General features: G+C 38.9%; 35 protein-coding genes (1 of these 35 only partly in view). 24 read left to right on the forward strand and 11 right to left on the reverse strand.

The window, feature by feature from the left end; all coding sequences use genetic code 11:
• From G466_RS0107800 to argH, 15 genes are all read left to right on the forward strand, one after another.
• Positions 1-50 carry the end of an NAD(P)/FAD-dependent oxidoreductase gene (locus G466_RS0107800; RefSeq protein WP_026813164.1) on the forward strand. Its footprint begins 1,297 nt before the window's first position, so 50 of the gene's 1,347 nt are visible here — the last part of the coding sequence; its start codon lies beyond the left edge, outside the window; it ends in the stop codon at positions 48-50.
• A gap of 9 nt (positions 51-59) precedes the next feature.
• Positions 60-1,643, forward strand: coding sequence for a 4Fe-4S binding protein (locus G466_RS0107805; protein ID WP_026813165.1), 1,584 nt, complete (start codon positions 60-62; stop codon positions 1,641-1,643).
• Positions 1,644-1,777: 134 nt separating this feature from the next.
• Entirely contained in the window at positions 1,778-2,467 is a 690-nt protein-coding gene (locus G466_RS0107810) for a glycosyltransferase family 2 protein (protein WP_026813166.1), read from the forward strand.
• 3 nt (positions 2,468-2,470) lie between these two features.
• Positions 2,471-3,955, forward strand: a complete 1,485-nt coding sequence (locus tag G466_RS0107815; RefSeq protein WP_026813167.1) for a cellulose synthase family protein — start codon at positions 2,471-2,473, stop codon at positions 3,953-3,955.
• Positions 3,956-4,199: 244 nt separating this feature from the next.
• Entirely contained in the window at positions 4,200-5,567 is a 1,368-nt protein-coding gene (locus tag G466_RS0107820) for a glycosyltransferase 87 family protein (protein WP_026813168.1), read from the forward strand.
• A gap of 213 nt (positions 5,568-5,780) precedes the next feature.
• A complete protein-coding gene (locus G466_RS0107825; protein ID WP_026813169.1) occupies positions 5,781-6,401 on the forward strand; it encodes a GNAT family N-acetyltransferase in 621 nt (206 codons plus the stop codon).
• Positions 6,402-6,446: 45 nt separating this feature from the next.
• On the forward strand, positions 6,447-7,637 hold the full coding sequence (gene argG, locus G466_RS0107830; RefSeq protein WP_026813170.1) for an argininosuccinate synthase: 1,191 nt from the start codon (positions 6,447-6,449) through the stop codon (positions 7,635-7,637).
• The gene (argC, locus tag G466_RS0107835) at positions 7,630-8,604 is read left to right on the forward strand and encodes an N-acetyl-gamma-glutamyl-phosphate reductase (RefSeq protein ID WP_026813171.1); all 975 of its coding nucleotides are present in this window, start codon (positions 7,630-7,632) and stop codon (positions 8,602-8,604) included. Before argG ends, argC begins: the two co-directional genes overlap by 8 nt.
• Positions 8,605-8,728: 124 nt before the next feature.
• Positions 8,729-9,523 (forward strand): pyrroline-5-carboxylate reductase, encoded by a 795-nt coding sequence (proC, locus tag G466_RS0107840; RefSeq protein ID WP_026813172.1) that lies wholly within the window; start codon positions 8,729-8,731, stop codon positions 9,521-9,523.
• Positions 9,524-9,582: 59 nt separating this feature from the next.
• A complete protein-coding gene (locus G466_RS0107845) occupies positions 9,583-10,710 on the forward strand; it encodes an aspartate aminotransferase family protein (RefSeq protein ID WP_026813173.1) in 1,128 nt (375 codons plus the stop codon).
• 78 nt (positions 10,711-10,788) lie between these two features.
• Positions 10,789-11,550 carry a glutamate 5-kinase gene (gene proB / locus G466_RS0107850; RefSeq protein WP_026813174.1) on the forward strand — a complete coding sequence of 254 codons (762 nt, stop codon included), beginning with the start codon at positions 10,789-10,791 and terminating at the stop codon, positions 11,548-11,550.
• A gap of 4 nt (positions 11,551-11,554) precedes the next feature.
• Positions 11,555-12,499, forward strand: a complete 945-nt coding sequence (locus tag G466_RS0107855; RefSeq protein ID WP_026813175.1) for a Rossmann-fold NAD(P)-binding domain-containing protein — start codon at positions 11,555-11,557, stop codon at positions 12,497-12,499.
• An 85-nt stretch (positions 12,500-12,584) separates the two neighbouring features.
• The gene (gene argB, locus G466_RS0107860) at positions 12,585-13,364 is read left to right on the forward strand and encodes an acetylglutamate kinase (RefSeq protein ID WP_026813176.1); all 780 of its coding nucleotides are present in this window, start codon (positions 12,585-12,587) and stop codon (positions 13,362-13,364) included.
• 5 nt (positions 13,365-13,369) lie between these two features.
• Positions 13,370-14,443: a M20 family metallo-hydrolase gene (locus G466_RS0107865; protein ID WP_034234983.1), complete on the forward strand. Its 1,074-nt coding sequence runs from the start codon at positions 13,370-13,372 to the stop codon at positions 14,441-14,443.
• A 74-nt stretch (positions 14,444-14,517) separates the two neighbouring features.
• Positions 14,518-15,798: an argininosuccinate lyase gene (argH, locus tag G466_RS0107870; protein WP_026813178.1), complete on the forward strand. Its 1,281-nt coding sequence runs from the start codon at positions 14,518-14,520 to the stop codon at positions 15,796-15,798.
• A gap of 131 nt (positions 15,799-15,929) precedes the next feature.
• On the opposite strand, the gene G466_RS0107875 is transcribed toward argH, so the two are convergent.
• The 6 genes from G466_RS0107875 to G466_RS0107900 all read right to left on the reverse strand — a co-directional run bounded on the left by G466_RS0107875 (position 15,930) and on the right by G466_RS0107900 (position 21,444).
• Positions 15,930-16,616, reverse strand: a complete 687-nt coding sequence (locus tag G466_RS0107875; protein WP_026813179.1) for a uracil-DNA glycosylase family protein — start codon at positions 16,614-16,616, stop codon at positions 15,930-15,932.
• A gap of 153 nt (positions 16,617-16,769) precedes the next feature.
• Complete coding sequence (locus tag G466_RS0107880; protein ID WP_026813180.1) at positions 16,770-17,336, reverse strand: hypothetical protein; 567 nt, start codon at positions 17,334-17,336, stop codon at positions 16,770-16,772.
• 126 nt (positions 17,337-17,462) lie between these two features.
• Positions 17,463-18,305, reverse strand: coding sequence for a pseudouridine synthase (locus G466_RS0107885; protein WP_026813181.1), 843 nt, complete (start codon positions 18,303-18,305; stop codon positions 17,463-17,465).
• Positions 18,306-18,375: 70 nt separating this feature from the next.
• Positions 18,376-19,284 carry a geranylgeranylglycerol-phosphate geranylgeranyltransferase gene (locus G466_RS0107890; protein ID WP_026813182.1) on the reverse strand — a complete coding sequence of 303 codons (909 nt, stop codon included), beginning with the start codon at positions 19,282-19,284 and terminating at the stop codon, positions 18,376-18,378.
• An 11-nt stretch (positions 19,285-19,295) separates the two neighbouring features.
• Complete coding sequence (locus G466_RS0107895; protein WP_026813183.1) at positions 19,296-20,234, reverse strand: mevalonate kinase family protein; 939 nt, start codon at positions 20,232-20,234, stop codon at positions 19,296-19,298.
• Positions 20,235-20,361: 127 nt separating this feature from the next.
• Complete coding sequence (locus G466_RS0107900; protein WP_026813184.1) at positions 20,362-21,444, reverse strand: diphosphomevalonate/mevalonate 3,5-bisphosphate decarboxylase family protein; 1,083 nt, start codon at positions 21,442-21,444, stop codon at positions 20,362-20,364.
• Between the two features lie 95 nt (positions 21,445-21,539).
• On the opposite strand from G466_RS0107900, the gene G466_RS0107905 reads away from it, so the two are divergent.
• The 3 genes from G466_RS0107905 to G466_RS0107915 all read left to right on the forward strand — a co-directional run bounded on the left by G466_RS0107905 (position 21,540) and on the right by G466_RS0107915 (position 24,493).
• Positions 21,540-22,013, forward strand: coding sequence for a TspO/MBR family protein (locus G466_RS0107905; RefSeq protein ID WP_026813185.1), 474 nt, complete (start codon positions 21,540-21,542; stop codon positions 22,011-22,013).
• Positions 22,014-22,246: 233 nt separating this feature from the next.
• Complete coding sequence (gene glpK, locus G466_RS0107910) at positions 22,247-23,746, forward strand: glycerol kinase GlpK (RefSeq protein ID WP_026813186.1); 1,500 nt, start codon at positions 22,247-22,249, stop codon at positions 23,744-23,746.
• 18 nt (positions 23,747-23,764) lie between these two features.
• Positions 23,765-24,493, forward strand: a complete 729-nt coding sequence (locus G466_RS0107915; protein WP_026813187.1) for an MIP/aquaporin family protein — start codon at positions 23,765-23,767, stop codon at positions 24,491-24,493.
• On the opposite strand, the gene G466_RS0107920 is transcribed toward G466_RS0107915, so the two are convergent.
• From G466_RS0107920 to G466_RS0107945, 5 genes are all read right to left on the reverse strand, one after another.
• Complete coding sequence (locus tag G466_RS0107920; RefSeq protein ID WP_034234988.1) at positions 24,490-25,785, reverse strand: BaiN/RdsA family NAD(P)/FAD-dependent oxidoreductase; 1,296 nt, start codon at positions 25,783-25,785, stop codon at positions 24,490-24,492. The genes G466_RS0107915 and G466_RS0107920 overlap by 4 nt on opposite strands.
• The gene (locus tag G466_RS0107925) at positions 25,785-26,537 is read right to left on the reverse strand and encodes a glycerophosphodiester phosphodiesterase (protein WP_026813189.1); all 753 of its coding nucleotides are present in this window, start codon (positions 26,535-26,537) and stop codon (positions 25,785-25,787) included. The genes G466_RS0107920 and G466_RS0107925 overlap by 1 nt, the downstream gene beginning before the upstream one ends.
• A gap of 13 nt (positions 26,538-26,550) precedes the next feature.
• Entirely contained in the window at positions 26,551-28,374 is a 1,824-nt protein-coding gene (locus G466_RS21625) for an alpha-amylase family protein (protein ID WP_051315565.1), read from the reverse strand.
• Between the two features lie 117 nt (positions 28,375-28,491).
• Positions 28,492-29,154 carry a beta-phosphoglucomutase gene (pgmB, locus tag G466_RS0107940; protein ID WP_026813190.1) on the reverse strand — a complete coding sequence of 221 codons (663 nt, stop codon included), beginning with the start codon at positions 29,152-29,154 and terminating at the stop codon, positions 28,492-28,494.
• A gap of 8 nt (positions 29,155-29,162) precedes the next feature.
• Positions 29,163-30,188, reverse strand: a complete 1,026-nt coding sequence (locus G466_RS0107945; RefSeq protein WP_026813191.1) for a LacI family DNA-binding transcriptional regulator — start codon at positions 30,186-30,188, stop codon at positions 29,163-29,165.
• A gap of 361 nt (positions 30,189-30,549) precedes the next feature.
• Here G466_RS0107945 and G466_RS0107950 point away from each other — a divergent pair, with 361 nt between their 5' ends.
• The 6 genes from G466_RS0107950 to G466_RS0107975 all read left to right on the forward strand — a co-directional run bounded on the left by G466_RS0107950 (position 30,550) and on the right by G466_RS0107975 (position 45,629).
• Positions 30,550-33,513 carry a SusC/RagA family TonB-linked outer membrane protein gene (locus G466_RS0107950; protein WP_026813192.1) on the forward strand — a complete coding sequence of 988 codons (2,964 nt, stop codon included), beginning with the start codon at positions 30,550-30,552 and terminating at the stop codon, positions 33,511-33,513.
• Positions 33,514-33,523: 10 nt separating this feature from the next.
• Entirely contained in the window at positions 33,524-35,122 is a 1,599-nt protein-coding gene (locus tag G466_RS0107955) for a RagB/SusD family nutrient uptake outer membrane protein (RefSeq protein ID WP_026813193.1), read from the forward strand.
• Between the two features lie 67 nt (positions 35,123-35,189).
• Positions 35,190-38,471, forward strand: coding sequence for a VCBS repeat-containing protein (locus G466_RS0107960; RefSeq protein WP_026813194.1), 3,282 nt, complete (start codon positions 35,190-35,192; stop codon positions 38,469-38,471).
• A gap of 70 nt (positions 38,472-38,541) precedes the next feature.
• Positions 38,542-39,051: a hypothetical protein gene (locus G466_RS0107965; protein WP_157373832.1), complete on the forward strand. Its 510-nt coding sequence runs from the start codon at positions 38,542-38,544 to the stop codon at positions 39,049-39,051.
• A gap of 8 nt (positions 39,052-39,059) precedes the next feature.
• Entirely contained in the window at positions 39,060-42,350 is a 3,291-nt protein-coding gene (locus G466_RS0107970) for an FG-GAP-like repeat-containing protein (protein WP_026813196.1), read from the forward strand.
• A gap of 9 nt (positions 42,351-42,359) precedes the next feature.
• Positions 42,360-45,629 (forward strand): VCBS repeat-containing protein, encoded by a 3,270-nt coding sequence (locus tag G466_RS0107975; protein ID WP_026813197.1) that lies wholly within the window; start codon positions 42,360-42,362, stop codon positions 45,627-45,629.
• Positions 45,630-46,037 lie beyond the last annotated feature (408 nt).

Raw genomic sequence — 46,037 nt, forward strand, 5'->3', positions numbered from 1 at the left:
ACCTTGCCCCTAAAAAGAAAAGTTGGAAACGAATTTTTAGCAACGCCTAGCATAAAATAATGAAAGCAATAAAATATATAGGCCTACTCATTTTCCTGATCGGTTTAAGCATCTTCACCTTACTACCATTAACCGGGACATTTACATTGAGTGCGGACAATCTTCAAAAAGTAGTCACAGATCAAAATCTAAAGAGTGAAATTTTTGTCCAAGAATTAGAAAACACTGTGGTAGACAAATCTTTTAACGGGGTAAGCGCACTATCTTCTAAAATTACGACCGCTCTTGAAAATGCGAATGCCCATCATAGAAAAAATAAGGAATACAATAAGGTCATGTACGTTGGTCCTCACGATATGGCTGCTACCTTAGCTAAAGCTTCCGGGGAAGGCTTTTTAGTGAACAATAAAATATTGATGTGGTTCCTCACTTTTGGACTCGGCATCATTGGCGCGTTGCTATTTATTCTGCCCAATGTAGTATTATTGGGTAAAAAGGGAATTAAAAATGACGGCATATATCATGAAAACGCAACGAATAGAGGATGGATCGCCTGGCTGGTATTTATATACTTGGTCTCATTTTATCTGTTACTTTACTTCCGTCCAGAATATGCGGTTAACTGGACCTTTACCCTAGACCCCTTTAGCCAATGGTTAAGTGGAAACCCGGCTGGACATTGGTTTGTTTACGGTTTTATGTATAGCATTGTAATGACAGTAATGGCTGTACGGATGTATATTAAATACCGGCACAACACCTATCAAATGGTCAGGACTACTTCCGTTCTTTTCTTTCAGATTGTTTTTGCCTTTCTGATACCGGAAATAATGGTGCGACTCCAAATGCCCTATTACGATTTCAAGAATATCTTTCCGTTGGATTACGATTTCTTTTTCCAATGGAATCTAAGGTCCTTATTGAATAGTGGAGGGATTGGACTATTTATTTTGGTGTGGGGCATTGCCCTCACCTTGGTTGCAGTTCCGGTATTGGTCTATTTTTTTGGAAAGCGATGGTACTGCTCATGGGTATGTGGATGTGGAGGATTGGCGGAAACTTTGGGCGACCCTTACCGCCAACATTCCAGCAAATCCTTATTTTCATGGAAAGTAGAGCGCTGGCTAATACATGGAGTCCTTGTTTTTGCCGTAGGAATGACCCTGATGACGCTCTACAGCTTTTTTACCGCGTCTAATACTGTAATAGGTATAAAAACGCAGAGCGTGCAGAATGCCTATAGCTTCTTAATCGGTGCTATTTTCGCCGGAGTGATTGGCACAGGTTTTTACCCCATTTTTGGCAATAGGGTATGGTGCCGTTTTGGTTGCCCGCTTGCCGCCTATCTAGGATTCGTTCAACGATTTAAATCGCGCTTTAGAATTACAACTAATGGCGGACAGTGTATTTCTTGCGGAAACTGCTCAACCTACTGCGAACAGGGCATAGATGTTAGGGCCTATGCACAGAAAGGAGAGAACATAGTTAGATCTAGCTGCGTAGGCTGCGGAATATGTTCTGCTGTTTGCCCAAGAGGAGTGTTAAATTTGGAAAATGGACCTTTAGAAGGGAGAATCAACCCTACAGAGGTATTGCTGGGCAACGATGTAGACTTAATGGATTTGGTGAATAAAAAATCCTAAAACTAATGATACCTTTGCACCCGCTATTTAACTATTAATTCGATGTGTTTTTCAATACAGCTGTTAAGATCATTGGCCTCATCGCAAATGGAAAACAAATTGAACAAACATAAAAATTACCCCCTCCATATACAATGACGGATATTAAAGTTATTATCCCCGCTTATAACGAAGCCGATTCTATTGCCAAAGTAATAAAAGATATACCTAAAATAGTATCAGAGGTAATTGTAGTAAACAACAATTCTACGGATGCAACTGCAGAAAATGCAGCGTTAGCTGGAGCTACTGTTCTCACGGAAAACAGAAAAGGATATGGTTACGCTTGCCTTAAAGGAATTAATTACCTCTCCAAACAATCCAAACAGCCTAATATTATCGTATTTATGGATGGAGACTATTCTGACTATCCAGAGGAACTACCCAAAGTGATACAACCTATATTGGAAAATAATGTTGATTTGGTAATTGGCTCTAGGGTAAAGGAATTAAGAGAAGATGGATCTATGACACCACAACAGGTTTTTGGCAATGCCCTTGCTACTACGCTGATGAAGTGGTTTTTTGGAGCCAGATTTACAGACCTTGGTCCGTTCCGAGCAATTAAGTACGAAACACTATTGGCGCTCGAAATGGAGGATAAAACCTATGGCTGGACGGTAGAGATGCAATTAAAAACCATTAAACGACGTTTTACATATGCCGAAGTACCAGTTCGTTACAAAAAAAGAATTGGAGTTTCAAAAGTATCAGGAACGCTAAAAGGTAGTATATTTGCAGGCGCAAAAATCCTAGGTTGGATATTTAAATACAGCATAAAATAAAAAATGGGAATAACAATTACTTACCTTATCATTACCGTTTACAGTGTATCCTTATTATTAATTTTCTTTTATAGTTTGGCCCAATTAAATCTATTGGTCAACTATCTAGGGCAAAAACGAAAAAATAAAGAAGCCCCTAAATACAATTTACTAGATCCAAAAGAGATTCCTTTCGTCACCATACAGTTACCTGTTTACAACGAGGAATATGTGATGGAACGCTTACTGGACAACATTGCTAAAATAGAATACCCCAAAAGCAAGTTAGAGATTCAAGTTTTAGACGATTCTACGGACGAGTCTGTATTGGAGACTGCCAAAAGAATAGAAGCACTACAAGAAACTGGGCTGGATATACAACATATCCGTAGAACCAATAGACAAGGTTTTAAAGCAGGCGCTTTAAAAGAAGGACTTGTTACTGCCAAAGGGGAGTTTATAGCTATTTTTGATGCCGATTTTCTTCCTTCTAGCGATTGGTTAAAGAAAACTGTCATCTACTTTAAAGACGCGGAAATTGGCGTGGTACAAACCCGATGGGGACATATCAACAGAGATTATTCTACCTTAACTAAAATTCAGGCATTCGCCTTGGATGCACATTTTACTTTAGAACAGGTAGGTAGAAATGCTAAAGGCCATTTCATCAACTTTAACGGTACCGCTGGTATTTGGAGAAAAGAATGCATACTGGATGCTGGGAACTGGGAAGGGGATACCCTTACCGAAGATTTGGATCTTAGCTACCGTGCACAATTAAAAAACTGGAAATTTAAATACTTGGAAGATGTAGAAACCCCTGCAGAGCTTCCAGTAGTAATCAGTGCCGCACGTTCCCAACAGTTCCGTTGGAACAAAGGAGGTGCAGAGAACTTTAAAAAAACAGTTTGGAGCGTGGTTAGCGCTAAAAATATTTCTTTTAAGACTAAGTTCCACGGAGTTATGCACTTGTTAAATAGCTCTATGTTCCTTTGTGTCTTTTTGGTTGCACTATTAAGTATCCCTATGATGTACATTAAGAACACCTATGATCATTTGGGATGGATTTTTGAAGCTACCAAGTTCTTTATACTTAGTACCATTATACTATTTGTATGTTACTGGTTTACCTATAAGAGTATACAGGGCAGTAGCCTTGATAGTTTTGTAGACTATATACGGATATTCTTTACCTTTTTCTCCGTTGCCCTCGGATTTTCTTTGCATAATTCTATTGCCGTATTGGAAGGTCATATGGGAAAGAGAAGTGAATTTGTAAGGACTCCAAAATTTAACCTGAATAATATAAAGGACAGCTGGAAGGGCAATAAGTACTTAGCAACCAAATTATCACCCAACATGATTTTAGAAGCATTATTAATGGTCTATTTTCTTTTTGGAATGTATAGTGCTATTCCTTTAAATGACTTTGGGTTGTTCCCATTTCATTTTATGCTTTTCTTAGGTTTTGGATATGTATTCTTTAAATCCCTTTTTGCACGGGCCTAGTTAAGTAAAGAATACTAAGAATATTCTAGAAATTCAAAAACATAAAAATCCGGTTCCTTATCCCCTTTTGGAACCGGATTTTTTTTGTTACTACTCTAGTTCCAGACTACTTTTCCACTCTATTTCCACCAGCTTTCCCACACAAATTGCTTTGCCTTATATGTTCCTATTTAGTTATATTTGATTTAAATTTGAGGATCGGCCATTGTATCATTTTGCCGATACCATTTAGATATGATACCTTATGATAGATAAAGCCATTTCTTATTGGAAACTTCACACCTTTCCAATTTTAATGGTCCTTACCTCCCTTCTATTTTATTCCACCTTTGGCTATCATTTACCACGAACAGATTTTATAAAGCTAATTTCTCTGTATTTCGCGCTGTTCTTTTTATGCTATAAACTGATTCAGTTCGAGAAATGGAACTTTACCTTTCTAATTGTTTCTGGCACCTTATTCAGGATGGTTTTTCTCTTTTCCGAACCCAATCTATCGCAGGATTTCTATAGATTTGTTTGGGATGGACAACTGATTATCAATGGCATTAACCCTTACTTACATTTACCCAAAGATCTAGTACTGGATCTCCACCGAAAATTCCCCAATGCCATGGAGTTATATAATGGAATGGGCGATTTAAGTGCATCCAACTACAGTAATTACCCACCATTAAACCAACTTATTTTTGCATTATCTGCTTTACTAACAGGTAACAGTACCATGGGTAGTATAATTATAATGCGAATTATCATAATTCTTGCAGATTTGGGCATCCTTTATTATGGAAGAAAGTTGCTCAAAAAACTGAATAAGTCATCCCATCTCATATTTTGGTATTTTTTAAATCCGCTGGTCATTTTAGAACTAACAGGCAACCTCCATTTTGAAGGAGTAATGTTATTCTTTTTTATCTGCTCCCTATACTTACTAAATCAAAATAAATGGATTTTAGCTGCAGTGGTTTACGCCTTGTCCATTTCTATAAAACTTGTCCCTCTGATGTTTCTGCCCCTATTTCTGAAATACCTTGGATTAAAAAGAAGTATGATGTTCTACGTGCTAGTAGGCGGAGTTACACTTTTACTAGCACTCCCTTTTTATGCGCCAGAATTTATCTCCAATTACTCTCAGACCATAGGGCTTTGGTTCTCCAATTTCGAGTTTAATGCCAGTATCTATAAAATGGTGAAATATATTGGAGTCCAATGGGATGCCAAACCTTGGGAGCTAATTAAAACATACGGCAAAATCATTCCCATAATTATTATTGCTTGGGTTGGCCTTATTACTTATATACGGAACAACAAAAACGTAAACAGCTTAATAACTTCCATGTTATGGATACTTAGTCTCTATTACTTTTTATCTGCTACCGTTCATCCCTGGTACATTATATTTTTAGTACTACTCGGTCTGTTTTCCAAGTTCAGATTTCCATTATTATGGTCTTTAACTATCTTTTTAAGCTATTTCGCCTATTCCAATGCTGCCTATAAAGAAAGCGGACTAATATTGATTCTTGAGTATATTGTTATTTACGGCTTTATGTTTTATGAAATAAGTAGATTACAAGTTAAAAATCAACTATTTCATAAAAATTCACTCTAGGAAGGACATAAATAAAATTTATTTGTACTTTTGATATCAGCAATGAATAAAACTACACACATATTAAATTATAACGAGGTGTCTAACCTTGCTTATTCATTTACGCCTACACGTCGTCGCCCGTAAGGGTGCCATTCTGTTATGGAAATAGGTGAGTCCATTTCCGCTCTCAAAAAACATCAATTTTTAATTTCTAATTTAAAGCAACATTCAATGAAGATTGTTATTGCTAACGACTCCCATTTTAAATATGCCGAGATCATCTGTGATACTATTGCGGAATCGGCCAAAGTTAGGGGCACAGGGATTGCAAAACGTACTCCCGAATATATTCAAAAAAGACTTCATAACGGAAATGCAGTCATTGCACTGGATGGTGATAAGTTTGCCGGTTTCTGTTATATTGAAGTTTGGGGACATGAGAAATTTGTCGCTAATTCTGGGCTTATCGTTCACCCTGATTATAGAAATCAGGGATTGGCCAAAAGAATAAAAAAAGAAATTTTTAATCTTTCTAGGTCCAAGTTTCCAGATGCAAAAATATTTGGTATCACAACCGGATTGGCCGTAATGAAAATGAATTACGAATTGGGCTATAAACCAGTCACCTTTTCGGAGCTTACCACAGATCCAGAATTTTGGAAAGGTTGCCAAACCTGTAAGAACTTCGATATTCTGACCAGAACGGAGCAGAAAATGTGCCTTTGTACTGGTATGTTATACGACCCTGCCATAAAAACAAAAGCTAGCGGAATGGAAAAAGTAAATTCTAAGGCTTTTAAAAGGCTGAAAAGCATAAAAGAAAGCCTTTTCTTAAGTAAGAAAACTAAATAAGGGATCGCAAACATCGCCTTCCCAATAACTATATAAACGAGTAAGATGAAAAAATTAGTTTTGGCCTATAGTGGAGGATTAGACACCTCTTATTGCGCAAAATATTTATCTAAAGACAAAGGGTTTGAAGTACATGCCGTTAGTGTTAATACGGGAGGATTCCCACAGGAAGAAATAGATCGCATCCACAAAAAAGCATTGGAGCTTGGTGCTACCAGCTATACCTCTATAGACGCAGTACAGACGTTCTATGAGCAGGTAGTTAAGTATTTAATTTACGGAAATGTACTGAAAAATAATACCTACCCACTTTCTGTTAGTGCAGAACGAATTGTGCAGGCCATAGAAATAGTAAATCACGCCAAAAAAATAGGCGCTAAATATATTGCCCACGGTAGCACAGGCGCTGGAAATGACCAAGTGAGGTTTGATATGATATTTCAGATTGTAGCCCCAGAAATAGAAATTATCACCCCTATTAGGGACAATAAACTATCTAGGGAAGTAGAGATAGAATATCTAAAAAGCAATGGTGTGGATTATCCATGGGAAAAGGCCAAATACTCCATTAACAGAGGACTTTGGGGCACTTCCGTTGGTGGAGACGAGACACTCACCTCCCACAAACCGTTACCAGACCATGCTTTCCCAAGTCAATTACAGGAAACTGAGCCCACCCAAATTAAATTAACATTCCACAAAGGAGAACTTATTGCGTTAGATGGCGACAATGACACCCCAGTAAACAATATTGTAAAATTAGAAGCCTTAGCCTCCAAATATGCCATTGGTAGAGATATCCATGTTGGTGATACCATTATTGGTATTAAAGGTAGAGTAGGTTTTGAGGCTCCGGCATCACTAATCATCATAAAGGCGCACCATTTACTGGAAAAACATACCCTTAGCAAATGGCAACAGTTTCAAAAAGAGCAACAAGCAAGTTTTTATGGCATGCTTTTGCACGAAGGAAACTATATGGATGAGGTAATGCGCAACATAGAAGCTTTCCTTACCGATACCCAGAGAAATGTATCAGGCGATGTTTTTGTTACTCTTCACCCATACCGATTTGAATTGGACGGAATATCTTCTCCTCACGACCTGATGAATGCTTCTTTTGGCAGTTATGGGGAAATGAACGAAGATTGGACGGCTGATGACGCCAAAGGTTTTATAAAAATCCTTTCCAATCCTGGGAAAATATACAATCATGTAAATCAACAAGATGACTAAAGTAGGAATCATAGGGGGATCCGGATATACAGGCGGCGAACTTATTCGAATTCTTTTAAACCACCCTAAAGCGAAAATAGACTTTGTCTATAGCACCACTAGGGCAGACAAAAAGATTACGACTGCCCATCCCGACCTGTTGGGGACAACAGATCTAAAATTTACAGGCACCGTAAATCCAAATGTAGATGTAGTATTCTTATGCCTAGGACATGGTAATTCCACTAAGTTCTTAGAGGAAAACCCATTTTCTGAAGCTACCAAGATCATAGATCTAAGCAACGACTTCAGACTGGCGGAAGATGCGCTTTTTAATGGTAAAAACTTTGTATACGGGCTGCCCGAGCTAAAGAAAGAGGAAATTAAATCTGCTAATTATATCGCAAATCCTGGCTGTTTTGCTACTGCAATACAATTGGCTTTACTACCCTTGGCAAAGGCAAAACTATTGAATAGCCCAGTTCATATTAATGCCGTAACCGGCAGTACCGGTGCAGGCGCAAGCCTTTCCCCAACTGCTCACTATAGCTGGAGGAACAATAACGTATCTTGGTATAAACCCTTTACCCATCAGCACCTTGGGGAAATTGAAGAAAGCTTGCATAGCCTTCAGGATGATACCGGGGAATTGTTCTTTCTGCCCAATAGAGGAAACTTCACTAGAGGTATTTTGGCAACTGCTTATACTGAATTTAAAGGAAGTCTAGAAGAGGCCTACGCCTTGTATTCTGATTTTTATAAGGATGCTGTATTTACTCAAGTTACGGAGGAAGACCTCAACCTAAAACAAGTGGTGAATACCAACCAATGTCACATTCATTTGCATAAGCACAATAATACCCTCCTAGTCACCTCCGCAATAGATAACCTCTTAAAAGGAGCATCGGGACAGGCAGTGCAAAACATGAACTTGGCTTTTGGCTTCGAAGAGAATACAGGTTTGCAATTAAAAGCAGGTGTCTTTTAGTCTACCTACCAAGCCATGGAGCTCATTCCTGTCAACAGCAAAAATGAGCTCCACTAATACCCATCAAACTTTTTCGAAATGGGCCTACCGTAAATGTCCAAATCGGTAATTAAATAATTAGGAAATGAAAATAGCCATTATAGGTGCCGGAAATTTAGGAATGTCCATTGCCGAAGGTGTTTTAAGCACTAACGGAGCCACCTCCATGATCCTCACTAAAAGAAATCTGGGCGATCTTAAAGAATTGGAAAAATATGGTATCGTAAGTACCACCTCCGATAATAGAGAGGCAGTAAGTAAATCTGATATATTGATTTTTACTGTGCAACCAGGGCAATTCACAAAAATTTTGAATGAGGTAAAGGACCTTCTCACAGACAAGCATGTGATTATCTCCACCATAACTGGATTTAGTATTGCCAAAATAGAAGAAGTTATTGGGCCCGACAACTATATTATTAGGGCCATGCCCAATACCGCTATTTCAGTAGGAAAATCCATGACCTGTATATGTAGCAATGAAAAGGGTCAAAAACGTATAGAATTAGCTAAAGCTATTTTCAACAGAATGGGTCATACTCTACAAATTCCCGAGCAACAAATGCAGGCCGCTACCGTTATCTGCGCCAGTGGAATCGCTTTTTGGATGCGTATGATACGTGCCACCACTCAAGGTGCCATACAACTTGGTTTCGATGCTAAGGAGGCTCAGGAATTGGCCATGCATACCTGTAATGGGGCCGCAAGCCTATTAATTGAATCGGATAGCCATCCAGAATATGAAATAGATAAGGTTACCACTCCAAGGGGTTGTACCATATCTGGACTTAACGAAATGGAACACCAGGGCCTAAGCTCCTCTCTAATTAGGGGAATTTTAGCGTCATTTGATAAAATAAACGAAATTAAAAAAGAATAGCCTTTTACTAAATTCGCATAGAAACAAGCCTTTTAGAGAGCAAAAACGAATTATAACAGATGAAATTATTTGATGTATATCCGCTTTACGATGTAACCCCCGTTTCGGCAAAGGGAATTGTAGTTACCGATGATAAAGGACAAGATTATTTAGATTTTTATGGAGGTCACGCCGTAATTTCTATAGGGCACTCCCACCCCACCTACGTAAACCGATTAAAAGATCAGTTAGAGAAAATTGGTTTTTATAGCAATGCCATCCAAAACCCTATTCAGGAAGAGCTGGCGAACAAATTGGGTAAACTTTCCAATTGTGAGGACTACAATCTATTCCTTTGTAATTCTGGTGCAGAAGCCAATGAAAATGCTTTAAAACTAGCTTCGTTCCAAAATGGAAAATCACGTGTCATTTCCTTTAAAAATGGATTTCATGGTAGAACCTCCGCAGCGGTGGCGGTTACCGATAATGAAAAGATTAATGCCCCTCTCAACAAACAACAAAAGGTAAGCATCCTCCCCTTTAATGACCTGCAAGGCTTTATCAGCGAGATTAGCAAAGGGGACGTTTGTGCGGTTATCATAGAAACTATACAAGGAGTTGGTGGTTTAGATATGCCCTCACCCGAATTTTATGAGAACATCGCAAAATTGTGTAAGGAGCATGATGTAATCCTTATTGCAGACGAAGTTCAATGTGGTTATGGAAGAAGCGGTAAATTCTTTGCTTTCCAACATTTTAATATTAAACCAGATATTATCACCATAGCTAAGGGTATGGGGAACGGATTTCCCATTGGAGGGGTACTGATCCATGACAGCATAAAAGCTTCTTACGGACTTTTAGGTACCACTTTCGGTGGAAACCATTTAGCCTGCGCTGCAGGACTAGCAGTTTTAGAGGTAATTGAAAAAGAAAATCTCATAGAGAATTCAGCGGAACTTTTTGATTACTTCATGTTAAAAGCAGCTACAATTCCTCAAGTGAAACAGGTAAAAGGAATGGGACTTATGTTGGGGCTAGAATTTGATTTTGAGGTAGGAGAATTGAGAAAAAAACTAATTCATAATCAGCATATGTTTACAGGAGGTGCCAATAATAAACATGTATTGCGAATATTACCAGCACTGAATATATCCAAGGAACATCTAGATCAATTTTTCGAAGCACTAAAAAAAGAGTTAGAATAAGATTGTACAAGGCATCTGGCAGCGAAATGCCCTGTACAACTGAGTAATCATTCGGGGAAATCGGTTAAAGCAAGGAAGATGAAACGAAAAAGAATATTATTAAAAATAGGATCCAATACCCTTACCAAGGAAACCGACCATATATCGCGAGGAAAAATTGAGGATATTGGCCGACAAATCGCTAAATTGAATGACCGATACGAATTTATAATTGTCAGTTCAGGTGCTATTGCAGCAGCTAAGCAATTTGTAAAACTGGAGCACAATGGGGAAGAAATAACGGTTAAACAAGCTCTGGCCTCCATTGGACAACCCCATCTCATGCGTATTTTTCAAGAGAATTTTAGAGAATTAGGACTGTTCACTTCCCAATGTCTATTGTCCTATTCCGATTTTGAAAAAGAAGTCTCCAAAGTAAACATCTGCAATACGATAAACGTATTGGTTGCCAATAATTTTATCCCGATAATAAACGAAAATGATACCGTGGCCACGGACGAGATAAAATTTGGGGACAATGATAAACTTGCCGCCCTTACCGCAGCCCTGATCAAAGCTGATTTATTGATTATCGCCACCAATACCAACGGAATCTACACCAAGGAGTCTATAGATAAAAATGACCCAAAAACAATAACTGAAGTTCAAAGTTTGGCATCTTTGACAAAAGAGATCAGCAACTCCAAATCATCACACGGAACAGGTGGAATGCAGTCCAAAATAGAAGCCGCCACCATTGCACAAAACGCAAATATAGAGACCTGGATAGTAAACGGCCTCCAGGAAAATTTTATCATTAACGCCTTAGAAAATAAAATTGCCTTTACCACTATAAAATAAAAACATGCAACATTACTTATCCTTACAAGACATTGACTCGCTTTCCCAATGGGTAGAAGAAGCAAAATCCTTAAAAGCAGCTCCTTTGCAACATAAATCATTGGGAGCAGGCAAGACCATTTGCCTATTATTTTTCAACAACAGTCTTAGAACCCGTCTTAGCACTCAAAAGGCGGCAATGAACCTTGGAATGGAAGTCATAGTTATGAATTTTGGAAGTGAGGGCTGGGCCTTAGAGTATGGGGATGGTACTATTATGGATCAAGGTACTTCCGAACATATAAAAGAGGCCGCCAAAGTAGTAGCACAATATTGCGATGTAGTAGGTATCAGAGCTTTTGCTTCCCTAACGAATAAAGAGCAAGACGAGGCCGAGGTAGTGCTTAACAATTTTAAAAAATATGCCGGAATCCCTGTAATCAATATGGAAAGTTCCGTTGGCCATCCATTACAGGCCTTAGCAGACGCCATTACCCTTTCGGAAAACAATAGCAAGAAAAAACCCAAGGTAGTACTCTCATGGGCGCCGCACCCCAAAGCGCTACCACATGCCGTAGCAAATTCTTTTGTAGAAATGATGCACTTGCAGGATGCCGATTTTGTAATTACGCATCCTAAGGGATACGATTTAAATCCAGAAATCACCAAGAATACAAAAATTGAATACGACCAAGACAAAGCTTTGGAAGATGCTGATTTTGTCTACGTGAAGAACTGGAGCAATTACCAAGACTACGGGAAGGTACTAAATCAGGATAAAAACTGGACCATGACCGCCAAAAAATTGGGAAAGGCAAAATTTATGCACTGTTTGCCTGTACGACGAAACGTAGTAGTAACCGATGAAGTATTGGACGGCGAACAATCTTTAGTGATAGAGCAGGCAAAAAACAGGACTTATGCCGCACAGATAGTCCTGAAAAAAGTGCTAGCTAGCTTAGAGGATTAAATCCCTAATAGCGGGATCTGCATGTATAGCTAAGAAAGAATAAGAAATAGGAATTCCTCCGTTTTGGAGCAACTAGTAAGGGCTTATGAAAAAAAAATTATCCGTTGTTAAAATTGGAGGCAACGTATTAGAGAACGAAGTGGAACTCCATAAGTTTCTAGATGCCTTTTCAGCAATGGAAGGCCCAAAAATATTGGTCCATGGAGGAGGTAAATTAGCCACTCAAATAGCTCACAGACTAGGGATAGAATCCAAAATGATTGGAGGACGCCGAATTACGGATGCCGAAGGTTTAAAGATAATAACTATGGTATATGGCGGACTAGCCAATAAAAATATAGTAGCCCAATTACAGGCTCGTGGCACCAATGCCATAGGATTAAGCGGTGCCGATGGCAATACTATCAGAGCAGTTAAACGCCCAGTAAAAGACATAGATTACGGATTTGCCGGCGATGTAGAGGAAGTTAACACCCTGGCTATATATCAATTGCTGCAAGCGGAATTCACTCCTGTTTTCTGCGCAATTACCCACAATAAAGAAGGTCAATTATTAAATACCAATGCAGATACCATTGCTTCTGAAGTAGCTATTGGGATGAGTGACGCTTTTGACACTACCCTTTACTATTGCTTTGAAAAAAAGGGTGTATTGTTAGATATAGCAGACGAGGACTCTGTAGTAAAACACTTGGAACCTATAAACTATCAAGAATTATTAGAAAATAAAATTATAGCAGATGGCATGCTTCCCAAATTGGAAAACTGCTTTCATGCCCTTCATAAAAACGTAGGCAAGGTCTGCATTGGGGACATTAGTATGTTAGCTCCGAACGCTACTTTGTTTACCACAATTACCTTATAATTATTATGGACCAGAAAAAACGAACGGAAAAAGCCATTGAATTACTCCATCAATTGATCAGTATTCAGTCTTTTTCTTCCGAAGAAGATAAAACAGCAGATTCCATTGAAAAATGGTTGAGTGATTTCAATATCCCTTTTAAAAGGGAAAAAAATAACGTTTACGCCTTTAACAAACACTATGATACCAATAAGCCTAACCTATTGTTAAATTCGCATCATGATACGGTTAAGCCCAACTCATCATACACCAAAGACCCCTACCTTCCTCATGTGGAGGACGGAAAGCTTTTTGGCCTTGGCAGCAATGATGCAGGGGGCTGCCTAGTATCTCTACTGGCAACTTTTACGCATTTTTATGACAAAAAAAACCTAAACCACAACATCATTATTGTAGCTTCTGCAGAAGAGGAAAGTTCAGGTCCAAACGGACTTAACAGTATGCTGCCCCTTCTACCAAAAATTGATGTAGCTATTGTAGGGGAACCAACATTAATGCAATTGGCCATAGCCGAAAAAGGATTGGTTGTTTTTGACGGGAGAGTTAGTGGTACGCCTTCACATGCAGCACATCCTAATAATGACAATGCAATTTACAATACTATTGAAGTATTACAGTGGTTTAAAAACTATAGTTTCCCTAAAGTTTCTGAAGTATTAGGCGAGGTAAAACTTACGGTCACCCAAATAAAGGCGGGTAACCAACATAATGTGGTTCCTGGCCATGTAGATCTGGTTATTGATGTACGTGTAAACGACTGCTATAGCAATCAGGAAATTGCAGACGTTTTGGCCAAAGAAGCCCCTTGCGAGATGATACCACGCTCCTTACGACTAAATTCATCCTCCATTGCCAAGGAACACCCCTTAGTACAATCTGGTTTAGCCTTGGGAAGGGAAACCTATGGTTCTCCTACCCTATCGGATCAGGCATGCTTATATTGCCAGTCCTTAAAGTTAGGGCCTGGAGACAGTACCCGTTCCCATTCTGCGGACGAATTTATTTATCTTAGCGAAATAGAGGAGGGAGTTGACTTGTATATTAAAATACTTGAAGGCTTTCTATCGAACAAGCAGTAACCCATTGATTTGGGAAAGATTAAATAACATAAATAAAACTCCCATCTTTTACGGGAAGTAAATACATATAGAAAATGAAACTTTGGGACAAAGGCTTTAGCACAGATAAAAAAATAGACCACTTTACGGTAGGGAACGATAGGGAATTAGATCTACTTTTGGCAAAATATGATGTAATTGCCTCTAAGGCACATGCCAAGATGTTAGGTAAAATTGGCTTGATTACTCCCAAGGAAACTCAAGATTTAGTTAGGGAATTAGATAATATCGCAAAAACCATTGAGCAGGGAAAATTTGTTATAGAAGACAGTTTTGAGGATATGCATTCCAAAATTGAATATGTCCTGACCAAAAAATTGGGCGATACGGGTAAAAAAATACACACGGCCAGGTCTAGGAACGATCAAGTTTTGGTTGCTATGCATCTATATCTTAAAAGCGAACTTGCCGAAATTAAAAGTGAGGTAAAAGTACTTTTTGACCTGCTGCTAAACTTGGCAGATAAATATAAATCCGTTCTATTACCTGGTTATACGCACTTACAAATTGCTATGCCCTCTTCTTTTGGACTTTGGTTTTCTGCCTATGCAGAGAGCTTGGTAGACGACCTCTATTTTGTAGATGCCGCCTATAAGGTAGCAGATCAGAATCCGCTGGGAAGTGCAGCAGGATACGGCAGCTCATTTCCTATAGACCGTGCTTTCACCACAGAGGAAATGGGTTTCGAAACTATGAAGTACAATGTAGTGGCCGCCCAAATGGGACGGGGTAAGGTAGAAAAAGCAGCAGCCTTCGGAATGAGTAACATTGCTGCCACTTTATCTAAAATGGCCATGGATATTTGCCTGTACATGAGTCAGAATTTTAATTTCATCTCCTTCCCAGATGAGCTTACTACAGGAAGCAGCATTATGCCTCACAAAAAGAATCCAGATGTTTTTGAACTTGTACGAGGAAAGTGCAACAAACTGCAGGCAGTACCCAATCAATTAATCTTAATAACCAATAACCTTCCCAGCGGCTATCACCGAGACTTACAATTAGTAAAAGAAGTGATTGTACCCGCTATTCAAGATCTTAAAGCTTGTTTGGAAATCCTTACCTTTAGTTTGCGCGAGATAAGGGTAAACGATGCCATTTTAGAAGATCCTAAATACGATTATCTCTTCAGTGTAGATACGTTAAACGAACTAGTATTAAGCGGGATGCCGTTTAGGGATGCCTACAAAAAAATGGGCAAAGAAATTAATGAAGGAACTTTTACTCCTAAAAGAGATATAAAACACACCCACAAGGGGAGTTTAGGGAATTTATGCTTGGCAGAGATCCGAAAAAAAATGGAGCAAATTGCTTAGTATACCTATTAATACATTTTAACTTATCCCCCTCTGTTACAGAGGGGTATAATTGTTCTTAGTATTTAGGTACATACAAGAATAAACAGCATGACATTCCTCCCAATTGTTGAAAACAACCAACAGAAATACTAACTCAATGCCTCTAAGTATTCCGTAACGTATTTATCTTTTTCCTTGGATTTGTACTGCACAATATAACGGGGATGATCCAAGACTGTAATCGAATCAAAAAGCTTTTCCTGCCCATTGATTAACTTCAAATATTTTGCATTTTTCTTACCAAGCACAATGCAATTAGAAGTATCCACTCCCATTGCAATCAGTTTTTTTAAATTCGATATAATAAATGGCCTGGTTTGCTCAAACAACTCAGTATAATCATAGTAATTGCAGTTCACCCAATTCCCTTTAGCGTTTTTTTGAACAAATCCTAGGGGTGACATCGAATTAATGAAGAAGTCCCCGTAAAACCTTTCTACACCTCCATACGCCTCTATAACTTTATACACGAAAACCGAGGAGGGTTCATGACTCACAACGGAGTCTATGGGAATATTACAGATTTCTGTCAGCCGCTTAGTATCCGTAAATGGGATGCCAGTAACCCCAGCACCCAATCTTCCAGGATTTATTCCAATAATTAATTTTCTTTTATTGGAATCGTTATAGAATTTATGGTAGAAGGAATCCATAATATCCAAGATCTCGGCATTCTCCTGAAAAGGGTTCAATACCTGTATCCCTTTGTACAGTTCCTTAGAAAAGTTGAGTTCTTTATTAAACCTAATAATCTTAGTCGCAAATGGTTCCTTCATTCTTCCTAAACTGATTCTTGGTTATCCGTAGAGAACAAACAAGATAGCGAAGTTATTTTGATCTTGGAAAATGCTTTGGTAATATGCAGCACCAGCATGCTCTTAACCAGAGGATTAAATTAGGTCAATAGAGAATCACTACACTACCGTTAATTAGTCCTCACTGCCCCAAGGTGCACCTGGCGCGGCTACTTCTTTGGTAAGATTAAACTTTACCGAAAAGAATCTATCCGATCCCACTCTGCGCAGGTTGTAGGTAAAAGAAGTATCGTCTAAAGTAATCCACCATACATTATTGGAAGCATAGGCAATTAGATCTGAGGTAAACTGGTCTGCTGGGAAAAATTGTATCCCCGCCAATCCAGTGTTCGGGCTTAGACCGCCATACATAGTAACTTCATCATCGGAACCATCTCTTAATCTATGATCGTGTTTTAAGAGGATTAAATTATCGTCCCTCATTGTAAGCACCCAGGTCCTAGATTTGTCCTCACCTACAAAAAATGGAATTCTAATGTCTTTCTCCCCACAGGCACGGACATGCATTACCAATTTTTCGCCTGTAAAGCCATCACCTTCCTTTCCTCCTGCAACAATCTCCCCTTCAAATGCTTTGCCACAATGGGTAGTTAAATTATTCCAAAACTGAACAGATCCAGGCACTTCCTGCGCCAGCATTTGGAGCGGTAGTATCAATAAAATTAAAAGAAGCTTTCTCATGGCGCCAAGATATGTAATTATTTCATTAGTGCAATCCTTAAGTGATGATGTAGAAAGTAAGGTTTATAAAACTAAAGTGCCCTTTAGAAGATTTCTCTAAAGGGCACTTTATAGTGTTGAAATAAATTATTTAATCATTCCCAGATTAATAACCTCCTGTTTGGTAAGGTATCGCCAATGTCCTCGTGGCAAATCCTTTTTAGTAAGTCCGGCATAGACCACTCGGTCCAATTTCACCACCTCATACTCTAATTCTTCAAAAATACGTTGTATTATTTTATTACGGGTACTCCTTAGCTCAATTCCAACTTCCCGCTTAGGGGAATTGTCAATAAAACTTATATCATCTACCCTGACTATTTTCTCATCTACCATTATACCATCCTTGATCTTCTGAAGATCCTCTCCCCTAAGATTTTTATTGAGCTCTACATGGTATATTTTTCTAAGCCCGTTTTTTGGCTTAGTAAGTCGCTTTGTCATTTCCCCATCATTGGTGAATAATAACAAACCAGTAGTAGTTTTATCCATTTTCCCAATTGGAATAAGTTTAGCCTTAGACGCTTGAGTAATTAAAGATGAAACTGCTCTTCTACCATGCTCATCTTTTGAGGTGGTTACAAAATCTTTAGGTTTATTAAGAAGCACATATTCCCTTTTTTCGGGATTTAACAAACGTCCATCAAACTTCACCTCATCGGTAAGTTTTACTTTGTATCCCATTTCCGTGATTGGCTTACCGTTTACCGTTACACTACCGGCTTCTATATAAATGTCTGCATCCCTACGGGAGCACACACCAGAATTAGCTACATACCGATTCAACCTCATTACATTAGAATCGGACGGTGCCTTTGGTTCACTATTTTTCTTTATTGGCGCATTACCTCTGGCGTAACTTTTCTTTCGAAAATCGCCTCCTTGCCTTCCTGATGCCTTCTTATCGCCATTTGAACTTGACCTACTCATACTTAATTTATTTGATGCAAAGATAATAAAAGTTATTGGATGATTGTGTGAATGGATGCGTAATTCGCTATTAGTGAAGAATTCTATTTAAAACAAGATCAATATCGATCAATAAAATGCTGAATACCCCAGTAAGTATGATTAATTTAAGAATGGCATGTAGCCAAACGTAGTGTTTTTTACTATTTGCTTTAATCAATAAGATTAAAAATCCGATCTGAAAAAAAATACAAGCAATAAAATACAGGTACATATAGCCTATATCAAAATATTCAATCAACAAAAGGGACGGCACTAAAGTAAGTACCATAAGGATTGTTATGCAGGCTTTGGAGAAAGTAACCCCGTACAATATAGGAATGGTTTTATAGTTTTGGGCCAGATCCCCTGCAATATTTTCCAGATCTTTAATAAGCTCTCTAGTCAATATCAGTAAAAATAAAAATAGAGCGTGTACAAAAATTACGGTGTCAAAGTTTTTGTAGTAGACAAAAACCGCAAAAAAAGGGGTAATTGCCAAAGTTGCAGATACAACATTTCCTAAAAAAGCCACCTTTTTTAGCTTATGGGAATAAAACCATATACCAAAAATATAAGCAGAGAAAAACAAAACCGCCCTAAAGGAAACATAGCTTGCTAAGAAAACAGAAATAAAATTAAGCACAAAATAGGTGGTTAGCTTGGTACGCTGACTCACCAAACGATCTAACATACTCTTTCTGGGCTTATTGATTAGATCCTTTTCCGCATCGTAGAAATTATTGATAATATATCCGCCTGCTATTACAAGTGAAGAAACAACAACTATAACAAAGAGATTTAAATCTAGAATCACCTCTTTTAAAGGCAAATCGGGCGCAAGAATATAGATAGAGGCTAAGTATTGGGCCAGAACGATCATTAGGATATTATACCCTCGAATAACCGAAAACAAGCTCAAAATCTTTAGAAGCAAGAGCTTATTTTTTCTACTAAACATAGTTTGGAATCTTAGAAGTTATAAACTACTTCTAAATTATAATCTTTTAGTGCCTTTTTGGCTTTATCGATATCCTCTGTGAATCCCAAGATATAACCACCACCTCCAGAACCACAAAGTTTTAAGTAGTAATCATTGCTCTCTATCCCTTGTTTCCAAAGATTGTGGAACTCTACAGGAATCATAGGCTTAAAGTTATCCAAGACTACATTGGACAACTGTTTTAGGTTTCCAAAGAGGCTTTTGATATTACCGGTGATAAAATCCTCTACACAGGCATCTGTATGTTTAATGAACTGATTCTTTAACATGGTTCTAAACCCTTCCTGCTTCATTTGCTCCATAAATAAATGTACCATAGGAGCGGTCTCTCCAATACTGCCACTATCTAACAAGAAGACGGCCCCCTTACCATCAAAATTTTGGGAAGGAATACTGGTAGACTCTATATTGTCTTTAGAATTTATTAGGATAGGAAGACTTAGGTAACTATTTAAAGGGTCTAAACCAGAGGAATTGCCATGGTAAAACGATTCCATTTTACCGAAGATTGCTTTTAATTTCAATAACTTTTCTCGGGTAAGATTTTCTAAGACCGTAATCTTATCTATCCCATACTTATCGTAAATAGCAGCAACCAATGCACCACTACTGCCAACTCCATATCCTTGCGGAATAGAGCTGTCAAAATACATTCCGTTATCAAGATCATCCTTTAAGGTCTCTAAATCAAAAGTCACCAATGAAGTATTCTCCTTCTGCATCTCCTCCAAATAGGTAGCAAAGGCCTTGAGACTGGCATTGGATTTCTTTGCTTGCTCCGTATCCTTATTCGATGATTTTAAAGCACCTTTGAAAAAATTATAGGGTATGGAAAGTCCTTTGGAATCTTTAATGATTCCATACTCACCAAACAGCAGAATTTTAGAGTAAAACAGTGGTCCTTTCATTCTATTAAGTTACTAATAATTTTACAATTAAAAACGAAGAATAAATAACTGATAATTAAGGGTTCTATAGCTTAGGCAGACAGATCACACCTACTTTTAACGTCATTATTTTAATTATATTACTCCTTTAAATTTCAACCGCACCATTCCCAATTTGGTCGCAAAGATACTGCCCGTTTTCGCAATATGCAACCAACTCATCCTTAATAAACTGCAATACCAATTCTTTATCAGACTTTGGATACAACACATGTACGTTAGCACCTGCATCTAAAGTAAAGCAGAGGTGCGATTTACTTTTGGCCCTAAATTCCCATATTTTATTGATAATTTGCAAAGTATTCGGTTTCATCAACATAAAATACGGTAAACTGCTCATCATCATGGCATGTAAGGTCAGCGCTTCACTCTCCACTATCTTAATAAAATTAACTAGATCGCCTTCAATAAATATTTTTCGCAATTTTGATAAATTATCATCCGCTTGCTTAAAACGTTGTTCAGCAAAGGGATGGCCGTGCATTAAATTATGTCCGACCGTACTACTCACCTGCTTCTGCCCCTTATCTACCAAAAGAATGGTATCTTGGAAATCATTAAAAACCTCATGTAGTTTATAGGGATAGGTAATTGCATAAAGATCGGAACTACCCTCCGTATCTTGGTGATGACCCCATTGCATAAGTGGTCCTTTTATACTCCTAGCCGCACTCCCAGAACCTAATCTAGCCAAAAAAGAAGCTTTAGCATTAAAATAGTCAACTTCTATTTCTGGGAATAACTGCTTTTCTATATGCATTAAACACAATGCAAGGGCAGACATACCGCTAGCGGAGGAGGCTATTCCACTACTATGAGGAAAGGAATTGGAAGTCTCTATTACAAAATGATACGACTTTAAAAATGGCAAGTAAGCAGATATTCTAGAAAAAAAAGTTTGGATTTTGGGCTTAAAATCTGGCTTAGGCTTACCCTCAAAGAGCAATTCGAAAGAAAAATCTTTTCCAGGCTCATCCAACTTACTATAGGTAAGACTGGTAGTAGTAGCACAGGAATCCAAGGTAAAACTAACCGACGGATTGGCTGGCACCTGATTCTCTTTTTTCCCCCAATATTTCACCAAGGCAATATTACTGGGTGATTTATAAGTTACCTTTCCATTCATAAGGGGGCCAGAATAGCTCCCCGAAACAAAGTCATTTTCCCTCATTTCACTAAAAATTTGTACAAAGATAGTTTTTAAGGGGTTGTGCCCTAGTTGCTGTTAAAATAAATTCCTACTTTAGGGGGAATAACTGCCAGTTTTTGAAAAAGCAATATACCTATATCGCAATTTCCGTAGCAATTTGCCTTTTGGTCGGATTTCTATCGAGTTTTGCAACGCAAAGTTCGGTAAACGATTGGTATTTACATCTCAATAAACCTTGGTTTAATCCCCCTAGTTGGATTTTCGCGCCAGTTTGGATCTTGCTTTATATTTTAATGGGCATTGCTACTGGCTTGGTATGGGCAAAGGGGATTTATCATATTTGGGTAAAAACCGCGCTCTATCACTTTGGCATCCAACTCTTATTCAATGCATTGTGGAGCATCGTTTTTTTTGGATTTCAAAACATCTTTGGAGCACTTCTTATTATCCTTACCCTTATTGTCTTGTTGATTTTTACCATAAAATGGTTTAAAATAGTGAACAAGACTTCCGCCTATCTCATGATTCCCTATCTGCTTTGGGTTTGTTATGCTGCTATTCTCAACTACAAAATTTGGGAGTTAAACTAAGCCTAATTAACCGCAGCAAATTGTTGGATGCGCTTTAATTTTAATAATTACGCCTATCCTACTACTGAATTTTACAGGAAAATTCAGATTAAGTAGTTGGTAATTGTGGGGAGACGACATCATAAACCCGACTATTTTGTCACCTAACGAATCTTATTAGGAAAGTGGATTTTTTTAAGATAGGTGTACTTATTTTATTATCTTAATCCCTTTATAAAAAAGAAAACTCCAATATGGCAAATTATATTTTGGCTTTAGACCAAGGCACTACTAGTTCCCGAGCAGTAGTTTTTAACAAAAAGGGCGATATTGTTTCGGTGGCACAAAAGGAATTCACCCAATATTTTCCAAAACCCGGATGGGTAGAGCACGATCCCTTAGAAATATGGTCGTCTCAAGCAGGAATGGCCGCCGAAGCAACTTCCAAAAAAGGCATCTACGGTTCCGATATCGCTGCAATAGGCATCACCAACCAACGTGAGACGGTTGTAGTGTGGGACAAAAATAATGGCCAACCGGTATACAATGCTATTGTATGGCAGGATAAGCGGACCTCCAATTATTGTGATCAGTTAAAAAAGTTAGGGAAATCCCAAATGATTCGTGAAAAAACAGGATTAGTGATAGACTCCTATTTTTCCGGCACAAAGGTCAAATGGATATTGGATAATGTAGAAGGCGCTAGAAAAAAAGCTGAGGCTGGTGATTTACTTTTAGGAACCATAGATTCATGGTTAATCTGGAATATGACGAAGGGTGCACTACATATCACTGATGTCACTAATGCTTCTAGAACCTTATTATTCAACATTAACACATTAGAATGGGACCAAGAGCTACTGGATTTATTCACCATTCCAAAATCCATGCTTCCTCAGGTAAAACAGTCCAGTGAAGTATATGGCCATACCAACCCCAATTTTTTCGCTTCCAAAATTCCAATTGCAGGAATAGCTGGGGATCAACAGGCAGCCTTATTTGGACAAATGTGCACCAAACCAGGAATGGTAAAAAACACCTATGGTACGGGTTGCTTTATGCTGATGAACATTGGAGACAAACCCATTATTTCCGAAAATAATCTTCTGACCACTATTGCTTGGAAAATTAACGGAAAGACGCAATACGCTCTAGAAGGGAGTATTTTTATAGCCGGTGCCGTAGTACAATGGCTTAGGGATGGCTTAAAGATTATAAAAAAATCATCAGACGTAGAAGCCTTGGCAAATTCAGTGAAAAGCACCGAAGGTGTTTATTTTGTTCCTGCATTTGCAGGATTGGGTGCTCCTCACTGGGACCAACACGCTCAGGGCACTATTTTTGGCCTAACCCGTGGCAGTACTGATGCGCATATTGCGAGAGCTGCGATAGAATCTATCGCTTTTCAGACCATGGACGTGTTAAAAGCGATGGAAGCCGATTCCAATATCCAAATAAAAGAATTACGTGTAGATGGCGGTGCTACAGTAAACAATATGCTGATGCAGTTTCAGTCCGATGTATTAAATACAGCTACCGTACGCCCCAAAGTAATAGAGACTACTGTGATGGGAGCCGCTTACCTTGCAGGACTAGCGGTAGGTTTTTGGGATAGTTTGGAAGAAATTCAGGAAATATGGCAGACGGATGCCAATTTTGAGCCCAATACAGAGCGAGAAGAAATAGATGAAAACATTAAAGGCTGGTATAGGGCCGTAAAGGCGTTGCAGTATTGGTCCGATCAGAATTCTTAAATAAAAATACAACTTAGTATGACTCCATTTATTGCCGAAGTTATTGGCACATTTTTTCTTATTTTGCTCGGTGGCGGCGTGGTTGCCAATGTTGTCCTTGAAAAGACAAAATCCAACGACCATGGGTGGATGGTAATTACCACTGCATGGGGACTTGCTGTATTTGTAGGTGTTGTAGTTGCTGCTCCCTATAGCGGCGCCCATCTAAATCCCGCAGTAAGCATTGGCTTAGCAGTAGCCGGAAAATTTAGCTGGTCCTTAGTTCCCTCCTATACGTTAGCCCAATTTCTAGGAGCCATGTTGGGTGCATTTACAGTATGGTTGGTGTATAAAGATCATTTTGACGCAACGGAGAATAAAGATCTAAAAAGAGCTGTTTTTTGTACAGCTCCTGCCATTAGAAATCCCATATCCAATTTTTTTAGTGAGGTGGTAGGTACATTTGCCCTGGTATTTGTAGTACTCTATTTTACCGATGCCACCATTGTAGAATCGGGGACAGCCATTGGTTTAGGTTCCTTGGGCGCACTGCCCGTTGCGTTTTTGGTGTGGTCTATTGGACTTTCCCTAGGGGGTACCACTGGGTATGCCATAAACCCTGCTAGAGACCTCGGTCCGCGAATTGTTCACGCCCTTATTCCAATGAAAAACAAGGGAGGTAATGACTGGGGTTACTCGTGGATTCCAGTAGCAGGTCCCATATTAGGCGCTGCACTTGCAGGCCTATTAATGCTGGTATTAGCCTAAGACTTAGTATTCTTTACAATTCCTTGGGCTGCTATATAAGCACCAGTCCAGGCATTCTGAAAGTTAAATCCGCCTGTAATGGCATCTACGTTGATGATTTCCCCAGCAAAATAAAGGCTGGGGTTTAGTTTACTTTCATAAGTTTTAAAATTTATTTCCTTAAGGTCAATTCCGCCTGCGGTAACAAATTCCTCTTTAAAAGTACTCTTCCCATCTACTCTAAATTGGCACTCCGTCAACTCCTTGGCCAAATCCTGTAATTGGACTTTGGTAATGTCGGCCCATTTATCGGCCTCCGTAATTCCCGAAGCCTTTACCAAACTACTCCACAACCGTTTGGGAAGGTCAAAACATTTGGTCCGTAGCACCGTTTTCTTGCCTTCTAACTCTTTTATCTGTTGAAGTTTATTAATTATTGACCCTTCATAATAACTTGGAAGCCAATTTACCCGTATGGTAAATTTATAATCTAGCTCATTCAAAAATAAGGCACCCCAAGCAGATAGCCTTAAAATCCCTGGACCGCTCATTCCCCAATGGGTAATTAACAACGGACCTTCTGTTTCCAAATCTGAAAGCTGTAAGCTATATTTTTTAAGTGCAGCATGAAACTTATCCAAATGGCCTTTGCTAGAAACAATATTTATCCTCGCGTAGGTACTTACCCCCGAGATTCCAGAAATTCTATCGTCCTTTATATTAAAAGTAAATAATGAGGGAACGGGCGGAACAATAGTATGTCCCATTTTTTTAAGCATCTCCCATATCTTAGGGTTGCTTCCGGTGCATACCAAAAGATTTTTTGCATTATAAGCACCTCGTATAGTTTCTACGCTCCAAATACTTGAATCTTGATTTTCGTCCTCAAAAACCTTAGCAAAACCCGTCACCGAACTATTCCTAAGAACTTTGACTCCCAATCTATCGATTTCACTTACGAGACAGTCTATAATAGTTTGAGAAGAATTGGTGGTGGGAAACATGCGTCCGTCTGGCTCTATTTTTAAAGCTATACCCCTTTCCTCAAAGAAAGCAACGGTATCACCACTACAATAGGTATGAAAAGGTCCCAATAGCTCTTTTTCCCCACGGGGATAATTCTTAACAAGTTCTCTGGGGTCAAACTCGGCATGGGTAACGTTACAGCGGCCGCCACCAGAAACTTTTACTTTTCCCAAACCTTCCTTACCCCTTTCAATTATGGCTACCTTAAGTTGTGGATCTGCCTCTGCTATATGAATTGCAGCGTAAAATCCGGCTGCTCCCCCTCCTAATATAAGAACGTCGTACATTATTTTATGCGTTCGGGATAATTGGTAATTATACCATCTACTCCCATTTGTTTCATGGATTTTATATCCTTTTTTTCATTTATAGTGTAAGGATATACTTTGAAGCCTGCCTTTTGTATTATATCTACATTCTCCAGGGTTAGGGTTGTGTAATACGGATTAATGGCCAAGGCATCCAATTCCTGGGCAATGGCGATTGCCTGCAAGGGATCTTCATCCGTAAGTATAGCAATGCCAATTTGCGAATTTAATGCTCTCATCCGTTTTAGCTCCTCCCATTTAAAACTGGAAATTAAAAACTTATCAAGTGGCCATCCCTTCTCCTTTACATAATAATTGATTATAAAATTGACCCTATCTGCCGTATTGTTCCCCTTAAGTTCTATATTTAAATGGGCTTGTTTATCCATCAGATTAATGACTTCCTGCAATGTGGGAATCTTATGGTTCCCATCTAGGGTCAACTTCTGAAGCTCATTATAATTATAGTTTTCAATTTTCCCTTCCCCATCAGTAAGTCTTTCCACATTAGCATCATGAAACACCACAATTTCCCCACTTCTAATTTTAAAGACATCAATCTCTATCATGTCTACCCCCAGATCTAGGGCCTTTTGAACAGACGCTAAGGTGTTTTCTGTTTCGTGGCCCATAGCTCCCCTATGCCCTATAACCAATGGTGTATTCATATTCTCACAGCTTAAGATCAATAATGCGACAAAGAAAAATCCGAATGTTTTTAATGACTTCATATATGTTCCAATTCTATTTTTCTAATCTTAAAATAAACGACTCCAAAGGCTGCAGATCTATTCTAACTTCCCCAATGCCATGGTAAACGTTCAACGTTTTTTCTATGGATTCCGACAACTGGTCCCGTAATTGATACGCTCCATCTTGTAATTCCCATTCCTTAATTATTTCTTCGGGGAGTTTTAACTCAAACCCAAAGCCATCATGGGCATCAAAATTAGCGATAATAATTAGTTTTTCATTTTTAGACCAGCGAACGTAGGACAACACACGATAATTATAGTATTCAGTATGGTCACGGTTATAAAAGTGAATATCCCTATATTCCCCCATCAATGCGCTACTATTTATGGTAAAATTGAGCAGACTTTTATAAAATTCCCGAAGGTCACTTTCCTGGGCGGATAATTGTCCGCCATCAAACTTTTTATTGTTTACCCATCGTTGTAAGTGAGGTACTCCCACATAATCGAAAATAGAAGTACGTCCAGGAGATCCAAACCCAGGATTCTCTGCGGCTGGCTCCCCAACTTCCTGCCCAAAATAAATCATTGTTGGCGAGGTTCCAATTGTTGCGGATACTACCATCCCGGGCTTTGCCTTTTCGGCATTACCTAAAAACTCTGGGCTTGGAATCCGCACTTCATCATGGTTCTCCAGAAAATGGAGCATATGGTGTTCAATATCAAGCAGACCTTTTTGTACCACAGGGATATGGTCTGTCCATCCATAGCCCTGCATTATAGGAATCAACCCATCGTAAAACTCCACTTTATCATAGAGATAATCCATTTTTCCCTTAAAAATATAATCTCTATAAAGATGGGGCTGGTAAACCTCGGCCATTAAAAAAGCATCGGGATTTTTCATTTTTATTGTAGAATTTAAAAAGCTCCAAAATTCCACAGGCACCATTTCGGCCATATCATACCTAAATCCGTCAACCCCCAATTCTAACCAATACAGTGCAATATCCCTGAATTTTATCCAAGAATCGGGCACTTCTTTATTTGCCCAGAATGCAAAGTGATCGGAAAAATCCTTTTGATTGAAATCTCCTGGAAGAGAATCAAAATCCTTAGTACCATCGGGGCGGACACCATAATTAATTTTTACGGTCTCATACCAATCATTAAAATCGGGTTGTGATAATCTGGATCCATTACCGGTCCACTTTGCGGGAACTTCCACAAATTTTTCCTCACCCATATCATATTGTTCACCTCCCAAAGGAAGATATCCGCTACGCCATTCCGGAAGTTTAAACACCTCATGGGGATTGTAATAAAAGTTATTGTTCTTATCGTATTCTACTTCTCTATTATCATTGGCACCAAAGTCTACCACACCCTTTGGATTATTTTTCCCTTCGTATTTTCGGGCCACATGATTGGGCACCAAATCTATAATCACCTTTAAACCAGCAGCGTGACTCCTTTTAACCAGGGCTTTGAATTCTGACTCCCTTTTACTAGGGTCTTTCGCTAAGTCCGGATTTACACTGTAATAATCCTTAACCGCATAGGGCGATCCAGCCCTACCCTTAACAATATCTGGATCGTCATTAGAAATGCCATAGGTTGTATAATCACCAATTAAGGCATGATGAGGAATACCCGTATACCAAATATGGGTAACACCTAAATCCTTAATCTCCTGTAATGCTTTTTTTGTGAAATCGGCAAATTTGCCTATGCCATTTTCTTGGATAGTCCCCCACGGCTTATTAGTAGTATTGGTATTCCCAAATAACCTGGTAAAAACTTGGTATACCACTAACTTCCCCCTGTTATTATTTTGGAAATTAGCTACTTCATTATTTTTGGTATTGGTCATATGCTATTTTGTTTGGATAATTGGCTCGGTGGACCCAACCCTCTTTTGGCGCTTTATTGGCAGGAATCTTGGATAAAAATATAGGCATATAAGTCTTTAGGACTAGTAGAAATTACGCTAATCAACCTGATTTATAAGTTTATCTAAAAATGAAGTATCCATCTCTGTGAAATTTTTAAATACATAATCTGCGGAGGTAAGGACTTGGGCATCTCCTATCCCGATGCTGACCATTTTTGCCTTATTTGCTGCTTCTATCCCTGCAATAGCATCTTCAAAAACAACACAGTTTTGGGCTGAAACTCCAATTTGTTTGGCAGCTATCATAAAGACTTCTGGATCTGGTTTGGCCTTGGTCACGTGGTTTCCATCTACTACAACCTCAAAAAAGTCTGTAAGTTTTACCTTCTCCAATATGGGAATTGCATTTTTACTGGCAGACCCCAGAGCTATTGGTATATTTTTAGATCTTAAATAAGACAATACTCTCTCTACGTCTGGTAAGATTTCTGATTGATCCATCTTCTCAATATAGGAAAGGTAATCTTCATTCTTTTCTATCAACCACCGATTAAACTGCTCAGTCGTTGCTGTAACCCCTCCAATATCTAAAAGTATTTCTAGACATCTCCTGCGGCTCACCCCTTTAAACATTTCATTTTGTTCCTTGGTAAATTCGAACCCCAATTCATTGGCCAATTTTCTCCAAGCCAAAAAATGGTATTTAGCGGTATCTACGATTACCCCGTCCAGATCAAAAATAAATCCCACTTCCCTCATCTCAACTTTTATTTATTATTTCTTGTGGATCCACGCTCTACAAAAGTAGGCTCTAACATTCTGGTAACATAAGTTTCTTCCTCCACCTCCAATTCTATTTTTTCTATAAGCATTTGAGCTGCAATTTCACCCATCTTTTCTCCATGCTGAGCTACTGCTGTAAGACCGGGGGTAGCATATTTAGATAGTATTCCGTCCGTAAAACCTATAAATGAAATATCTTCTGGGATTCGAAGACCTTTAGCTTGGACAAAACGCATACTAGCTATGGCAAATATTTCATTTACGCTTAGTACAGCATCTACCTCGGTTTTATTAAAAAAGTCTTCAATGGCATCTTCGTCAATCTCCATGGTAGGAAATTTAAGGATCAATCCCTCATCATACTCTAGATTATGATCTAATAACGCTTGTTTATAGCCTGCAGCACGATCCCTACTTACACTATAATGTTCATCGGTCGTTATTAAGGCGATTTTTTTTCTATCGTCTTTTATAAATTTTGATACCGCTTGGTACGCCCCTTCCCTATCGTTAATGACCACTTTGTCACAGTTAATCTCATCTGCAACCCTATCAAACAGCACCAAGGGTATCCCCTGATCTGTAACTTCCTTTAAGTGATTATAATCGCCCTTCTGTTGCGTACCTGCAGAAAGAGCCATGATAAATCCATCTATACTCCCGTTGGCCAAAAGCTCCATATTGATGACCTCCTTATCAAAAGACTCATCGGACAAACATACAATTACATTGTAGCCTTTAGTATTGGCATAATTCTCAATCCCCCTAAAAACGGTAGTAAAAAAATGGTGAACAATATCCGGGATAATAACCCCAATATTTTTAGTTCTTTTGTTCTTTAAACTAATGGCTATATTATTGGGCTTGTAGTTATGCAATTTGGCATAAGCCTGGATTCTTCCTTTTGTTTCAGCCCCAATTTCCTCACTGTTTTTCAACGCTTTGGATACGGTGGAAATAGAAACTCCTAGTTCCCTTGCAATGTGTTTCAGCGTAATTTTTCTTTTCAAAACCTTAATTTTTCCTTGTTATCGGTAATAAGATTGAAAGATAAGACTAAAAAAGAAAACTAAACCATAAGCGCCCCATTAATACCCTAAGTAGAAAGATTTGCAAGGCAAAAAAAATATAGGTTAATGTAAATACACTACATATCGAGGAATAATTTATATTTGCATATGATAATGTTAAAGTTTCTAATTTTTAACTAATAAATATTAGGATTTCATAGTAAAACTTTAATATATTGATAATTATTAGGCAATTAAAGCTTTTAATTATAAACACGTTTTCGTTAACAAAGTTTGCGCCAAGTTAAAAATATTAACGTATTTTTAATATATTAAATAACTCAACTAATACCAATTATTTATGAAAATCAGATTTCTTAGAAAGAGCTTTTTGCTTTTTGGAGCATTTTTATGTTTCGGAATTGCATTAGCACAAGAGGTATCAGGTACGGTATCTGATGCTACTGGACCCTTACCCGGTGCCAGCGTTGTGGTAAAAGGAACTACAAATGGCGCACAAACGGATTTTGACGGATTGTTCACCCTTAATAATGTAGATAGCGACGCAATCTTACTTATTAGCTACATTGGGTTCCTTCCTGTAGAAGTTTCTATTGATGGAAGATCTACTATTAATGTTGTCCTTACAGAAGATGCCCAAGCCTTGGACGAAGTAGTCGTAACCGGATATGGTTCTCAGAGCAGAAAGGAAATTACATCTGCAGTAACGGTGGTTAAAAGTGAAGATTTTAACCAAGGAACGGTAAATGATGCTTCCCAGTTATTACAGGGAAAGGTAGCTGGTCTAAGCATATATAACAAAGGGGGCAACCCCAACGAAGATGCCGTAATTAGGCTTCGGGGTATTTCTTCTGTAGGAGCCAACTCCTCTCCACTTATTGTTATAGACGGAGTAGTAGGGGCTTCCTTAAATAACGTAGATCCTAATGATATTGAAAGCATCAACGTTTTAAAAGATGGTTCTGCCGCAGCTATCTATGGAACAAGGGGTTCTAGTGGAGTAATCTTGGTGACTACAAAAAGTGGCACGCCTGGCGGAGTCAGTGTAGATTATAGTGGTTCACTTGCCCTATCTACAATTGCAAACCATGTAGATGTAATGACCGCGGATGAGTTTGTAACTTCAGGTGGTGTGGATCTTGGAAGCAGAAATGATTGGTTAGACTTGGTAACTATAGATGGGAGCACTAAGGTCAACAATGTCTCTATTTCTGGAGGGGACGGAAAGACCAACTATAGGTTTTCTGGAAATTTCAGGGATGCGCAAGGTATATTGAGAGAGTCTGGCTTTAAGCAGTTTAACACTAGAGCAAGCGTATCTACCCTCACATTTAATGACAAATTAAAAATTGATTTCAACATATCCTTTACCAATAGGAAAAGTGAATTTAGCTACGAAGAAGCTTTACGTTATGCGTTGTTATACAATCCAACCGCTCCCGTATTTGGCAAGGATTCACCATTTCAATTTGACTCTCCCACCTTTGGCGGATATTTTGAAACATTAGGACTATTCGACAGTTTTAACCCGCTCTCCATTGTAAATCAGAATACCAATACAGGGGATAAAAACGAATTTACGTACAGTGCTAACTTTAACTATGATATTTTGGATAACTGGGAAGTGAATGCCCTTATTTCCCAACAGACCAATAAACTTACCAATCAGGACTATTACAGAACAACATCCCATTTTAGAGGAAACGCTACTAGCCCCAACCGAAAAGGTAGAGCTAGGCTATATACGGAAAACAGGGATTTTAAATTATTTGAACTATATAGTACCTATAATCAAAGTGTTGGGCTTATAGATTTTTCCGTTACAGGAGGATACTCTTGGCAACAGCAGAACCAGTACAATTACTTTTTGGAGATGGGCGATTTTCCCAACAACGATATAGAATACATTAACGCATTGGAATGGTCACAAGATTTAGCCAATGCGGGCTTCATAAACGCCAGCAGCGACGCTTCTCCAGACGATCGTATAATTGCTTTCTTTGGAAGGGTTAGCGCAACTTATGACAATGCTATTTTCTTTAATGCCTCTTTAAGAAGGGAAGGCTCCACTAAATTTGGTGAAAATAATAGATGGGCCAACTTTCCTGCTGTTGGACTAGGTGCCGATCTTAATCACTACTTGGAACTTAACAACGTAGACCTTTTAAAGGTTAGGGTAGGTTACGGGGTAACTGGTGCACTACCAGCCTCCAATGGATTGTCTAGGGCTTTGTACACCCCTGCAGATGGCAAATTAAGCAGTAATCAGAGTACAGACGCCAACCCAGACCTTAAATGGGAGGAGAAAGCTGAAACCAACTTTGGTGTGGAATTTAAAATGGACAGATTATCTACTACCTTGGATATCTATTCTAGGGATGTTAGTGATTTTATTCTTGAAAGAGATGTGGATGTTACTATTTATCCCACAGGTAGACGTGTAGAAAATGCTGGAAAATTGCGCTCAAGCGGATTTGAAATTGCATTAAATTATGACATACTAAGAAATGAGAAGTTTAAATATAATTCTGGTGTCATAGTATCACGAAATAAGACCAAACTTAAAGAATATCTTACTCCACAAGAGATGAGAGGATCTTTAGGTGCTCCTGGTCAAAATGATACCGACATGATCCGTATTAAGGAAGGCGAGGAAATAGGTCAGATCTGGGGTCCTGTATTTAGTGGAGAAGTAGTGGATGGAAGTCAACAATTCGTAGATATTAACAATGACGGCCAATTGCTTACCAACCAAAACAACGCTTTGGATCCAGATGGAGATTTTAAAGTACTAGGGAAAGGTACTCCCGATTTTGAGTTGGGTTGGACGAATCAACTACAATTTGGAAACTGGGATTTAAATGCCTTCTTCAGGGGTGCGTTTGGGCATAGCCTTATAAACACCTACAGAGCATTTTACGAGCCCCGTGTAGGAAGTCAGGGTTCGTATAACTTTGTAAATACTAAATTGGCAAATCCAGAAATCACCAATGCAAAATTCAGTTCCCTATATGTGGAAAAAGCAGATTTCTTTAAACTAGATAACCTTTCCTTAGGCTATACGTTTAATCTTAAGGAAAATAATTATATTAAAGGAATACGTGTAACCGCTAGTGGGCAAAACTTATTTACCATAACCAACTACACCGGTTCCGATCCAGAACCAGCATTGCAAGACGCGGGTACCATTGACAACGGAGGCTTCCCTGGAACAAGTTATGACCCTCTTATTCCCGGTATTGATCGTAGAAACAACTATTTTTCCTCCCGAACCTATACATTGGGACTGAACATAAACTTTTAAAAGACACACAATGAAAAATATCTATAAAGCATTATTCCTATGTGGCGGTCTCCTATTTTGGTCCTGTACGGACTTAGAAGAAGATTTAATCGGAGCAATTGACCGCCCTGTCAGTATAGACGAACCTAGCACTGCTTTTGATGGCGGTGGCAATGGCGGAAATGACGCCCTTAGTGTGGCCTACAGCAAATTAAGGGACGGTAGCGCATCTAGTGGTGGTTATTGGGCGATCCAATCTGTTTCTTCTGATGAAGTGGCCGTAACACAAAAAGGAGGAGATTGGTATGATGGAGGTATCTGGATAGATATGCACCGACATACCTTTGGCCCATCTAACGGACCTATAAATGACACATGGACTTCACAATATGGAGCTATTGCTGCTTGTAACGACCTATTAAAGACGAATTTGGATGCCAATCAGACAGCACAAATAAAAGTTTTAAGAGCCTTCTTCTATTATAGGTTATTGGATACCTATGGTAGAGTTAAATTGGTTACTACTCCAGGACAAGATGCACCACAATCTAGCCGCGCCCAAGTATTTGCCTTTGTAGAAAGTGAATTATTAAGCGCCCTAGGTATTTCAGCGGTAAGTGCTTCTATGGATCTTAGTAACAGTCCGCTCACTACAGATGTAAATCCATATCGGGTTAACCAATATGCCGCATTGGGTATTTTGGCAAAATTATATTTAAATGCTGAAGTATACACCGGAACCCCAAGATATACCCAAGCAGCTGACGCAGCCTCCTATGTCATTGACAACTCTGGATATGTACTTTGTGGTGTTGGCTGTAGCGTTCCCAACCCAGGCAAAAGACCTGCGGTAGATTCGGATCCAGATAATCTAGAAGGTTATGCGGCCGTTTTTGCACCAAACAACCAAAATAACCCAGAAATAATCTGGTCCATTGCTTACGACGGGGTAACTGGCGGGGGAATGAATTTTGCTCATATGACCTTACATTATTCTAGTCAATTTACTTGGAATTTAGTATCACAACCATGGAACGGGTATTCCGCACTAGAAGATTTTTACAATTCCTATGACGACAATGATGCTAGAAAAAAAGCTAACTTTATTGTAGGTCCGCAATTGGATTACAATGGATCGGCAATCTTAGATTATGCCGCCACCGATGGTCAGTTAGAATTGGATTACACTCCAGAAATCAACGAATTAGAACCAAACGCATCACGTAAAGGAGGTGCTAGATTAGGAAAATTCAGTTTTAGACTCTTTGGTAGGGACGACCAAGATAACGACATGCCCATAGTGCGTCTTGGTGAGCTATATTTAATCCGTGCTGAAGGCAGGGCAAGAGCTATGAATAATTGGTCCTTGGCAGAAGCAGATGTTAATACAATTAGAGCTAGAGCAGGACTAGCTCCCCTCACTGGCTTAAATGCAGACAACTTTTTGGATGAACGTGGACGTGAAATGTTTATGGAGGTGACCCGTAGACAGGATTTAATCCGCTTCGGGAAATTTAATGATCCATGGTGGGAAAAAACAAATAGTGATCCTCACAAAAAGCTATTCCCAATCCCACAACCACAGATTGATGCCAGTAACGGAACATTAACCCAGAATCCTGGATATTGATCCTAAGGCTGTTTATATTAAAAAGAGGGCTATCTTCGGATAACCCTCTTTTAATTTTACCACTGTAATGAAATTTTATTTACCAATTCCCCTGTGCTTTATTTTACTTTTTTCTTGTGTCCAGGAAAAAGATGTTAAAGAAGAAATTAAACCCAAATTATTTGAATTACGAACAAATTCTGGCATCAATTTCCAAAACGAACTTACCTATACAGAGGATTTTAACCCATATACCTATCGCAATTTTTACAATGGCGGTGGCGTAGCCATTGGTGATATAAACAACGATGGTCTTCCAGACATCTACTTCACTGGAAATATGGTAGACAACAAACTCTATCTAAATAAGGGCAATTGGGAGTTTGCGGATATTACAGATTTGGCCGGGGTAGCCTGTAAAGACGTATGGTCTACTGGAGCAACCTTTGTAGACATTAATAATGATGGTCTACTAGATCTGTATGTCTGTAAATCAGGAAAGCCTGGGGGAGCCAATAGGCATAATGAACTTTTTATCAATAATGGAGACCTCACCTTTACCGAAATGTCCGCAGAATATGGGCTAGACATAGAAGGGCTTTCCGTACATGCCGCTTTTTTTGATTTTGATAAAGACGGTGATTTAGATTGTTATATTTTAAATAATTCCATAAAATCGGTGGGAGCCTTCGATTTAATCAAAGATCAACGCAATATACCCAGCGCTACTGGAAATAAATTTTTAAGAAACGATAACGGTAAATTTGTAGACATCTCTTCAGAAGCAGGAATATATACAAGTGGTATTGGATTTGGCTTGGGAATTACGCTGAGCGACTTTAACGGGGATTCTTGGCCGGACCTATTTATTTCCAATGATTTTTTTGAACGCGATTATCTTTACCTCAACAACCAAAAAGGAGGATTTGATGAAGTAGCAGAAGAATATATCTCCTCTTTTTCCATGGGATCTATGGGCGCAGATGCTGGCGACCTTAACAATGACCTAATGCCCGATATAATGGTTACAGAAATGCTTCCTTCTACCATAGAAAGACAACGTACCAAAGCTATTTACGATTCTTGGGACAAATACAGCTTAATGGTAAAACAAGGTTATGCTAATCAATTCCCAAGAAATGTACTGCAAAGGAATATGGGTGAAGACGGATTTTATGAGATTGGAAGATACGCTGGGGTATCTGCAACAGATTGGAGTTGGGCTTCCTTAATATTCGATATGGATAATGACGGACTACGCGATATTTTTATTGGCAATGGCATTTACAAGGATTTATTGGACAGAGACTATCTTACCTATATGGCGAATGAGGAGAAGGTAAAGAACATGATGAAGACCGAAGAAGAGGTAATCATGAAGCTGATTGACCTAATGCCGTCACAAGCGGTACCTAATGCGGCATTTATTAACAAGGGCGACTTCCGGTTCATTAATAATGCGGATAGCTTAGGACTAGGGACTCCTAGTTTTAGCAATGGAAGTGCCTACGCAGACTTAGATAACGATGGAGATTTGGACTTAGTTGTCAACAATGTAAATATGCCTGCATTTATCTATGAGAACAAAACGAACACCACTGCCCATAAAAGTGTGTACATCAATTTTAAATCCAACACAAAGAACACCAAGGCCATAGGAGCCAAAGCCATTATATATTACGGTGATGGCAAAAGAGACATGGCAGAGAATTTTCCATCAAGAGGATTTCAGAGTTCCGTAAATCATGGTGTTCATTTTGGAGTGGGATCACACGATATTATAGACAGTCTAAAAATAAGTTGGCCAAATGGAGCTACTTCAAATGAAATTAACCTGGTCTCCAACAAGACCTATACATTTTTGGAACCTGATTCAAATAATCAGGAAATAATGGATTCCAAATTCCAATTCCCTGATTTCTTAAAACCGATATCACCCCTCTTTAATGTTACCCACAAGGAAAATAACTATGTGGATTTTAATAGGGAAAGACTATTACCCCAAATGTTCAATAATGAAGGACCTCCTATGGCCACAGCCGACCTCAATGGTGATGGCATTATAGATGTTTATATCGGAGGCGCTAAGAATCAATCTGGAAGTCTGTTTCTTTCCAATCCTCATTCTTCCGGATTTACAGAAATTAAAGAACCATTTTTGCCCCATAAAAGCTCGGAGGATACTTATGCCGTATTTTTTGATAGTGATAATGATGGCGATCTAGATCTATACGTCAGTAGCGGCGGGAAGGCATTCTCAACCTACGATTGGGCCTTAAACGACCGCTTATATGTAAATGATGGGAATGGTAATTTTACCATCTCACCTACTCCTTTACCCTTTACACTCCCTTTAAGCACCTCTACGGTACAGGCTGTGGACTTTGACAATGATGGCGATTTGGATCTATTTATTGGTGGCAGGTTTGACCCACAAGTCTATGGAAGTCCTATATCTAGTTACATCTTAGAAAACTTGGGACAAAATAAATTCGTTTTGTACAACACGCCTGTATTAGCAAACCTAGGAATGGTTACCGACGCCGCGTGGGTAGATATTGACCAAGACGGCTGGCAAGACCTAATAGTAGTGGGAGAATGGATGCCCATAAAAATCTTTATGAATAAAGCAGGTGAATTCATTGACCAAACTGAGACCTATGGCTTATCCAATTCCACTGGCATGTGGTCTACTTTAAAAATCGCAGATCTTAACGGAGACGGAAAAATGGATCTTTTGGCGGGTAATATTGGCCAAAATTCCTTTTACAAAGCGGGCACCAGATTATATTTAAATGATTTTGATCGTAATGGTTTTGCAGAACAAATCATTTGCCATAAATTAAACGATAACTACTATCCAATAGTAGACCGGGATGAACTTATTGCCCAATTACCGGAATTGAAAAATAAACTGCTCTTCTACAAGGATTATGCTAAAGCTAAAATGACCGATATTTTTGATAAAGAATATTTAGAGGACGCCTACAAGATTGATCTTCAAGTTACGGCTACGAGCTTATTCTTAAACGACGGTGAGCGTTTTATCCAAAAGGAGTTGCCGCCAGAAATACAATACTCCAATGTTTGTGCCATAGCGGTTATGGATATCAATAAAGATGGCGTAATGGATATCCTTTTGGGAGGAAATCAATATTTGGTTAAACCTCAATTTGGCAGGTTGGATGCCTCTAAGGGTTGGGTATTATTTGGCCAAAGTAAGGAAGAAACCGATTTTGGCTTCGGAGAGATTAAACCGCTTGGAATACCAGGACAAATACGAGGATTTCAAATAATCCCATATAAGGAAAAACAACTATTACTGACAGCAATAAACAATAATGACCTACTTTTCCATGAAGTACCCTAGATTAATAATAGTACTAATAATCTCATTATTAACATTAGGTCTTGTTGGATGTGAATCCAAATATTCCCAAATGTTAAACGAGGAGGCAAAAAAGAACATACTGAAGGATAGCCTTATCTTAGGCATGACGTTGGGAGATAATAAGGCCGATTTTTTTAAACGCTGTTGGCAACTTAATCAGGAGGGATTGGTATCTCAAGGCCCAAACAATAAAATGGTAAAGTATCCGCTTCCGATGTCTCCAAAACAAGAATCCACATCTGCCATTACCCTACTTTTTTATGGTACTTTTAATGACCAAAATACCATGACAGGAATGGATCTTACATTTTCTTACGATGCATGGTCCCCATGGAATTCCAACCTAACGGCCCAACAACTATTGCCCATTGTCCAGGATACATTAATAAAATGGTTCCCGGGGAATGATTTTATAGCGGTGAAGTCAGATCAGATAGAAAAATCGGCTTTTGTTAAAATTGATGGCAACCGACAAATAATGACCTACGCCAAAGATGATAAGGACGTTGTAGTAAAAATTGAGGACCTTAGGCTGAAATACCCAGAAAAATATAACTAATGACAAGTATGCGAATGAAGGTCTATATATTCTTATTATTTGTGGGAACTTTTATATTTTCCTGTTCTAGAACAAAAAGCCCCACTACAGATACACCACCCCTCTTTCAATTAATGGATAGCACCCATACGGGAATCAACTTTGAAAATGACCTTAGTTACGACCAAGAGTTCAATGTTTACAGGTACCGTAATTTCTATAACGGAGGCGGCGTGGCCATTGGCGATATAAACAATGACGGATTATTGGACATTTATTTCACTGCCAACCTTACCGGCAACAAACTTTATTTAAATAAGGGTAATTTCCAGTTCGAAGACATTACTGAAACTGCAGGGGTAGCAGGACAAAAAGCATGGTCTACTGGAGTTACCATGGTAGATATTAACGGAGATGGGCATTTGGATATTTATGTATGTAATTCTGGTGATATTGCCGGAGATAATAAGCAAAACGAACTCTTTATAAATAATGGAGACCTCACCTTTACCGAGGCAGCTGAAGAATATGGTTTAGACGACCAAGGATTCTCTACCCACGCCTCTTTTTTTGATTACGATAAGGACGGGGATCTAGATGTGTACCTACTAAACAACTCTTATAGGTCTATAGGCAGTTTTAATCTACAACGGAACGAAAGATATGAACGCGACGTGCTAGGCGGAGATAAACTCCTAAGAAACGATGGAGGTACTTTTGTAGATATTACCGAAGAAGCAGGGATTTACGGAAGTATAATTGGTTTTGGTTTAGGAGTTACCGTTGGGGATGTAAATAAGGATGGTTGGGAAGACATTTTTGTTTCCAACGATTTCTTTGAGCGAGACTATTTATATATCAACCAACAAGACGGTACCTTTAAGGAGGTCCTTACCGAACAGATTAAATCTATTAGTGGCGCCTCCATGGGGGCAGATATGGCGGATATTAACAACGATGGGTTCAACGATATTTTTGTCACCGAAATGCTGCCCTCAGAATACGCAAGGCTAAAGACAGTCACCACCTTTGAGGATTGGAACAAATACCAACTAAATTTAAGGAACGATTATTACCACCAGTTCACCCGCAATATGCTACAGCTGAACAATGGCAATAATACTTTCAGTGAGATTGGAAGATTAAGCGGTGTAGAAGCCTCTGATTGGAGCTGGGGTGCTTTACTATTTGATATGGACAATGATGGTCAGAAAGACCTTTTTATTGCCAACGGCATATACAAAGACCTCACTAACCAAGATTATTTACAGTACGTTTCTAGTGAGGCGGTAATACAATCCATTGTGGCCAACAATAAAGTAGATTACAATAAATTAATAGACATCATTCCTTCCAATATGGTAGAGAATCACGCTTTTAAAAACTTGGGTAATCTTAAATTCACCCGGGAATGGAACTCCGGTCTAAACACTTTAAGTTTTTCTAACGGGGCAGCCTATGGGGATTTAGATAATGACGGGGATTTAGATTTAGTGGTAAACAACGTAAATATGCCCTCTTTTATTTATAGGAACAATGCGGATTCGCAGACGAACCATAATTATTTAAAAGTTATCCTCAAAGGCGAAAATAAAAATACGTACGCCATAGGAGCCCAATTGAAACTCACTTCAAAATCGGGAAATCAATATTTGGAACAACAACCCATACGAGGGTTCCAATCCAGCGTAGATCTAAGACCTAACTTTGGACTAAAAGATAGCCTCCCTGTTGATTTACAGGTTACTTGGCCGTCGGGAAAAGTTACAGATTTAAAGGAAATAGCGGTCAACCAAACTATAACTTTACACGAGAAAGACGGCCTCCCTCCTGTTTTGGAATCTGTTCCAACACCAAGGCCTATATTTGTACCCTCTGATTTAAAAATTGAATACAAACATAAAGAGAACCGATTTGTGGACTTTGATCGGGACCGACTAATACCCCACATGCTAAGCACCCAAGGTCCAAAAATGGCTATTGCCGATGTGAATAACGATGGAGTGGACGATATCTATATTGGCGGATCAAAAGGCAGCCCAGGAAACTTATTGCTTGGGAAGGGTGATAAATTTGTTGCCACAGACGGCGCCGATTTTATAAATGATACCGGATACGAAGATGCTGGAATGCTCTTTTTTGATGCGGACAATGATGGAGACCTAGACCTATATATCTGTAGCGGAGGAGTAGAATTTTCTCAATTTTCCAGTTATTTAAAAGACCGACTCTATATTAACGATGGAAAGGGGAATTTTACGCTCTCGGATCAACATTTACCCACGGCCACAGGAACCCATAGCACCTCCATAGTCATCGCCGCAGATTTAGACATGGATGGAGATCTAGATTTATTTGTAGGAGAAAGGTCTGTACCCGGACAGTACGGCCTGCCTGGGTCAGGTTTTATTTTGAGAAACAATGGCAAAGGAATCTTTGAGGACGTCACCAAAGAAGTTGCTCCTGAACTTATTGATATAGGAATGATTACCGATGCCACATTTGAGGATCTAAACGGAGATGGAAGTCTGGAGCTTATTGTTACCGGAGAGTTTATGGGAATAGAAATCTTCCTCAATAAAAAAGGAAAATTAGTTCGTAAGAAAGACAACCCACTCTCACAATTAAAAGGATGGTGGAATGTAATACATGCCGTAGATTTAGATAATGATGGGGACCTAGACTTGATAGTAGGCAATCACGGACTAAATTCCAGGTTTAGAGCCAGTACAGAAAAACCTATAAATTTATTTGTTCAAGATTTTGACCAAAACGGATTTAGCGACCCCGTTATGACCTTTACCGCCAAAAATGGAAAACATTACCCTTATAACCTGAGGCACAATTTAATTGATCAATTAAAGGACCTTAAAAAGAAATTCCCTAACTACGAATCCTTTAAGGATGCTAGTATTACCGAAATATTCACAGAGGAGGAATTACAAGGCGCCTTAAAGTTAGAGGCCAATACCTTATCCTCCATTGTTTTAATAAATGAAGGCAATTTTAACTTCAAGGCGGTAGAGCTACCCATAGAGGCACAGTTCTCTCCTATCTATGCCATACATGCACACGACTATGACCAAGATGGAGATGTAGATATTGTAATGGGTGGAAATTTATACGGTGTAAAGCCAGAGCTAGGAAGGTACGATGCTTCCTATGGGATATATTTGGAAAATATGGGAGATCACCAATTTAAGTTCCACAGAGATGGTCGCGGCCTCTTCTTAGATGGAGAAATTAGAGATATGGAAGTAATGGGACGACATTTAATCGTGACTAAAAACAACGATTCCATTGATGCGTTTAAATTTTAGGATTAAATCATGAAAAAAAATCTTCTTTCTATATTGGCTTTCACCTTACTTTTCCTTGGTTGTAAAAAAAGTGAGGATTCCATAACTAAAGCACCCATATTTTTTGAGCCAGTTCCTGAGAGTATCAGTGGCTTGGATTTCATCAATCAGTTGAACCTAAAAGACAGCTTAAACATTTTAGAGTACCTCTATTATTACAATGGTGGCGGTGTGGCCATAGGGGATATCAACAACGATGGTTTAGATGATCTATATTTTACTGCCAATCAGGCACCGGATAAACTTTACTTAAACCTCGGTGATCTTAAATTTAAGGACATCACCCAATCTGCAAACATAAAAACGGATTCCACCTGGTCTACTGGAGCTACTATGGCTGATGTAAATAATGATGGCTTCCTAGATATTTATGTATCCAAAGTGGGGAATTATAAAAATCTAAAGGCGCATAATCTACTTTACCTCAACAATGGAGATAATACCTTTACTGAAGTATCTGAAAGTGTTGGACTCAATTTCTCGGGATTCTCTACCCAAGTAGCTTTCTTTGATTACGATAGGGATGGGGATTTGGATATGTATCTTATGAACCACTCCATTCACAGTAACAGAAGCTATGGTAAGGTTAATAAAAGATTGGAAATAGACACCTTGGCAGGAGATCGATTATTTGAAAACAAACTAGAAACAGGAACGCTATCTTTTGAAGATGTAACCGAAAGTGCAGGTATTTATAGTAGCCCTTTGGGGTACGGCCTTGCTCTTATAGCATCTGATATAAACCAAGATGGCTGGATAGATATCTATGTAGGAAACGATTTCCATGAAAATGATTATATCTACCTCAATCAAGGTGACAAGACCTTTAAAGAGGTTGGGGAAGAGTTATTAGATCACACTAGCAGATTTACCATGGGAGTAGATGTGGGGGATATGTACAACAATGGCAGACAGGATATCTTTTCCTTGGACATGATGCCGAACCAACACAATATCTTTTTAAAATCTGGGGGCGAAGATTCGGACAAAGTGAACAAAATCAAAGAAAATTTTGGTTTTGGCACCCAGTATGCCCGTAATCATTTTCAATTAAACCAAGGCAATAATTCCTTTTCCGACATTGCGCTGATGACCGATACACATGCTACGGATTGGAGCTGGTCTGTTCTGATGGAAGATTTTGATAACGACGGACTAAAGGACATTTTCATTACGAATGGCATCTATAAACGTCCCAATGACTTAGACTATATAAATTATCTAAGCACTACTAATTTCAGTCATTACAATCAAAACCAATCCTTTGAAGCAGAGCAAAAACTAATAGAGACTATGCCTTCCTTAAAGATTCCCAATGTTATCTTCCATAACAAGGGAAATTTTGAGTTTGATAGATATACCGAGGAAGCCGGATTCACCCCTTCCTATTCTAACGGTGCCGCCACAGCAGATTTGGATAATGATGGGGATATGGACCTAGTGGTGAACGACCTTAATGAAAAATCCTTTATCCTAGAAAATAAGACCGTCAGCGGCCCTGAAAATAATTGGATCGGGGTTCAATTAATTGGCAACAAAGAATACCCAGTGACTATCGGATCCAAAGTAATGGTACATTCCAAAGAGCAACTCTTTTTCAAGGAACTGATTACAACTAGGGGGTTTCAATCTTCCTCCTCACATAAACTCCATTTTGGATTAGGCACCGCCGCTACAATAGATTCAATTTCCATTATTTGGCCCGATGGGTTGCGCCAAATAGTAACAGAACCTACATCAGGTCAATATCATATAATTAAACGGGATAGTTCCGCAACATTGTTCAATAAAGAGCCAAATAAAGAGCCAGAATTCATAGTAAAAGAATTTCCTTATATCCATTTTGAGAATGTTTATTATGATTATGAACTGGAACCTTTAATGCCAGAAAAGTTATCTGAGGAAGGACCTGCGGTAGTGGTGGCCGATTTTAATTCTGATGGGTTAGATGATATTTTTATTGGAGGAGCAAAATATCAGTCCGCCACCTTATTCCTCCAACAACCGGATGGCACATACACTAGCACTTTTAGATCTACTTTTGAGAGCGATAAGACTTTTGAAGATGTAGATGCCGTTGCATTTGACCTAGATAATGATGGCGATCTGGATCTATATGTTATGAGCGGAGGTAATGACGTTCCGGAAGGAGACACCTACCTTGAAGACCGCGTGTACATTAACGATGGTAAAGGGAATTTTGAGCGACTAAAAGCCGCCTTGCCAAGAACAAATGGAGGGAGTATAGCAGCTGGGGATTTTAACCAAGATGGGTACATGGATCTTTTTATTGGTTCTAGATCTATTCCCGGAGGTTATGGACTTTCCCCAATTAGCCTAATCCTTAAAAATACCGGGAATACCAATTTTGAAATAGTTGATAGTGGAGCATACGGAATGAATACCGATAGCCAATGGGCAGATTTGAACAACGATGGGCATTTGGATTTGATTATGATTGGAGATTGGATGCCCATTACTGTGCTCATTAACAACGGAGATTCTAGCTTCACCAATCGCACAGAAGAGCTAGGACTGCATAACACTACAGGAATGTGGAATACTATCCTAGTTGCGGATTTAGACGGGAACGGCTACCTAGATATCATTGCAGGGAATGCAGGGCTCAATTTTAAATGGAAAGCTTCTCAAGAACATCCTGTAAAACTCTATATAGATGATTATGACGGTAACGAACAATCGGACCCCATTATTTTCTATGATTTCTTTGGCCACCCAGTTCCTTTTGCTTCCAAGGATCACCTTATGCGGCAATTGCCAATGCTTCAGAAGAAATTCTTGAGCTATTCCGATTTTTCTCAAATCAAGAATATTGAGGATCTAACCGGAAAAAAAGAATCAGATATACTAGAGATCAAACATATTAAGGAACTTCGGTCTATGATCTATATGAACTCAGGAAATGGATTTACAGGATCCCCACTTCCTAAAGAGGCTCAAATGAGTACTATTGAAGGGTTCCATTTAGAAGAGGAACTGGCATCTCCCACTCTATTCTTTGTGGGCAACTATAAGGGTTATGTAAACGAGCTTGGAAACAGTCTTGCCAACTCTGGAGGCGTACTCACCAATTTTAATAACGAAACGTACACTAGTTATAAAAACCTTTCTCTCCCTAAAGGATTAAGCGTTCGTAGAATAGAAAAAATAGGCGACAATAAATATTTGTTGATTTCCAATAATGCCAAGGCATATACTCTGGAATGGCATTTACCCTAACAAGGGGAGGGCAGTTTAAATCCATACTTAGCATGCTTTCTATGGAAATCTACAAACTCTTTAAATCCTAGCGAGTTATTTGTATGTGGATGTTCCCTCCTAAGTATGTGGGCAAAAGGCGATGTACCTGACTTAACAGAATGCTCCAAACCTGTCCATGCCTATTGGGATGAAGAATCAACTTTGAAGGGATATTCGGGAGTAGGCCGATTTTCACTAAAAACTGGACAGAACGAATCCTGGAACATCGATGTTTCCGGGATTTTTTTTATGGTTTATTTTCGAAGTGGATTTTCGTCCGGTTTAAGAGGGCTTTTTGGTCGTTTTAGTGAGGTTCTGGCATACCTTTCCCATCGAAGTTTCGGATCGCTAGTCCCTATGCCGCTTTTTCCAGCGCCATGGCCGACA

Origin of the sequence: Arenibacter certesii DSM 19833 (assembly GCF_000429545.1) — a bacterium.
GTDB lineage: Bacteria > Bacteroidota > Bacteroidia > Flavobacteriales > Flavobacteriaceae > Arenibacter > Arenibacter certesii.

Bases quoted from the DNA above. Each gene is read 5' to 3' on its own strand.
- G466_RS0107805 (WP_026813165.1), top strand. From the start codon at position 60: ATGAAAGCAATAAAATATATAGGCCTACTCATTTTCCTGATCGGTTTA.
- G466_RS0107810 (WP_026813166.1), top strand. From the start codon at position 1,778: ATGACGGATATTAAAGTTATTATCCCCGCTTATAACGAAGCCGATTCT.
- G466_RS0107815 (WP_026813167.1), top strand. From the start codon at position 2,471: ATGGGAATAACAATTACTTACCTTATCATTACCGTTTACAGTGTATCC.
- G466_RS0107820 (WP_026813168.1), top strand. From the start codon at position 4,200: ATGATAGATAAAGCCATTTCTTATTGGAAACTTCACACCTTTCCAATT.
- G466_RS0107825 (WP_026813169.1), top strand. From the start codon at position 5,781: ATGAAGATTGTTATTGCTAACGACTCCCATTTTAAATATGCCGAGATC.
- argG (WP_026813170.1), top strand. From the start codon at position 6,447: ATGAAAAAATTAGTTTTGGCCTATAGTGGAGGATTAGACACCTCTTAT.
- argC (WP_026813171.1), top strand. From the start codon at position 7,630: ATGACTAAAGTAGGAATCATAGGGGGATCCGGATATACAGGCGGCGAA.
- proC (WP_026813172.1), top strand. From the start codon at position 8,729: ATGAAAATAGCCATTATAGGTGCCGGAAATTTAGGAATGTCCATTGCC.
- G466_RS0107845 (WP_026813173.1), top strand. From the start codon at position 9,583: ATGAAATTATTTGATGTATATCCGCTTTACGATGTAACCCCCGTTTCG.
- proB (WP_026813174.1), top strand. From the start codon at position 10,789: ATGAAACGAAAAAGAATATTATTAAAAATAGGATCCAATACCCTTACC.
- G466_RS0107855 (WP_026813175.1), top strand. From the start codon at position 11,555: ATGCAACATTACTTATCCTTACAAGACATTGACTCGCTTTCCCAATGG.
- argB (WP_026813176.1), top strand. From the start codon at position 12,585: ATGAAAAAAAAATTATCCGTTGTTAAAATTGGAGGCAACGTATTAGAG.
- G466_RS0107865 (WP_034234983.1), top strand. From the start codon at position 13,370: ATGGACCAGAAAAAACGAACGGAAAAAGCCATTGAATTACTCCATCAA.
- argH (WP_026813178.1), top strand. From the start codon at position 14,518: ATGAAACTTTGGGACAAAGGCTTTAGCACAGATAAAAAAATAGACCAC.
- G466_RS0107875 (WP_026813179.1), bottom strand. From the start codon at position 16,616: ATGAAGGAACCATTTGCGACTAAGATTATTAGGTTTAATAAAGAACTC.
- G466_RS0107880 (WP_026813180.1), bottom strand. From the start codon at position 17,336: ATGAGAAAGCTTCTTTTAATTTTATTGATACTACCGCTCCAAATGCTG.
- G466_RS0107885 (WP_026813181.1), bottom strand. From the start codon at position 18,305: ATGAGTAGGTCAAGTTCAAATGGCGATAAGAAGGCATCAGGAAGGCAA.
- G466_RS0107890 (WP_026813182.1), bottom strand. From the start codon at position 19,284: ATGTTTAGTAGAAAAAATAAGCTCTTGCTTCTAAAGATTTTGAGCTTG.
- G466_RS0107895 (WP_026813183.1), bottom strand. From the start codon at position 20,234: ATGAAAGGACCACTGTTTTACTCTAAAATTCTGCTGTTTGGTGAGTAT.
- G466_RS0107900 (WP_026813184.1), bottom strand. From the start codon at position 21,444: ATGAGGGAAAATGACTTTGTTTCGGGGAGCTATTCTGGCCCCCTTATG.
- glpK (WP_026813186.1), top strand. From the start codon at position 22,247: ATGGCAAATTATATTTTGGCTTTAGACCAAGGCACTACTAGTTCCCGA.
- G466_RS0107915 (WP_026813187.1), top strand. From the start codon at position 23,765: ATGACTCCATTTATTGCCGAAGTTATTGGCACATTTTTTCTTATTTTG.
- G466_RS0107920 (WP_034234988.1), bottom strand. From the start codon at position 25,785: ATGTACGACGTTCTTATATTAGGAGGGGGAGCAGCCGGATTTTACGCT.
- G466_RS0107925 (WP_026813189.1), bottom strand. From the start codon at position 26,537: ATGAAGTCATTAAAAACATTCGGATTTTTCTTTGTCGCATTATTGATC.
- G466_RS21625 (WP_051315565.1), bottom strand. From the start codon at position 28,374: ATGACCAATACCAAAAATAATGAAGTAGCTAATTTCCAAAATAATAAC.
- pgmB (WP_026813190.1), bottom strand. From the start codon at position 29,154: ATGAGGGAAGTGGGATTTATTTTTGATCTGGACGGGGTAATCGTAGAT.
- G466_RS0107950 (WP_026813192.1), top strand. From the start codon at position 30,550: ATGAAAATCAGATTTCTTAGAAAGAGCTTTTTGCTTTTTGGAGCATTT.
- G466_RS0107955 (WP_026813193.1), top strand. From the start codon at position 33,524: ATGAAAAATATCTATAAAGCATTATTCCTATGTGGCGGTCTCCTATTT.
- G466_RS0107960 (WP_026813194.1), top strand. From the start codon at position 35,190: ATGAAATTTTATTTACCAATTCCCCTGTGCTTTATTTTACTTTTTTCT.
- G466_RS0107965 (WP_157373832.1), top strand. From the start codon at position 38,542: ATGTTAAACGAGGAGGCAAAAAAGAACATACTGAAGGATAGCCTTATC.
- G466_RS0107970 (WP_026813196.1), top strand. From the start codon at position 39,060: ATGCGAATGAAGGTCTATATATTCTTATTATTTGTGGGAACTTTTATA.
- G466_RS0107975 (WP_026813197.1), top strand. From the start codon at position 42,360: ATGAAAAAAAATCTTCTTTCTATATTGGCTTTCACCTTACTTTTCCTT.